The organism is Micromonospora noduli, assembly GCF_003264365.1.
GTDB classification, from domain to species: Bacteria; Actinomycetota; Actinomycetes; order Mycobacteriales; family Micromonosporaceae; genus Micromonospora; species Micromonospora noduli.
On sequence record NZ_PYAK01000001.1, the window covers coordinates 1 to 57,671 of the forward strand.

Consider the following 57,671-nt stretch of genomic DNA (forward strand, 5'->3'; position numbering starts at 1 on the left):
CGGCGACCCGGCGGCGGCGCTGCCGGAGCTGGCCCTCGCGCTCGGCATGTGGCGGGGGCCCGCCTTCGCCGGGCTGCCGCTGCCCCGGCTCCTCACCGGCCGGGTCGCGCGGATCACCGAGCGGCGGCTGCTGACCGAGGAGGACCACGCCGCGGCGCGGCTCGCGCTCGGCGAGGCGGCCCAGGTGATCCCGCGGTTGCGGGCGCTGCTCGACCGTCACCCACTGCGGCAACGGGCCTGGTCCCACCTCATGACCGGCCTCTACCAGATCGGCGACATCGCCGGGGCTCTGGCAGCGTTTCAGCAGGCCAGGCGCGCGCTGGCCGAGGAGACCGGGATGGACCCCGGCCCCGAGCTGACCCGGTTGCACGACGACATCCTGCACCACCGCCTCGGCCAGCAGGTCGCGACGACCGGGCCGGCGGACGACGCGTCGGCCGGCGCGGCACCGGGCCGTCCTCAGCAACTGCCACTGGCCCTGCCCGGTTTCGTCGGGCGCAGCGCCGAACTCGACCTCCTCGACGCGACCCTCGGCGCCCGGCCCGAACGACCAGCCACAGTGGACATCGTCACCATCAGCGGCATGGCCGGCGTGGGCAAGACAACGCTCGCGCTGCACTGGGCCCATCGGGCCGCCGACCGCTTTCCCGACGGCCAGTTGTACGTCAACCTCCGAGGCTACGACGACGCGGACGCGGTGTCCCCCGCCGATGCCCTGGTCGACTTCCTCGATGCGCTCGGCGTACCGGTCGGCCGCATCCCCAGCAGCGTCGACGCTCGGGCCGGGCTGTACCGCAGCCTGCTGGCCTCGCGTCGGATGCTCGTCGTCCTCGACAACTCGCGCGACGCCGACCAGGTACGACCGCTGCTGCCGGGCGTGGGCCAGTGCGCGGTCCTGGTGACCAGCCGCGACCAGCTCAGCAGCCTCATCGTGGCCGAGGGCGCCCGACCGTTGACGCTTGAGGTGCTGACGGCCGCCGAGTCGACGAGGCTGCTCCGCAGCCGGCTGGGTGACGACCGGGTGGTCGCGGAAGCGGCGGCGACCAGCGAGGTGATCGAGTCGACCGGTCGCCTCCCGCTCGCCCTGTCCATCGTGGCGGCCCGGCTGACCGCCCGGCCCAGCTTCCCGATCGACGCCGTCGCGGCCCAACTACGCCCGTCCGAGTCCCGATTGGAGCAACTGGCCGACGGGGACGTCCGCCGGATCTTCTCCTGGTCGTATCGGGCGCTGAGCACCGAGGCGGCCCGCCTGCTGCGCCTGCTGGGCCTGCACCCGGGCCCCGACCTGACCGGAGACGCCGCCGCCGCGCTGCTCGGCCGCCCCCGGGCAGCCGTCACCCCGCTGCTGAAGGAGCTGACCCGGCTGCACCTGCTGACCGAGCACCTACCCGAGCGGTACGCCCTGCACGACCTGCTCCGGTCGTACGCGGCCGAACTGGCCCAGGCATCCGACCTGGCCGAGGAGCGACAGGCCGCCGCGCGCCGGATGTACGACCACTACCTGCACAGCGCGCACCCCGGCGCCGTGTTGCTCCAGCCGACCTGGGCACCCATCGCGCTGGAACCACCGATGGCGGCGAACGTGCGCGTGCCGATGCCCGACCGAGTCGTCGCGGCGGCCTGGTTCCACGCCGAGCACCCCGTTCTGCTGCGGGTGCTGCGTCAGGCAGCGGAGACCGGCTTCGAGCGGTACGCCTGCCAGCTCGCCTGGGCCCTGGCCGCGTACCTCGCGCCTCGGGGCATGTTCCAGGAGCAGCTCGCGGCCCAGCAGGCGGCGCTCGCGGCGGCGCAGCGGATCGGCGACGTCCGGGCGCAGGCGCAGGCCAGCCGGATGCTCGCCCGCGCGCTCATGCGGCTCGGCGACCAGCACGCGGCCGAACACCACGTGCAGCGGGCGCTCGACCTGTACGAACAGCTTGAGGACCTGGACAGCCTGGCGCTGATCCTGCGCCAGTACACCGAGCACTGCACCCAGTACGGCCGACTGGACGAGGCGCTCAAGCACAGTGCCGAGGCGCTCCGGGTCTCGCAGCTCATCGGCAACCGGTACGCCGAGGCGCGCGCGCTGAACGTCAAGGGTTACCTGCACGCCCTGACCGGCGACTACCACCAGGCCGTCGTCGACTGCGCCGAGGCGCTGGCCCAACAGGAGGCGATCGACGATCGGGTCGGGCAGGCCGCGACGTTGGACAGTCTGGGCTTCGCGTACCACCGGCTCGGTGACCCGGCCAGGGCGGCGGCCTGTTACGAACAGTCCGTCCAACGCTTCCAGGAATCGGCCAACCGGTATCACGAAGGGCTGACCCTCGTCCGGCTCGGCGAGGCGCGCGAGGCGATGGCGGACCCTCCGGCCGCTGCCGAGGCCTGGCAGCGGGCCATCCGGATCTACGACGACCTGGGCGACCCCGCCGCCGACGTGGTGCGACAGCTGCTGGCACGCGTCGCGCCCGGCACTCCGGCTCGCTGACCCGGCGCAGTGGGACCCCCGGCTACAGCGGCCGGGCCGTCTGGAGCTGGTCGCGGATCAGCGCCTCGTAGTAGCGCCCGTGCGCGATCAGCTCGTCGTGCGTGCCCTGCTCCACCAGGGACCCCTCCTCCATCACACCGATCAGGTCCGCGTTGAGCACGGTGCTCAACCGGTGCGCGATGACGATCCTGGTGCACGACAGCGCCGAGAGGACCTCGTCCACCCGACGCTCGGTGACCACGTCCAGGTGGCTTGTCGCCTCGTCGAGCAGGAGCAGCGGCGGGTTGTGCACGAGGGCGCGGGCGAGGGCCAGCCGTTGCCGCTGGCCGCCGGAGAGCCCTCCGCCGCCCTCGGTGAGTCGGGTCTCGTACGCCATCGGCATCGCCATGATCTCGTCGTGGATCTGCGCACGCTCGGCGGCGAGGACGACCTCGTCGTAGGTCGCCGACGGATGCCCGAGGGAGATGTTGTCGCGGACGGATCCGGCGAACAGGGCGGGCTCCTGCGTGACCATGCCACACCAGCGGCGCAGCTCGCGGAAGTCGAGGTCCTGGAGCAGACGCCCGTCGAAGCGGACCTCGCCCTCACTGGGCACGTACAGCCCGATGATGGTCTTGGCGAGCGTCGTCTTGCCCGATCCGGTCCGCCCGACAAGCGCCACCTTCGCGCCGGGCGGGATGGTCAGGTCGACACCACGTACGGCCCAGGCGGCGTTGGCGCTGTAGCGCATGCCGACCCCGGTCAGCGTCACCTGCCCGGAGATGCGACCCGGTGGCTGGGACGTGGACCGGTCCTGCTCGGCGGCCTCGTCCATCACGTCCCGGATCCGCTCCAAATGGGTGCCGACCGTCTGTAGTTGACGGGCCGTGTTGACCAGACCCATCAACGGGGTGAGCACGGCCGCGGCGAGGGCGTTGAGCGCCAGCATGGTGCCCAGCGACATCGCGCCGGCGACGACCTGGTGCGCGCCGACCCACAGCAGGAGCAGCGGCGAGCCCATCCGGAACACCCCGAGCGTCGCCTCCAACCCGGTCTCCAGTTGACGGCGGTGCAGCGAGGCGAACTGCCGGGTCTGGAACAGCCCGGACCAGCGGCCGAGGACCTGCTGCTCGGCGCCCATCGCCTTCACCGTCTCGGCGCCGGCCAGCACCTCGACCGCGTAGTTCTGCTCCTCGGCCTGCGCGGCGATGTCCCGGTGCGTGCGTTCCCGCATGGCCCGGTACGTCGCCACGATCGCGCCGAGTTGCAGCAGACCAAGGCCCAGCACCAGCCAGGCGTAGAGCGGTGTGAACGCCAGGAGCATGCCGATGTAGACGACGACGAAGAGCCCGTCGAGGACGAGCGACATCGTCTGGCTGGTGACCAGGTCGCGGATGACGGTGTTGCTGGACATCCGCATCAGCAGGTCGCCGCTGCTGCGCAGTTGGAAGTAGGAGTACGGCAGGGCGAGCAGGTGGTCGAAGAAGCGCCGCATCATGGTGTCGTCCATGCGCGCGTGCAACACGTTGAGAGCGGCACCTCGGGCGTAGGTGCCCACCCCCTGGGTGGCCAACAGCAGGAGCATGCCGAGGCCGAGGACGGTCAGGGCGTCGACCTGCCCCTTCCCGATCACCGTGTCGACCGCGAACTTGGTGATCAGTGCGGGCAGCAGCACCGCCAACTGGAGCAGCAGCGAGACGACCAGGACCAGGCCGAGCAGCGGACGGGAGAAGGTCAGCATGCTGCGGGCGAACCGCAGCGAGGCCAGCCGTCCCGGGCTGGGGCGTCGCTCGAACTCCTCGCCCGGCGTGAGTTCGATGGCGATTCCGGTGAATCCCTCGCCGAACTCCTCGCGGCTCATCCGCCGCCGGCCCATCCCCGGGTCGACGACGACGGCGCCGCGTCGGTCCCACCGCTCCAGCACCAGATAGTGCCGGAAGTTCCAGTGCACGATCGCCGGCAACCGCAGCTGCGGCAGTCCGTCGAGGTCGACGCTGACGCCTCGGGCCCGCATCCCCGTCCGGCGGGCGAGTTGGGTCATCTGCAACGCCGTGGCCCCGTCGCGGCCGATGCCCAACTGCTCCCGACACTCGGCGACGGAGGTCCACCGCCGGTAGGAGCTGAAGACCATGGCAAGGCACGCGGCACCGCATTCGGTGGCGCTCATCTGGAGCATGATCGGCACCCGGCGACGCGGTCGCAGCCAGCTCATCGTCATCGGAGGACCCCCTCAACGCCCGGCACCAGCTCCAGCAGGGTGGGGTTGGCGACCACGAGACTGAGCCGACCGAAGCTCTCCTTCGCGTCTCCGGCGAGCCAGACGATGGTGATCGGCCGGGGCACCTCCGCCGGGATGTTCCAGCGCCGATCGGCGGGGTCGTCGACGACCTCGGCCCGGACGACCCGCAGGGTCGCCCGGCCACCCTCCTGCACGAGGGTGACCTGCGTGCCGGGCGCCGGCTCCGGATTGAGGCGCCCGGCGAACATGGAGACCAGGTTCGGCCCGTCGGCACCGATCACGGCGCCGTCGGCCGTCCGCGGCACTCGCATGATCGCCGCGAAGCCCACGCCGATCAGCAGCAGCACGGCGAGCGCGACAAGCGGCCGTCGTGAGGACCGGATCGGGCTCCGCCCGGGACCGTCGTGCACGCCACCGCGGTAGGTCGCCAACGCCTGCGGCCGGTACGGCCAGAGCTGCTGCTCAGCCACGCGGGTCACCGCCCACCGCCTGGACCGGAGGCTCGACCAGCAGGATCGACGGAACCCGCTCCGGCAAGGCCAGGCGCAGCAGGTTGTAGCCGATCCCGGCGATGCCGCTCATCAGGCCGGGAGTCTCCGCACCGAGCGGAACCCCGCACAGCCAGCCGTCCCGGTCGATGTAGTCCAGGATGCTGGCGGCCACCAGCTCGGCCTGCCGGGCGGCGTCCTCGTCGCCGCGGACCCGTGCGGCGGCCAGCAGGGCCTCGACGTTGCCGAGGTCGCCGTGGCAGATGCTGTGGTTGCCGGTGCCCGTGATGACCTCGCCGGTCAGGCCGAACCGCAGCATGCCGGTGCTGGCGTCGGAGAGGTCGCGGTCGAGCAGTTCGTGGTCGTCGACGTAGCCGGCCAGGTCGGCGCGGGCGAGCGCGATGCCGGGCCCGCCGTGGCACCAGGCGACCATTGAGTACCGCTCCGGCGTGGTGTCGCGCAGGTCGAGCCAGCACATGTGCTCCGGGTCGAAGGCCGAGCGTTCGTAGCGCATCGCTCCCTCGACCAGCGGCAGGTGGTCGCGGTTGCCGAGGGCCCGGTCCAGCCGGGCCAGGGCGACAGCGATGCCGGACCCACCGTGTGAGAAACCCGCCAGCGGCCGACTCGGGTTCACCGCGCCTGCCCAGCCGATCCCGTCGCCGGCCGGTTCGGCCTTGTCCTCCAGGATCCGGGCGAACGTGCGGGCCGCGTCGAGGACCGGCTCCGACGGCCGTGCCGCGTGCAGCGCCAGCAGCGCGAGGATCGCTCCGGCCGCGCCGCTGATCACGTCGTACGCCTCGTCCTGCGGCGCGAGGTGCAGCAGGACGGGCACGATGCGTCCGGCGGCGTCCAACAGGTCGTCGCGTTGCCACAGGGCGCCGAGGTGACTCAACGCGTACAGCGGTCCGCCCAGCTCGTTGAAGGCGCCGACGGTGAAGTTCTCCAGGCTCTCCGTCGGCGTCTCGTCGAGCAGGTCGATCTGACGTACCAGCATGCCGGCGGCCACCTCGGCGGCGCCGCGGAAGCGCTGCTCGCCGCTGACCTCGCCCAGGTAGCCGAGGAACAACGCGATCCCGGACAACCCGCTGTAGAGGTCGATCCCGACCGGGCCCAGCTGCCAGATCCTGTCGGCCACCAGGGTGTGCCCGAGCCAGGCGATCGAGTCCTCGCCGGTGTCGGCCGACAGCAGCAGCCGGTCGCCGGCGGCGCACGCGGCGGCGACGAACCGGTCCACGTCGGCGGGAACGGTGGCGGCGGTGACCTGGTACTCCGACCACTGCCCCTGACTCTCCACGCCCATCGTCAGCGCCGCGAGCGAGCTGCGCAGGATCCAGGTCTGCTGGGCCAGGTGCGTTTCGGAGAGGGCGCCGATGCGCTGCCGCGAGCGCTCCAGACCGCTGGTGGGCAGCACCCCGGCCACCACCGATCCGTCTCCGGCGATGAAGTCGTGCGAGGCGGGCGTCGTGCTGAAGAAGGGGATGTCGCCGCGGCTCAGCTGTGCCTGCTCGGCGGTGGCGATCCGGGCCTCGGCGCCGGGCCACTCCTCCTGCAACCAGAGGAAGCTGAAGAACCGCTCCCGGTCCAGCGCGTTGCGCAGCAGGTCGGGGTGGCGGCTCTCCTGCAACAGCTTGCCGTAGGTGCGGGTGGCGCGCAGGATCACGCGTACCTCGTCACCGGCGAACGCGGCCACCGGCCCGTCCGGTGCCAGCAGCTCCTCGCGGTGGCGGTGCAGCAGCCGGTAGGTCTGCTCGAACCCGGCCATGATGTCGGCGCTGAAGTCGAGGGTGTGGTGTGCCGCGTCGCTCAGGCTGGGGAGGTTCTGCCCGCCGCCCATCTCGATCCGTTTGCGGACCAGGCGCATCTCGTCGGTGCCAGACTCCTCCCAGGTGGCGACCGGGGTGGGCGTGAGCTGCCCGGCGGTGCCGGCCAGGCCGCTGAAGTCGACGCCGCCGACGCCGTCGTCGTCCTGGTAGATGATGGGCCGGGGCAGGAGCCCGACCTCCAGGACCGACTCCCGCATCGTCCGGAACGACTCCGCCGAGACGCCGATCTGCTGGTCCGTCTGCTCGCCCTGCGGGTGGAAGAGAGCTTCCAGGTCGACCAGCATCGGGTGCTCGCCGGCGGCGATGATGTTCTCCAGGTGGAAGTCGACGGCCGCGAGGCTGTGCAGCAACGCCAGGTAGCTGCCCTGCCGGGTGTAGAAGCGGCGCAGCGCGTCGTGATCGGCGCAGGGCCCGGCGGTGACAAACTCCGACCAGCCGTAGTCACCGCGGTCGAGCACCCACATGGTGCGCAGCGACGGTTGCGCGCCGCGCGTGTTGAGCCACTCCAGCAGTTGCTGGAAGTGCAGCTCGACCTGCAGTCCGCGGGGCTTGTAGACGGCGCGTGCGCCGTTGGCGAAGCGGACGAACCCGACCGAGCGGCCACCGCGGTGGGAGTCACCGGCGCCGAACGACACCTCCGTCACGCTGCCCAGCTCCGCCGGGTCGCCCAGCCGGGCGGTCAGGGCGGTTGCATCCGCGGTGAGGCGCTGGACGAACTCGATCCGGGCGTCCACCCAGTTGTCGATGAGGATTGTCGCGTCCCGGGCCAGCACCGGGTACTCCATCAGGACGTCGAGCGTGTACTTCGGGTCGCGCAGCCGCCGGGCGAAGTCCTGGAAGCGCTGCTGCGAGGTCTCCCCCTCCAACTGCCCCTGCAACCGCAGGACGTTGAGTTCCAGCACGAGCACCCGGCCGACGAGCAGGTTGATCGCCCCGTAGGGCGGCTCGCAGAGTTGGTCGGCGAGCAGGTCGGCGTCGAGGTGTGGTCCCGGCGTTTCGGCGCAGGCCGCGTGCACCGCCTCGCGTACCCGGCGAACGCCGTCGTCCACCAGCGGGCGCACCAGCTCGACGAACGCGGCGTGCGGGTGCGGCTCGTGGTGATGGTCGTGGTCGTGGTCGTGGTGGTCAGTGTCAGCGGTCTCGCCCGGCCGGTGGTCGCGCCAGGCGCGCTCGATGGTGCGCACGTAGTCCGGGATGTCGGCGAACCTGCTGCGGACCGTCTCCGGCGTCTCGCCGAGCACAGTGGTCAGGGTGGGCTCGTCGAGGTCGAGGGCGTCGAGCCAGCTCTGGAACAGGTCCGTGTCACCGGCGAAGACCGGTTCGTTCTTCCACCGATCGAGCCGGAGCCGCCCCCGGTCCTCGTCCACCGAGCCGGTCGGCGCCGCGCCGCCGAGCCTCTCCGGCAGGGAGTACGCCAGGTACCAGCAGGGGTTCGAAACGTCCACCGGGTCGTGGCCGGGCAGGTGCGACTGCGTCATCGGGGGTGCTCTCTCTCGCGCAGCGGTCGGGTCTCGCGGGGGGGACGGTGCCCGGACACCTCAGGTGTCCGGGCACCGCCGGTGGAGCGGGTGGATCAGGCGGTGCACAGACCGCAGGTCGACTGCGTCTGGCAGGTGCCACAGGTGGTTCCGCCGCACGTCGCGCCACAGGAACCGCACGGGGTCTCCCGGGCGGTGAAGCCGCCGCAGCAGCCGAGGGTCCACAGGCCCTCGGTGCGCGCGCCGGCGATGTGCGCGAGGACGTCGTCACCGAGTTCGACCACGCCGCAGGGGTGCTCCGGCAGCGCCGCCAACTGCTCGGCGGAAAGGCTCGCCCGGTACTCGGGGTCCTTCCAGGCTTGCACGATGTTCATTAATTGCTCTCCTCAGGGAGTTCGGGGTGGCCGGCGAGGAAACGCATCCGTGCGGGACGGTTCGGGTTCCCCGCCGAGGTGGATCGGTCAGCCGCAGCAGCCGGCGGTGAACGCCGCGCAGGTGCCGTTGCAGAAGGTGCCGTTGAAGGAGAAGCAGCCGGCGGCCCCGGTGACCACGGTGATCGTGGGAGTCGGGGTCCACGTGCCGCCGTCGGCGCCGTCGAGCTCCTGGTCGTTCAGCTCGACGAAGCCGGCCGGGTTCGCCGGCAGGCTGGCCCGGTCCTCGGGGCTGAGGGACGCCCGGTAGACCGGGTCCTTCCACGCCCTGATGTAGTCCATGTGAAACTCCGATCTATAGGTGGTGAAGCGCGATACGTGGATGGACCTCCACGGCGGAACCGTAGGACCGCGCTATGGCAGATCGATGGCACCGCGATGGTCGGTCGGCGGCTCCAGCAGCAGCACCGACGGCACACCCGCCGGATCGGCCCACCGCAGAAGCGCGTAGCCGATGCCGGCCAGGCCGCTCATCAGCCCCGGTGTCTCCACACCCCGTGGCACGCCGCACCGCCAGTCACCGTTCTCGATGTCCGCGACGGCCTTCGCCGCGATCGCGGCGGCGCGCTGGGCCGCCTCGTCGTCCCCGAGGGCTCGGGCAGCGGCCAGTGCGGCCTCGGCGTTGCCGAGGTCCCCGTGGCAGATCGAGTGGTTGTGCAACAGGTTGCTCGGCTCCAGCGTCGCCGTCAGCGCACGCCGCAGGTCGTCGCGCAGCAGCGCGTCGTCGGTGGCGTAGCCCACGAGTTCGGCGCGTGCCATCGCGACACCGGCCGCGCCGTGGCACCAGGCGACCATGGAGTCGCCCTCCGGCGTGTCCGGGCGTAGGTCGCGCCAGTTGCCGGTCGCCTCGTCGTACACAGTGCGTTCGTAGCGCAGCGCCGCGTCCACCGTGTCGCGATGCTCGTGCGTCCCGGTGTACCGGTCCCATCGGGCCAGGGCGGTCGCGATACCGGACGCGCCGTGGGAGAAGCCGGCCAGCGGCGTGTCCGCGTAGAGGGTGCCGGACCAGCCGACCCCGTCGCCGACCGGCCGTGCGCCGTTGAGCGTGTGCCGGGCCAGCGTCCGGGCGCCGTCGAGCAGGCTGGGGTCATCGGTGACCCGGTGCAGCGACAGCACTGCCAGCAGCCCGCCGGCGCTGCCGTTGATGATGTCGTACTCGCGGCTTTCGGTGGCGTGCGTGACCATCGACGCGGCCAGGCCCACGGCGGTGTCGACCAGGTCGGCGCGGTCCAGGACGGCGGTGAGGTGGCTCAGGGCGTACACCGAACCGCCCAGGTGGTCGAAGCCGCCGACGCCCGCGGTCGCGGTCGGGCCGGCGAGCCAGCTCCGCGCCTCGCGGAGCATCATCGTGGCGGCCCGGTCGGCGGCCTGCCGGTAGACAGTGTCGCCGGTGACGTCCGCCAGCCGGGCGAGGAACAGGGCGATGCCACTGATGCCGTTGTAGAGGTCCATGGCGCTCGGGCCGAGCATCCACACCTTGTCGGCGATCAGGCTCAGGCCCAGCCAGCAGATCCGGTCGTCCTCGGCGAGCGCGGTCGCCAGCAACCGATCCCCGATGATGCGCGCCGCGTCGACGAAGCGCTCAGGTGCGACCGGCGCGGGGGCAACAGGCGAGTGCGCGACCTTCGCGGGTACGACCGGCGGCGGCAGGACCACCGCGCCCGGGCGGCTCGGTGGACGCCACCGCGACGGGTCTCCCATGATCAGTGCGGTGAGCGAGGCTTCGATGATCCAGCTCTGCTGGGCCAGGTGGTCCTCGGACATGCCCGCCAGTCGGTCCCGGACCGCGTCCAGTCCGGTCTGGCGCAGTGCGCCCGGCACCACGGTGCCGTCGCCACCGGTGAGGTCCGTCGACGACGGTGTGGTCACGAAGATCGGCACGTCGCCGGCGTACATCTGGGTCAGTTCCGCGGCGATGAGGAGGTCGCGGTCCTCGCGGTGCTCGTGCCCGGCCCACAGGTTCTCGAAGTACCGGTCCCGGTCCAACGCGTCACGCAGCAGGTCCGGGTGCTGCGCCTCGGCGAGCAGCCGGACGTACGACTCGGTGGCGCGCAGGACCACCCGCACCTCGTCGTGCGCGAACGCGGCCAACGGGCCGGACGACCCCAGCAACTCGTCCCGGTGTCGTAGCAGGATCCGGTAGAGCGTGCGGTATCCGTCGCCGATCTCGGGCGCGAACTCCGTCACGTCCAGACGCTGCTCGCCCAGGGTGGGCAGGTTCCCCGAACCGGGCAGCGGGACCCGCCGCCGATCCAGGCGCATCTCGTCGGTGCCGAACCCGTCCCAGACCGTGACCGGCCGGGCGGTCAACTGCCCACCGGCCCCGGACATCCCGCTCATGTCGAACTGGTTGACCTGGTTGCCCTCGGTCCAGACCACGGGTGCCGGCAGCAGTCCCACCGTGATGACGGACCTGCTCATCAACCCGACCCCGGCGCTCTGCAGGTAGCCCGCCTGGTCGCCGATCGGCCGCTCCCACTGCCAGTTGTGCAGCATCGCCTCCAGATCGATGAGCATCGGGTGCTCACCGGAGGCGATCACATTCTCCTGATGGAAATCCGTCGCGCCGAGGGCCTGCAACAGGGCCAGGAGCGCGCCCTGCCGCCGATGGAACCGGCCGAGGGCGTCGCGGTCGGCGCAGGGTCCACTCTCGACGAACTCGGTCCACCCGTACACCTCGCGGTCGACGACCCAGAACGTCCGCAGCGCCGGGTGCGCGCCGCGCTCGTTGAGCCAGGCCAACAGGTGTTGGAAGTGGCCGTCGACCTGGAGGCGCCGGGGCTTGTACATCACCCGCGCGCCGGTCGCGAAGCGGACGACCGCCACCGAGCGACCGCCCCGATGGTTGTCCCCCGCCCCGAAGCTCACCTCGGCCAGGTCGCCGAGCGAGTCCGGCCCGCCGCACCGGTCGGACAGCTCCGCGTGGTCGGCGACGACGCGCTCGACGAACTCCAGCCGGCTGGCCTCCCAGTTGTCGACGACCCGCACCAGATCCCGGGCCAACACCGGATATTCGCGCAGCAGGCGCAACGCGTGCGGCGGCTTCTCCAACCGGTGGAGGAAGTCGTGGAAGCGCTCGTGCGGGCTGCTCCCGGACAGCTCGCCCCGGATCCGCAGCACGTTGAGTTCCAGCGCCATCGTCCGGGCCACCAGCATGTTGACGGTGTCGACCGGCCCCGGGCCCAGCCGCGTGGTCAGCGCCGCGGCGGAGAGGTGCGGGTGGCCGTCGACCAACGCCGCCACCCGCGCGCCCAACCGTTCGAGTGCGGCAGCGATCAGTGGCGCGACGAGCACCGCGAATCCCGCGCTGTCATCGTGTCCATCCGTGCCGTGGCCGGGGGCCACAGTGGAGGCCGGATGTCGCCGCGCGGCCTCGACCAGCCGACGGGCGTAATCCGGTGCCGTGTCGAACCGGGCCCGAACGGTCTCGGGCTGCTCGCCCAGGACCCGGATCAGACCGGCCTCGTCGAGCCCGTGCTGGGCCAGCCGCTGCGAGATCAGATCGGGCCGCCTCGCGTGCACCGGCTCGTCCAGCCACATCTTCAGCCGGATCCGGCCGAGATCCTCGTCGACGGGGCCGGTGGGCACCGCGCCGGTCAGCCGCTCCCGCAGGGAGTGACCCAGAAACCATCCGGCGTCCCCCGGCTGCACCGGGGCAAGGCCGTCGTCCATCTGCTCCGCCTCACCGCGCGGCATCGCCGCGCATCACGTGGTGGTGGCCGCCCGTGCCCGGGCGGGTCCTTCGGGAAAACGGCCCGACACCCAGGGCGGGCCCAGGTCGCCGCGCAACATCGAGGTGTACGCCGCGAGCAGCGCCGGGGTCGGCTCGACGCCCAACTCGGTCGCCAGACGGCTACGGAAGGCGCCGAACACGTCCATCGCCTCGCTCTGCCTGCCGGTCTGGTACAGGGCGGTCATCAGCATGATCGCCAGCCGTTCCCGCAGGGGATACTCCGTCTGCAAGGCGATGAGCGCGGGGATCGCCCGGTGGCAGTCGCCCAGCCGCAGGTGCAGTTCCAGCCGGTGTTCCAAACAGACGATGCGGCGTTCGAGCAGGTGTTGCCGACGACTCTCCGCGTACGGACCGGTCAGGCCCGCCAACGGCTCGCCCGCCCAGCTCTGCTCGGCCTCGGCCAGTAGCGCCGCGGCCCCGGCGAGGTCGCCGGCCGTTTCGGCGGCAGCCGCCCGCTCAACCGCCTCGTCGAAGTCCGCGACGTCGGTGCGGGCCGAACCGAGACGCAGCCGGTAGCCGATCCGGGAACTGTCGATCGCGGGACCGTCGCGGCCGACGCACGCCGCCTGGAGCGTGCGTCGCAGCCGATAGATGTACGGCGGGATCAGCTTCGTGCCGGTCGCCGGGGCCTGGCCGCCCCAGACTCCCTGCAGGATCGACGCCGGTGTGACCACGCGGTTCGCGTTGAACAGCAGGATCGCGAAGACCGCCTGTTGCCGGACGGGCCCGAGGTCGAGCCACTCTCTGCCGACCTCGGCGTGCAGTGGGCCGAGGGCGAGAAACCGTACCCGCGTCACGGCATCGCACCGCCCGCACCAGGACTCGTCATCGGGGTCTCCTCCCTACCGGCGGCCGGGGGACCGCGCACAGGCGACGAGGCACGGCACGCACCGGGTCAGCTCTGAATCCGGTGGTGCCGATTGGATCGAAGATCATCGTGTCCAGGGGATGGTAGGACGGTCGGCGTACAACTCGCGTACATCGCCCGTACGAACAGCGCGCAGCGGGTAGTGACACGCACTCCGAAACGGAAACGGTGCTGCCGGTGAGTCATCAGGTGACTCACCGGCAGCACGTCGATCAGCAGGTCTTACGCGTTGGCGTAGCTCACTCGGGCGGCTTGGCCCCCGACTGCTCGCTGACCATGTACGCCGCGTACCAGTCGGGCCAGTTGTCGTCATGCTCGCCAGTACGTTTCTCGTGCTCGCCGTGCGCGGCGGCCGCGCGTCGAAGCGCGCTCGCCAGGTCGCTCGTGGAGCCGAACGACGTGAGGCCACCCTCGATGCGTCCGGGAAGCCTGGTGGTGATCTCCTGCATCAGCCAGGTGTTGCCGTCCGGGTCGCGCAGCGTTGCGCGCGAGAAGTAGCTGCGCCGCTGCGGGTCCGGCCCGTCGACCGGGCCGTCCGGGCTGACGTGGAAGACGTCGCCGACCTCGACACCGGCGGCGGCGAGGGTGTCGTGGGCCGCCTCGATGTCGGACACGATCAGGTACGCCATGGCCGAGCCGGGTGCCGCCGACGTCAGCCCGGGGCCGAACTGCACGGAGCACGCGGAGCCGTGCGGCGTCAGCTGGACGATGCCGGGCGGGGTCTGGTCGAGCCGCCACCCGAGCCGTTCGTAGAACGCCTTCGCCCGGTCGACATCCGACACCGGGATGACGATCACCTCAAGCTTGACGTCCAGGCTCTCGATCCGCGACGTCGCACTCGCGTCGCCCTGGGCCACCTTCGGGCTCATCGCCGCCCCCCTTCCTGATCACCACGCTACTGCTTGAGTCAGTGCTCGGCGCCGGCTTCCCGGCATCAGCCCGGCGCCATCCTGGTTGCCCTGCGCACCCCCAACAGGGCGACCAGGGCGAGGAGGATGACGGCGACGGAGTACTCGTCGGCGGTCCTCGGCAGGCCGCCGGCGTAGACCACGAGGAAGCCGGCGATCACCGTGGGGAGGCCGAAACCGACGTAGCAGACGACGTAGAGCACTGACAGCACGCTGGCGCGTTGGTGCGCCTCGACCAGCGGCATGACCGTCTTGAGGCTGCCCTGGAAGCCGCTGCCGAAGCCGACGCCCCCGAGCGCGAGGCCGACGAAGAAGACCGGGATGGACTGCGCCATGACCGCCACCAAGGTGACGATCATGCCCAGGATGAGCGCGACGATTCCGGTCAGGATCACGGTCCGCGCGGCGGTGTTGCGCTGCACCAGCACGGCGATCGACCCGAAGACGGCGAAGACGAAGAGGACCAGACCGCCGATCACGATCGACGTGTTCATGAGGCTGCGGATCAGCGCCGGGCCGAGCGCGCCGAAGAACCCGGCCAGCGCCCAGACCGCGAAGAGCACCGGGATGACGACCAGGACCGGTTGGCGCACCGAGCGGGGCAGCGTGATGTCCGGCCGCAGGCTGCCCCGGGCCCCGGCCATCGGGGTGACCGTCTCCGGCATCAGGGCGACCCCGACGGCCTGGATCAGCAGGATCACGAGCAGCACGAGGTACACCAGTCGCGTCGGCGCGGGCAGGAACTGGATGAGCAGCGCCGAGAGCAGGGCGCCGCTTCCGGTTCCGATGCCGGGGGCGATCGAGTTGGCGAGCGTGCCCCGGGCCCGGTCGATGTCCAGCATGGCGGCGCCCACCGCGCCGGTGGCGGCCCCGGCTGCCAGCCCCTGCACGAGGCGGGCGACCAGCAGGGCCGCAACGCCGTTGGCGAAGATGAAGACGACCAACGCGAGCATCTGCACCGCGATCGCGACGGCCAGCACCGGCCGTCGACCGACGTGGTCGGACAACTTGCCGAACGTGAGCAGCGACGCCAGCACCGCGAGTGCGTAGACGGCGAACACCACTGTGGTGGTGACCGGCGAGAAGTGCCAGCGTTCCTGGTACACACCGTAGAGCGGGGTCGGGGCCGCCGACGCGGCCAGGAACGACACCAGGATCGACGCCAGCAGCACCAGGGAGACCGTCGGTGTGAGTCGGGCCCGCCCGGCGATAGGCATGTCGGTGCTCCTCGGCTGCGTGAAAAGCGGTCAGCCTGGGCATTCCGCCGGCCCCCTGGGCCACGGCGGCGTACCCGGTTCGCGCCGGCACATGCCAGCTCAGCCCTCGGTGTCCTGGCCGGTCGCCGGGAGGCTCGCCACACCACGGGCCAGCGCGTCCCTGAAGTCGCGGTACCGGTCGGGGCCGAGTGTGTCGGCGAGCTTCTGCTCGATCAGGTGCACGAAGCCGTCGGAGGCCGCCATGAAGCTGAGACCCCGATCCGTCGGCACGATCAGCTTTGCCCGGCGGTCGGCCGGGTCGGGCGTACGCCGGACGTAGCCCAGCCGTTCCAGCTCGTCGAGGATCGCGCCCAGCGTCTGCTTGTTGCGGCCGGCCAGCCGGGCCAGCTCGCCGGGGCGGGTGCCCTCGGCGTCCAGGTAGGCGAGGACCGCGCCGTGGCGCGGCCGGACGTCGTCGAACCCCTGCTCCGCCGAGCGTCGGAAGATCTCCCGCTGGACACGCGCGGAGAGCTGCACGGCCAGGATCCCGAGGTCGGGGTCCTGCTCCTTCAGTGTGCTGCGCTTCATAATTTGGTCCAATCATTGGACTGTACAAGTTATGGACTATATCGTCGCTGGCGGCGACCGTGGTCCGACCTCGGTCCGCCTGACCGAGAGGATGACCATGACCATTCTGATAACCGGAGCAAACGGCACCGTGTCGCGGGAGGTGCTGCGGGAGCTGGCCGGCAAGCAGCCGCTCCGCGCCCTCGTCCGGGACGCGTCGCGCACGCCGGGGCTCGACGGGGTCGAGTACGTCGTCGGCGACCTGGACCGCCCCACCACGCTGACCCCGGCGTTCGAGGGCGTGACGACGCTCTGGCTGCTGATGCCGATGGGTCCACTGGCACCGAGTCAGAGCATGAACGCGGTGTGGGCGGCCCGGCAGGCCGGCGTACGGCACATCGTCCGGCTCTCCGCGATCGGCGCCGCGCACGACGCGCCCACCCGCAACGGCCGTCTGCACGCGCTCTCCGACGCGGAGCTACAGGAGTCCGGTATCCCCTGGACCATCCTGCGACCGAGTCACTTCATGCAGAACCTGCTCGGCGCCAAGGCTGGCGAGCACCTCTTCGGTCTCTTCGGTGACGCGCGTGTCGGCCTGATCGACGCCCGGGACATCGCCGCCGCAGGGGCGGCGATCCTCGCGGCGCCACAGCAGCACCAGGGCAAGATCTACACCCCCACCGGTCCGGAGAGCATCACGCTCGACCAGGCGGCCGACGAGATCGCCCGCACCCTCGGCCAGCAGGTGCGCTACGTGCCGCAGAGCCCGGAGCAGGCACGCGACGGCCTGCTCCAGGCCGGCCTCGACCAGTGGTCGGCCGAGGTCCTCGCCGAGTACCGGGTCGCCTACGGTTCCGGGTGGGGCGACTTCACCAACGACCATGTCGAGCGGATCGTCGGCCGGCAGCCGCGGACCTTCGCCGAGTTCGTTCGCGATCACCGCGAGCACTTCGCCAGCGTCTGATCCGTCGACAGCTCGGCGCGGTGCCCTCCGGCGCGATCCCGTCGGAGGGCACCGCTGTGCCTGCCCGGCCGGCGCCCCTACAGCTCGGGGTGGCCGAAGAGTCCCGGCAGCCCGCCGCTGTGCAGAAAGACGACCCGGTCGCCGTGCGGGAAGCTGCCGGCCAGCAGCGCCGCCATCGCCCGACCGGTGTACGTCGGGTCCAGGAAGACCCCCTCCGTACGCGCGGTCACCTCCAGCGCCGCCCGGACGGCCTCGGTCAGCGTGCGGTATCCCGCACCCACCTGGGTGCCGTCGATCCGCAGCGCGTCCGGCTCCACCTCGCCGACGAGCAGCCCGGCGACGGTCGCCCGCGGGTCCGGCACGGCACCGACATCCACGCCGATCACCCGCTGCGCGCCCAACTCCCGCACCAGGCCGGCCATCGTTCCGCCGGAGCCGAGCGCCGCCACCACCTCGACGCCGTCGGCGTCCGGCAACTGGGCCCGCAGCTCCCGACCGCAGTCCACATAGCCCTGGATCGACGCGGGAGCGGTGCCGCCGAACGGGATGACGTACGCCGATCGGCGCTCCGCCTCGGCCGCCACCACCTCGGCGAGCGGACGCTCTCCGCTCCAGACGATCTCTGCCCCGGCGAGCCCGTCGAGCAGCAGGTTGCCTTGCCGACGCTCCGGGGGCGATCCGGCGAGCACCAGCACACAGGAGAGGCCGAGCCGCGCGGCCGCGGCCGCTGTGAGCCGGGCGTGGTTGCTCTGCGGCGCCCCCGAGGTGATGACAGTGGTGGCGCCGACGGCGATCGCCTGCGCGCAGGTGTACTGGAGCTTGCGGATCTTGTTGCCGCCCCCGCCGAGGCCGTTGAGATCGTCACGCTTGAACCAGAGCTCGGCCAGCCCCAGCCGGGCGGCGAGCCGGGGCGCGGCCTCCAACGGCGTCGGCCAGGTACCGAGGGGAACGGGTGTGATCATCCGTGCAGCTAAACACTCCCCGGCCGCGCGCGCAGCTTCCTGGCCGTGGGCGCACCTCCGCGGCTATGCCCGACGTGCTGCTGCCCGGGGCAGCGGACCGACGTCCGCGTGGCGACCGGGACGGAGCGCCGCGTGCCGCTGCCCGGGACCCGCTCCGTCGCGGGCGGCGAGCACGTCGGCCACCGCTCCGGTGGCGAACGCGTAGATGGACTTGTGCAACACGTCGATGGCGAGCTCGGGGCGGGGCCAGGTCAGCGGAGGCGCCCCCACGCCGGTGGCGTTCTCCAGGATCTGGTCGTTGGTCAGGCGCACCGCCGTGAACATCGTCGAGGCCCAGGCGCCGCGCAGCCCGGCCTGGGCCATGACGCTGCGCAGCACGCCGAGCAGTGCGCCCTGGCCGTAGTGCATCGCCAGGTTCTGCCACCGGGGCTGCTGCCCGGAGGTTTCCGGCAGGCCGGTCAGCCTGGCCAGAACCCGGGCGGGCACGTAGGAGTCGGGCCGATCGGTCACCCGCTGTTCGATCTTCTCGGCGGCCGTCATCACCGCCGCCCCGGCCAGGCCCGCCACCAGTCCCTGCCACACCGCTCGCTTCAGCATGGTTCAGCCCTACCCACGACCCAGACGCCCACACCCGCGAATCGTCACCGGACCTCATTCCGGACGACTGCCTGGTTTGCCACCGTTCGCGGCGGGTACCGGCCCAATCGGGTCAAGACATGCGCCCTCCAGTGGTCCGTCCTGCCGTGGCTCCGCGACGTCCCCGCCGCGGGGCGCAGACACGTCAGCCATTCGGCCCCTCCCGTCGCCGCTCAACCCCAGGCGGCACGGCCACCATCCCCCCATTGAAGGAGAGGCATGTTCAATCCGCTCGACCACAAAGGAATCCCTCTCGAGAACCAGATCCGCAACTGGCGTGAACTGAGCGTCGATCCGATCGACCCGGAGGCGGTGGACCCGTACACGCGATGCCGGATCATCACGATGAACGGCATCGAGATCGAGGCGATCAACTTTCAGCACCAGTTCGCCCGGAACTGCCCTGACCAGGAGGTCCGCCGGCAGCTCGCCTACGTCCGGTACCTGGAGAACCAGCAACAGCGGGTGGTGAACTGGCTGCTTCCCGGCGTCGCCAGCGTGCTGGAGACGACGCTCGGTTACGAGCAGGTGGCCGTCGACCTCACCGCCTGGGTGGCCCGGCACGAACCCGACCCCTACCTCAAGCAGGCGTACGAGTTCGGTGTGCTGGAGGACTTCGACCACCTGTACCGCTACGCCAACCTCTACGAGATGGTCGAGCGACGCAAGGCGGAGAAGATCGTCGACGGGCTCACCGAGGTCATGCCCGGCCGACCGACGGTCCAGGAGCACCGGCATCCCTTCGACGAGGTTCGCACCCCGTACGACCGCAACTCGGTGGACCCGCGCTCGAAGCTGCACGCGTTGACGATCCTGTCAGCCGAGCAGCAGGTGATGTTCTACTACATGAACGTCGGCCCGCAGTACATGGAACCGATCGCGCGCCAGCTCTACCAGGAAATCAGCATGATCGAGCAGGAGCACGTCACCCATTACGAGTCGCTGCTTGACCCGGGTGAGAACTGGTGGGAGCGGCTGCTCACCCACGAGTACAACGAGTGCTGGCTCTACTACTCCTTCCTGCAACAGGAGAGCGACCCCCGGATCAAGGCGGTCTGGGAGCTGCACCTGCAGATGGAGCTGGCCCACCTCCAGCAGGCCGCCGACCTGCTGCGTCGGCACGACGGACGGGAACCGGAGGAGGTCGTCGGCAGTGTCGGCCTTCCCGAGCCGCTGACCTTCGAGCCCAACAAGGACTACCTGCGCCACCTGCTGGCCACCCAGATCGACGTGACGAAGCTCGGCGAGGGCTACGTCCGCGAGGCCCACGAGCGCTTCGAGTGGATGCAGCAGCAACTGCACGACGGCCGGCAGCCGCCGAGCGAACAGGTCATCGACATGCACCGGGACCGCTTCGGCGACGAGTACCGCATCGAGACCGAGGGCCCGCACCCGATCGAGACGCTGCGCGCCGAAGGAGGCAGCCATGCCTGACACCGCCACCCCGGCCACCCCGGGGCCCGAGGAGGATGTGGTCGACCTGCTGCTCGCCCAGCACGCCCAGATCGAGCAGCTCTTCCTGCTGGTCATCGGCGGCACCGGCGACACCCGACGCGACGCCTTCGACGATCTGGTCAAGCTCCTCGCCGCGCACGAGACCGCCGAGGAGGAGGTCGTCCACCCGCTCGCCCGGACGCTGCCCGGTGGGGGTGGTGACGCGATGGTCGACGACCGGCTCGACGAGGAGCGGCAGGCGAAGGAGACCCTGCAAACCTTGATCGAGGGTGGCGTGGACGCCGACGGCTTCGACACCGGCATCGTCCTGCTGCGCGACGCAGTGCTCCTGCACGCCCGACACGAGGAGCGCTACGAGTTCCCCCAGCTCCGCCAGCACGTTCCGGTCGACCGGCTTCGCAGCCTCGCCACGGCTGTCCGGGCGGCGGAGGCGTCCGCGCCGACGCGGCCACATCCCAGCGCCCAGTCCGCGAAGGGCAACCTGGCCGCCGGGCCGGTGCTGGCGGTCATCGACCGGGTACGCGACGCGGTGCGCAAGCCTTCGGAGAGCTGACTGGATTCAGCCGCGCGGTGACCCGTCTGGCGCCATCTGTCGACAGGGTCGCCCGCCTCGTGCGGGCGGCCCGGTCGGCGTAGCAGCGCAGTTGGGGCTGCACTCACCCCTGAGTCTTTCCCACCGCCTGGGCGACCAGGGCCTCCGCGACCTCGCGCACCTTCCGGTTGGTGTCCTGGGAGATCTTCGACAGCAGCGCGAACGCCTCCTCCGACGAGCACCGTCGGCTCCCCATGATGATCCCTTTGGCCTGCTCGATCACCGCCCGACTCCGCATCGCTTCCTGCATCTGCGCCGCCAGCGTGGCGGCGTTCTCGTACAGGTGCGCGTTGGCCAGTGCCACCGCCGCGTACGCGGCGAAGCCCTCCGCGTTGACGATCGAGGACGGATCGAACGCGTTCGGCGAATCGCTGTAGACGTTGAGCGCACCGACCACCGACCCCTGGATGGGAAGCCCGATGGAGAGGGAACTCTTCACCCCGGCGTCGCGAGCCCTCTCCGCCCATGCCGGCCAGCGTTCTTCGGCGGCCATGTCCGGCACGGAGATGGTGTCACCGCTGGCGGAGGCGTCCAGGCAGGGGCCCCGGTGCTGCTGGTACTGCCACTCGTCCAGCTCACGGGCCAGCTCGCCGGTGAACGCCCCGGTCCAACCGACCCGACCCCGCACCAGAGTGACAGTCACCTCTCTCGTCCCGGGAATGCTCCCCTTGGCGAGTTCGGCGATCCGGCGCAGCATGTCGTCGAGGCTGACCTCGTCGAGTCTGACCCGGCCCAGCTCCGCCAAAGCGTCGGTCGGATCCATCGTCGGCTGCGTCATCGCAGTACGCCCTCCTCGATCGGCGTCCGCCGGAATGGAAGATTCCGGCGCGGCCGGCATCACGTCGGATGCTCGGCAGCCCCGCCCCGGGGCGGTCGTCAGCAACAGTGCTCCTACCCCCTGATTCACCCACTCACACCCTGCTGAGGACATCGCGGCCCGCGTTTGCGCAGATCAGCTCCAGCGGGTCGGGGTCGCGAAAGTCGGGCCACGACGACTGTCGGTCAGTGGCCCGTCACACCGAGCCGGTGAACTGGCTGACGTGGTAGGCGGTGCTGCGGCCGTCCGGGGTGCGGGTCCACTTCGAGACCATCAGGTGCAGGTCGTCGGCGTTCCGGCTGGACCAGGGATGGATGAACCCCCCGTAGAGCGCGGGCTCCTGCCAGCCCGTCAGCTGAATCTTCTCCCCCGTCCAGGCCCGGTCGGGTCCGGACGCGGTACGGGTGACCAGACACCCGTTCTGGCAGTTGAGGTAGGACATCACCCAGGTCCCGTCGGCCAGCCGGCGCACCGATGGCTCGCCGAAGCGGCCGGTGAGGATGGGTGTGCAGGGTCTCCCCCAGCCCCAGTTGGCGCCGTTCCAGCCCCAGCCCTCGTACGACTCGGGGTAGAACAGCCGGTCCCACCGGACGCGTCGCAGCATCATCGGACCGTCCTGCCGCCCCGACCGGACCGAGAAGACGTAGACGTACTCGCCGTCGCGCTGCATGGTCCACATCTGGAACGGGTCCTTGTTGTCCGGGCTGTTCCACCACTTCAGCGGCGTACGGATGAACTCGTTGCCGTTGTCGGAGAAGGCCAGCCCCGCGTAGCGGGACTTCCACTGCGGCCCGGCCGGGCCGGCGGAGTTCCAGTTCTCGATGCTCATGTAGGAGATCAGCTGCCGACCGGTCTCCGGAAAGCTGATGCCGTCGTTGGGGATGACGGTCACCTCGGGAAGACCGTCGATGCCGATGCCGTGGTGGCCGTTGTGCATCAGCTCCGGGGCCCGTCCGTTGCCGACGACGCGTGCGGCGCTGTCGAAGACGATTCCGCCGGGCGCGCCGGGGTGGACGGCGGAGCGCAACATGACCGGCGACCGCCAGTCGTTCGGCAGGGGCGGGCCCTCGGGCCACGGCGTGTCGAAGGTGTCGCCGAAGAGGTAGCCGATCGATCCGTTCTCCAGCACGTAGGGGATGCCCAGATCGGTGCCGGCCACCCGCCACCGGCTGCTGGTGTCCAGGTCCGCACCGGTCAGCCGCTTCTTCCACACCGCCGCCTGGGCCAAAGCGGCAGTGGTCAGGATCGCGCCGACGGAACCGACCGCGCTGGCGGCTCCGATCGCGGCGGCGCGGCCGAGCAACGAGCGACGACGTACGCCCATGGCTGCCCTCTCCTGTCGCACTCGTCATGGCTCCGCCGCGGTGATTGGACAGCGGTTGCGGGCGAGTAAACCCGCCGACGACAACCGCTGTCAATACCTGCCCGCCTTGAACGATGCATTGAAGGAATTCTTCATAGAACATTGACAGCCATCAGCGCCCTGAAGAAACTCTCAGCAATCGGTCCCCGGTCGGTGGCGGTCTCGTGACGCCATCAGTCGACCATCCCCGACCCGACGAGGAGCAGCGTGAGACGTACTCTCCTGGCCCTGCTGATGGCCCTCGGCGTCGCCGGCACGACGGTCCCGGCCTCGCCGGCGCACGCGGACCCGGTCGGCACCCTGGCCTGCCCCTCCATCCCCGCCAACCGCGACCCGGCGGTGACCCTGGTCGTCTACCGGGTCGCCCGGGCCTACAGCGCCAACGACAAGGTGACGCTGTCCGCCTTCGAGGCGGGCTGGGTCGAGTCACACATGAACAACCTGCCGTGTGGCGACAAGTCGTCGCTCGGGGTGTTCCAGCAGCGCTGGGACTACGGGTGGGGCACTCCGGAGCAGATAATGGACCCGGTCTACGCCAGCACCCAGTACGTCACCCGGGCCATCGTCTGCGACCGCGACAACCCCGGATACAGCGCGGGCCAGGTCGCCCAGTGCGTCCAACGGTCCGGCTTCCCCGACCGGTACGACCAGGCGGCCCCCACCGCCCGGGCCCAGCTCAACGAGGCGGCCCGCACCCACGCCATCGCCGGTGGATCCCCCACTGACGTGACCGGCGACGGCCGGGACGACATCGTCACCTTCACCCAGAACGCCCTCGCCGACGTCTACGTGGGCACGTCCACCGGCGGCTCCTACACCGGCACCTCGGCGAAGTGGAACGACTTCTTCTCCCTCGGTGGCGAGACCGCCTCCACCGGCGACGTCAACGGCGACGGCAGAGACGACGTCGTCACCTTCGCCCACAGCAACACCGGCGACGTCTACGTCGCGCTCTCCACCGGCACCTCGTTCGGTGCTGGCCTCAAGTGGCACGACTGGTTCGCGCCCGGCGCGGAGATCGGCGCGGTCGGCGATGTCAACGGCGACGGGCGCGACGACATCGTGGCGTTCACCCACAACCCCGCCGGCGACGTGTACGTCGCGCTCTCCACCGGCACCGGTTTCGGCGCCGGCCTCAAGTGGCACGAGTTCTTCAGCCCGTTCGGCGAGTTCCCCGCGCTCGGCGACGTCAACGGCGACGGGCGCGACGACCTCATCACCTTCACCCAGGGCCCCGCCACCGCCAGCGACGTCGTCGTCGCCCTGTCGAACGGCAGCTCCTTCGGCGCCGCTCAGAAGTGGCACGACCTGTTCGCCGTCGGCGCCGAACTACCCCGGGTCGGTGACGTCAACGGCGACGGCAGAGACGACATCGTCACCTTCACCTGCGATCCCAACGCCGACGTGTACGTCGCCACCTCCACCGGCACCGGCTTCGCCGGGACCACGGTGAAGTGGCACGACTTCTTCTGCCTGGCCGGCGAGTTTCCCTACCTCGGCGACGTCAACGGCGACGGCACTGACGACCTCATCGTCTTCACCAAGGGCGCCACCAACGATGTCCACGTCGCGCTCTCCACCGGCACCGGCTTCCTCGGCACCACCCGATGGCACGACTTCTTCGGCCTCAACGGCGAGATGACGCTGTGATCAGCGGATTGGAGTTCTCATGCGACTGACCGGGCGAACGTGCACCCTCTTCCTGGCGGCGGCGCTGGCCGGTCAGGTGGCGGTCGCGCCGGCCGACGCGGCCGGACAAGCGGCATCCGGCTCGCTCGCCGCTGACTTCACCCGGGCCGCCGCCCAGTTCGACGTGCCCCGGGACCTGCTGGTCGCCGTCGCCTACGGTGAGTCCCGGTTGGACGGGCACGGTGGTCTGCCCAGTCAGGCCAACGGGTACGGGGTCATGCACCTGGTCAGCAACCCCACCCAGCACAGCCTGGAGCGGGCGGCCGCGCTCACCGGCGAACCGGTCGACCGCCTGCGCTCGGTCCCCTCCGCCAACATCCGCGGCGGCGCGGCGGTGCTCCGCGATTTGGCCGACGACGAAGGGCTGACCGGCGGGGCACGTGACCGGCTCTCCGCCTGGTATCCGGTGGTGGCGCGCTACAGCGCCGCCGTCGACGCGTCGACCGCCCGGCTCTACGCCGACCACGTCTACGACCTGCTGCGTACCGGAATCACCGCCGGGCCGATACGGGTCGCGCCGCGACCGCTCCGACCCGAACTCGGCCGCTACGCGGGGGTCACCCCCGCGGGCGCCGCCGGTGCGAACGTCGCGGCGGCCGTGCCGGAGTACGCGCCGGCCCGGTGGGTGTCCGCCTACGGCGGCAACTACCAGGCCGGCCGATCGGCGCGGATAACCACTGTTGTGGTGCACGTGACCCAGGGGTCGTACGCCGGCACGGTGAGCTGGTTCCAGAACCCGTCGGCGGGGGTGAGCGCGCACTACGTGGTGAAGTCGAGCAACGGCGAGATCACCCAGATGGTGCGCGAGGGCGACACGGCCTACCACGCACGCTCGGCCAATCCGTACGCGGTGGGCATCGAGCACGAGGGCTTCGTGGACAATCCGGCCTGGTTCACCGACGCCATGTACCGGTCGTCCGCCGCGCTGACCCGCTACCTCTGCGACAAGTACGGGCTGCCGAAGACCCGTGCGTCGATCAAGGGACACAACGAACTGCCCGGCAACGACCACACCGACCCCGGGCCGAACTGGAACTGGAACTACTACATCTCCCTGGTCAACGCCGGCGGCTCGGGAGGCCGGTACCTGGCGGGGTCACCGACCGACTTCACCGGCGACGGCCGTGACGACGTCGTGAGCTTCACGCAGGGCAGCCTCAACGACGTCTACGTGGCCACCTCCACCGGCAGCGCGTTCGCCGGTACGTCCGTCAAGTGGAACGACTTCTTCGGCCTCAACGGGGAGACCCTGCTCAGTGGCGACGTCAACGGCGACGGCAAGGACGACGTCGTCGCGTTCACCCACGGCACCCTTGCCGACGTGTACGTGGCCCTCTCCACCGGCACCAGCTTCGGCGGTGGCCTGAAGTGGCATGACTGGTTCGCGCCCGGCGCGGAGGTCGGTGCGGTCGGCGACGTCAACGGCGACGGACGCGACGACATCATCGCGTTCACCCACGACACGAACGCCGACGTGTACGTGGCGCTCTCCACCGGCACCGGCTTCGGCCCCGGCCTCAAGTGGCACGACTACTTCTCCATCCCCGGCGAGTTCCCCGCCCTCGGTGATGTCAACGGTGACGGCCGCGACGACATCATCACCTTCACCCAGGGGCCGCTCACGGCGAGCGACGTGATCGTCTCCCTCTCCACCGGAAGCGGATTTGGCGCGCCCCAGAAGTGGCACGACCTGTTCGCGGTCGGCACCGAACAACCCCGCGTCGGCGACATCAACGGCGACGGCCGCGACGACATCGTCACGTTCACCTGCAACGCCGACGCCGACGTCTACGCCGCCGTCTCCACCGGCACCTCGTTCGTCGGCACCACCGTCAAGTGGAACGACCTCTTCTGCCTGCCCGGCGAGTTCCCCTACCTGGGTGACTACAACGGCGACGGCAAGGACGACATCGTCGCCTTCACCAAGGGCAGCTTCAACGACGTCCACGTCGGCCTCTCCACCGGCACCAGCTTCCTCGGCGCCACCAAATGGCACGACTTCTTCGGCCTCAACGGCGAAACCACCTTCTGACGCAGGGAGACTCCAATGCTCGACGTACCCACGCCCTCGTCGATCAGCCGGCGCCGGCTGATCGGTGGCTCGGCAGCGGCGGCCGCCGCCGGGCTGTTCGGCGGCGCCCTCGCCGGGTCGTCCGCCGCCCAGGCCGCCGGTGACGGGTACGGCCTGCGCATCGTCGACCGCAACGAGAACGGCGGCCGGCTGCAGTACTACCGCTTCGCCACCGACGCCATCGAGTGGGACCCGGGCGTCAACGTGCTGCTGCCCGACGGCTACCACACCAGCGGCAAGCGGTATCCGGTGCTGTACCTGCTGCACGGCGGCAACGCCGACTTCCGCACCTTCCACCTACAGGACAACATCGTCGGTCTGACCGCTGGCCGGGAGGTCATCGTCGTCATGCCGGACGCGTCGACCGGCTGGTACTGCAATCCGGTGACCAGCTTCGTCGGACCCCGCAACTGGGAGACGTTCCACATCGCCCAACTGCTGCCATGGGTCGACGCGAACTTCCGTACCTTCGCCGAGTACAACGGGCGTGCGGTGGCCGGCTTCTCGATGGGCGGCTTCGGTGCGCTGAAGTACGCGGCCAAGTACTACGGCCACTTCTGCTCGGTCAGCTCGCACTCCGGGCCGGCCAGTCTCCGCCGAGACTTCGGACTGGTCGTGCACTGGGCGAATGCCACCTCCGCCGCGCTGGACCTGGGTGGGGGCACCGTCTACGGGATCCCGCTCTGGGACGAGGCACGGGTCACCGCCGACAACCCGGTGCAACGCATCCCGAGTTTCCAGAACAAGCGGATCTTCCTGGCGGCCGGGACCTCCCCCGACCCGATCAACTGGTTCGACACCGTCAACGAGACCCAGGTGCTCGCCGGTCAGCGCGAGTTCCGCGGGGCACTCGCCCGAGCCGGCATCCCACACGAGTGGCGCGAGGTGCCGGGTGGGCACTTCTTCCGCCACGACCTGTTCGTCCAGGACCTCAACGGAATGCTCGGACGCCTACGCCGCGCGGGTTGACCCCCGGTAGCGTCGACGGTCATGGCCACCAGCGTCGACGTGCGTCGGGCACTCGCCAGCCTCGCCGATCCACGTCGAGCCGAGGCGTCGAGCCGGTTCCTCCAGATGGTCCCCGGTGGGTACGGCGAGGGCGACAGGGCCCTCGGTGTCTCCGTGCCCGACCAGCGCACGGTGGCCGCCCGGTTCTGGCGCGACCTCTCGCTGGCCGAGACGACGAAGCTGCTCATCGAAGGCGCGCACGAGGAGCGGTTGACCGCGCTGTTCATCCTGGTGCGGAAGTTCGCCAGGGGCGACGAGCAGGAGCGGGATCTTGTCTTCGACACCATCCTGGCCAACACCGACAGCATCAACAACTGGGACCTGGTGGATTCGTCCGCGCCGTACATCGTCGGCCCCTGGCTGCTCGACCGGGACCGGAGCGTCCTGGATCGGTTGGCCGAGTCGAGCCTCGTGTGGGAGCGGCGCATTGCCATCATGGCGACCTTCGCCTTCATCAGGGCCGGTGACTTCGAGTGGACCTTCCGACTCGGCGACCGGCTCCTGCGCGACCCGCACGACCTCGTCCGTAAGGCGGTGGGCTGGATGCTGCGCGAGGTGGGCAACCGGGACAGAGCGGCGGAGGAGGAGTTCCTCGTCCGCCGCTACCGGGTCATGCCACGGGTCATGCTGCGGTACGCGATCGAGAAGTTCGAACCGCAGCGTCGCCGCGACTACCTGTCCGGCGCCCTCTAGCCGAGGGGCTCAGCCGGTGGGATGGGGAAGTTCCGGTTGAAGACGTTGTCCGGGTCGTAGCTGGCCTTGATGGCGCGCAGCCGGCCGAGAGTGGGCTCGGGCCAGGCATCCAGCAGTCGAGCCGGATTGGTGTCGCTCTCGAAGCTGAGATACAGGCCGTCGAGGTACGGGTACAGCTCGGCCCACAGTTTGTCGAGTTGGGGCCGGCGGTCCGGGACCGTGGCGGCGAGTACCGAGAAGTTCTGCTCCCGGTGCGGGTAGGCGGTCGCGTCGCGGGCGACGTCGTTGACCGCCCCACCGACGGATCGCAACTGCATGATCATCACATCGCCGGATTGGATCATGTTTTCCATCAGGTCGGCCGCCTGCGGTGTGACGTGGTGCAACAGACCGCTGCGGGTGTCCCTCAGCCCCTGCCCCCGATGCTGGTTGCCCGGCGGCGCGACGATCGCCGGGTACGGCACGAGCTGCGCCTGCTGGTCGAGGATCGGCCCGATCTCCATGAACGGGCTCAGGGCGGACTGCGCCGCCTCGACATCGTCACCGGCGTAGACGAGGGTGACCTGGGCAGCCGGGGGGTTGCCACGGCGGCCGGGAAAGAGGGAGAGGAAGCTCGTCAGCTCCCGTGGCGCGTCCTCGACCAGTTGGCCCCACCGCCGCAGCAGTCCGGCGGTGTCGGTCGCGTCCGCGACGAGTTGGGCGTAGACGACCTTGTCGACCTCGTACGCCTCCAGCTCCAGCGCGGTGATCACACCGAAGTTTCCACCGGCGCCGCGGACGGCCCAGAACAGTTCGGGGTGATGCTCGTCGTCGACGCGGAGCAGACGGCCATCCGCGGTGACGATCTCGGCGGCGACGACGTGGTCGATGGTCAGGCCGTGCCTGCGCGCCAGGTATCCGACGCCGGCGGTGGTGGCGAGACCACCGACGCCCACGTCTCCGTAGTCGCCCGAACTCATGGCCAGGCCGTACGGGGCGAGCGTCTGGGCCACGTCGCCCCACCGGGCACCCGGTTCCAGCCGCACCCGACGGGTCGCCCGGTCGAGCACCTCGACCTTGTTCATCCTCGACATGTCGATGACGACTCCCCCGTCGTTCGTCGACCGGCCGCTGATGCCGTGCCCGCCGCTGCGCACCGACAGCGGGACATCCTGCGTCCGGGCGTACGACACGGCGTCGACCACCTCGGCGGCGTTCTGCGGACGGATCACCAGGGCCGGCGAGCCGTGCCAGCTGTAGGTGTGGCGTACCCGCTCGTACTCCTGGTCACCGGGCTCGACGGACCTGGCGGCCAGCGACGGCGGCAGCGCTTCGTAGTCGAGGCCGGGGTGCCGCTCGGCCAGCGCGACGGTCGTGCGGACCGGCCCGGTGCCGACCTCGCCCCCGTTGCGCTCCTTGGCGACCGCCTCCCGCAGCGCGGGGGCGATCTCCTGTCCGAGGGTCTGAATGAGGCGTGGGTCGTCGCGCCCGATCAGGAAGGTGCTGAACCCCTCCTCGAGGACCAGCGGAAGGAGTTGGTCGACCCACTGCTCGACAGGCCCCTGGAGGAAGCCGCGGCTGCGCGACGAGACGTCGACAGTGAACAGGTTGAGCAGCCGTCGGATCTCCCGGGGCTCGCGTCCAGCGGCGACGGCCGCCTCGTCGATGAGCCGGTTGGCTGTCACCCGGTCGGGAGATCGCAGGTATTCCAGCGTCGGCAGCCAGCCGTTGGCCTTCTGGCCGGTCAGGGCCAGCATCTTCGGCTGGTACGCGCCGAGCCAGATGTCGATGTCGTGTGCCGGCTTCGGGCCGCGCTGCATGCCGGGTACGGGGTAGTACTCCCCGTCCAGCCGTAGCGGTCCGGTGGCGGTGTCGTCCCAGACGCCGCGCAGGACGTCGATCGCCTCCCGCAGGGCCGCGACTCCCTGCCCCGCGGTCAGCCGACGTGCCCCCATGCCCTCGATTCCGTCCCAGAACGCGCCGGCGCCGAGGCCCAGTTCGAAACGGCCGTGCGACAACCGGTCCAGGCTCGCCGCGGCCCGGGCCAGCACGGCCGGCGGGCGCAGCGGCAGGCTGAGGACGTTCCCGGAGATCCGGAGCCGCTCCGTGCGGGCGGCGACCCAACTCAGCAGGGTCCAGGTGTCGAGGAACTCCGCGTTGTACGGGTGGTCCTGGAAGGTGACCAGGTCCAGCCCCGCCGCCTCGGTCAGCTCGGCCAGCGCCACCACCTGATCCGGGTCGTGCACGCTGGGTGTCAGGAATGACCCAAACCGGAGTTCGTGCCCGTAGTCCGACATTGCTTCACCATCCACGCGATCGTTTGATCAACCCATCATGTTCTGCACCTATCGTTTGTCAGACAACCTATCTTCGTTGCCAATCATTCCTGGGCTGCCGCGATGTCGGATCATGATCAACGCACCGGCCACTAGCATCGGGACATGTCCGTGACCGATCCGTGCGAGCTGCCGGCCGACCGCAAGCGCGGCTCGAACTTCGGTTGGTCGCTGGGCATGGTGCTGCGCCGCTGGCACGAGCGCGTCGAGGAGCTGCTGAAGGACCTGCCGCACGGCAGTCGGGGCTACCACATCCTGGCCGTCGTCGTGCACGAGGAGGTGCCCACGCAGGGTGCCCTGGCCGCTCGCCTGGCCATCGACCGCAGCGTGCTGACCTACGTCATCGACGACCTGGCGAACGCCGGTCTCATCGAGCGCAGGCCTGACCCCCAGGACCGGCGGGCCCGACGGGTCGTGGCCACCGAACGCGGACGTCAGACGCTCGCCGAGGCCGAGCGGCGGGTCGCCCACGCCGAGGACCACGTGCTGGGTGGGTTACCCGAGGAGCAGCGCGAGGTCTTTCGCGACCTCGCCGCCCGGGCCGCCGAAGCGATCCACGCCGCCGCACCCGCCACAGACCCGTGCGTGGCGGTGCAGAGCGTCCTTCCGCCAGCCGACCAATCCGGCTGACCGCCCGTACCGCGCGGCGGCGTAGTCACCAGGAACGACCCACCCTGGTGGCTACCGCCGCCGCAGGACAGCGTCAGCGCTTGCGGCCCACCCCGCCGAAGGCGTCGATGTCGGCCGGTGTGTCGACCGCGTCATCCGGCCGCCACTGCGGGCACGGCACGACGCCGGGCTCGACCAGCTCCAGGCCGTCGAAGAAGCCGACGATCTCGTCGGGAGAGCGCAGGGTGTACGGAGTCGCGCCGCTGTCGTTGTAGTCGTCCTGCGCCTGCTGCATCTCGGCACTGATCAGGCTCGTGCCGTCGTTCAGCGAGAGGTAACTACCGCTCGGCAGTGCCGCCACCAGCTGCCGGGTGATCGAACGGGCCGCCTCGTAGTCGGGCACGTGACCCATGACGCCGCTGAGGATGAGACCGATCGGCTGCGCGAAGTCCAGCGTCTTGCCGGCCTCGGCGATGACCGCGGCCGGGTCGTGCAGGTCGCCGTCGATGTAGGCCGTCCTGCCCTCGGCCGTGCCAACCAGCAACGCGCGGGCGTGCACCAGCACCAGTGGGTCGCTGTCGACGTAGACGATCCGCGCGTCCGGAGCGATCCGTTGGGCCACCTCGTGCGTGTTGTTGGCGGTCGGCAGCCCGGTGCCGACGTCGAGGAACTGGCGGATGCCCGCGTCGGCAGCGAGGAACATGATCGAGCGAACCAGGAACTGCCGGGAAGCCCGGGCCACATCGACGACGCCCGGGAAGACCTGGCGATACTGGTCCCCGGCCTCGCGGTCGACAGCGAAGTTGTCCTTGCCACCGAGCCAGTAGTTCCAGATCCGCGCCGAATGCGGCACCGACGTGTCGATCTTCTGCTGCACGTCGGCCTCACCAGCCTCGGGCCGGCCGGTCGTCGGCGATTCCATGGTCACGACGAAACCCCCCATGTCGAACGCGTAAGCGACGTCGTCACGGGACGGCCCGGTCGAGGAAGTGGCCACCCGTGACCGTGCCACGGTATAGAAGGCCGAGGATTCACACCACACCCGGTCACTCCACACAAGACCCGGGCTGCTTGACTCGCTCGCCATGCTGGAACCGCGAGCCCTTGTCCCGTACCACGCGAGGAGGACCCCATGGCCAAGCCGGTCAAGACCGCGGCAGTCCTCTTCGGGCTGGGCGTCGGCGTCGCGGTCGGTCCAGCCCTCGGACCGGTTGCGGTCTGGCTCGGTGTCGCGGTCGCCGCGCTTGGCATTGGGCTCTCCCTGATCGGTACGGCGGAGTCCGATCTGGTGGGGGACGGCCTGTTCGACCGCGACGAGCCGGCCGACGTGGCCGGCGACGTAACGGCGACGGGCACGGCGGGCGTCGCGAAACGGCAGCGGTCGAGCCCGGAAAGGCCGACACTCAGCGGCCTGGGCACCCGGGTGGAGCAGATCCTCCAACTCGCCGAGAAGCAGGCCGACGACCACCTCAACGCCGCGAAGCTCGACGCCGAGAAGACGGTGAGCGCCGCCCGCCGGGAGGCGGAGGCGATCGTGAACCGGGCGCACGAACAGGCAGCGGGGAACGCCGGATAGCAGGCGGTCCCCCGGCCTGTTCGGCGCCCGCACGGTCCGGCCGATCCCTCCCGCGAGGGAGCGCCTTCCCCTGTCAGCGGGGTCCGTCCACTGCGGGACGCCGGCAGGATCGGTGCATGACGACATCGACACAGATCGTCGGGCGGAGCCTCCATGGCCTGACGTACGCAGTGCTCGGCTGGGCCGTGGCATACGGGGGCGTGCGTCTGGCCTGGACGGTCGGTGAGGCTCCGGAGTTCGGGCGGCTCGGGCTGGACCTGCTCGGCTTCACCGGCTGGTGGTCGGTGGCGTTGTGCGCGGCCGCCGGCGGGCTGGCGGTTGCCCTGGACCGGGTGGCGACCTGGCGGCCGGCGCTCGCGGGGCTCGCCTGGACGGTCGCCGGAGCACTGGTCGCGGCAGCCGCGATCCTGCTGCCGGAGCTGGTGGGCTTCCTGCTGTTCACCGTCGGCCCGTTCTTCGACCCGCTGGCGTTCGTCAGCCGGCTCGGGTGTGTCACCGGAGCGGTACTGCTCAGCCTGGCCACCGCGCGCTACCAGCGGCGCACCAGGGGCGACTGCGAAGCCTGCTGCCGGACGATCCGACCGGGCACGCGGCGCTCGGCACCCGCGCGGTGGGCGCGCTGGGCCGCGTGGGCGGCTGTGGGCGGTCTCGTGACCCGCTTCGCGGCCCAGTTCGCGGTGGGGTTCGACCGCGTCGACCAGAGCGCGTCCCTGCTCGGGTTGGAGATCGGCCTGGTGCTGGCCGGAGTGCTGTTGCCGCTGGCGCTTGTGTACCACTGGGGTGAGGTCTGGCCGGGGTGGGTGCCGCTGCTCGCCGGGCGCACCATTCCTCGTCCGCTGCTGCTGGTGCCCGGCTTCGGGCTCGGCGCGGGCATCGTTGCCTACTTCGGCATGGGGATGGTGCAGGTGACGTCGGGCTCGCACAGCGAGTTCTCGGACGCGTTCCTGTGGGTGGCGATGTCGGCGTACCTCGTCATGGGGATGGGCCTGGTGATCGGGTCCACCGACTACCACCTGCGCACTCGCGGGCAGTGCGGCGCCTGCGGCCGGTGAACGGCACCACTGGGCCGAGGCCGATTGCATTGACAGGATTCGTTATACGAATTAGCTTTCTGGAACCACCACCTGGGAGCGCTCCCAATCTTTCCGCCGCCCACACCATCGCCGAATCTCGCCGCAGACGAGCCCTCCCGAGGCGTGGAAGCCACCACCACTCCAGGAGGAGTTTCATGAGAAGAAGCAGAGTGACGAACGCCGCCCTGGTCTCGGCCGGTGCCGTCCTGCTCGCGTCCGCAGCGGTCGCCGTGGCGATGCCAGCGGGGGCCGCAGCCGCCGGCTGTTCAGTGAAGTACAGCGTGTCGTCGCAGTGGCAGGGCGGCTTCGGCGCCAACGTCGCCATCACCAACCTCGGTGACGCGGTGACGAGTTGGACGCTGACCTGGAACTACAACGCCGGACAGACCGTCACGCAGGCCTGGAACACGACGCTGGCGCAGAGCGGCACCACAGTCACCGCCAGGAACGTCAGCTACAACGGGGCCATCGCGACCAACGGGACCGTCTCCTTCGGTTTCAACGGCTCGTGGACCGGCAGCAACCCCGATCCGACGATCTTCGCGTTGAACGGGGTGGGCTGCACCGGTGGCACCGAGCCAACCCCACCGCCGACGGACCCGCCGCCCACCACCCCGCCGCCGAACGGGCCGGCGGACATCACGGTGAACAGCGCGACCAGGTACCAGACGGTCGACGGCTTCGGGGCCGCGCAGTCGATCTGGGGTAGCGCCTGGTCGACGGCGGACACCCAGACGCTGGTCGGGATGGGTGCCAACCAGTTGGGGCTCTCAATCGTGCGGACCGGCCTGTCGCCGGAATCCAGCGAGTGGGCGACGCACGTGAACTCGTTGAAGACGGCGAAGTCGTACGGGTCCAACGTGAAGATCCTCGCCTCGCCCTGGACCGCGCCAGCAGCGTGGAAGACCAACAACAGCCGGGTCAACGGCGGCAAGCTGAGGACCGACTACTACGACGACTACGCCAACCATCTGAACAGCTACGTGCAGTACATGCGCGGCCAGGGCGTACCCATCGATGTCACGTCGGTGCAGAACGAGCCGGACTGGCACCCGGACTACGACTCGATGGACTGGAGCGGCACCGAGTTGCGCACCTTCGTCCGCGACCAGGGCACCAAGGTGCAGAACACCAAGCTGATGGTGGCCGAGGCGGTGAACCTCAACTACAACTTCACCGATCCGACCCTCAACGACTCGACCGCCCGCAACAACATCGGCTACGTCGGCGGTCACCTGTACGGCACCGAGGAGTCGGGCCGGCTGCGGCCGTACTCGCTGGCGGAGCAGCACAACAAGCCGGTGTGGATGACCGAGTGGAACCTGCACGCCGCCGACGGTGGCGGCTCCAACATCTGGGGCAACCCCGCCAACGCGGCGGTCTGGAACGAGACCCTCGACGACATCATGCGCACCGTGCACAAGTCGATGGAGGCCAACTGGAACGCCTACATCTGGTGGTACGGCAAGCGCTACTACTCCTTCATCGGTGACGGCGAGTCGGCGTTCGGCACCGTCGCGGGCGCTCCGCTCAAGCGCGGGTACGCCTTCTCGCAGTACGCGAAGTACGTCCGCCCCGGCTACCAGCGGGTCGCCCTGACGAAGAGCTCGAAGGCGTCACCGCTGGAGGTGACGGCCTACCAGGGGGACGGGAAGGTCACCCTGGTGATCCTCAACCGCTCGAACAGCGCGGTCAACAACGCCGTGATCCAGGCCCCGCAGAACGTCAGCCGGGCCGAGCACTACCTCACCTCGCAGAACGCCAACGCGGCCAGCCAGCCGACCAGCGTGAACGGCGGCCAGGCCACCATCAACGTCGGCGCCCGCAGCATCTCCACGCTCGTCTTCACCCTCTGAACACCTCGTTCGCCACGAACACCGTCGACGTCGCGGGAGCCCCGGCCACACGCTGGGGCTCCCGCCCGTCAGCGGGCAGCCGGTCCAGATCGTCGCTGTTCAGGTAGTGGTCGGCGGCGCCGTACTCTGCCGCACCACGAGCTTGGGGACGACCAGCGGCAGACGCTGCGGCACCGTGTCGTCGATGGCCTGGGTGACGGCGGTGATGGCCCGCCGGCCGACCGCGTCGAAATCCTGCTGGATCGTCGTCAACGGCGGGATGAGGAAGGGCGCCTCGGGCACGTCGTCGAATCCGACGACGGAGACGTCGTGTGGCACCCGCCGCCCACGCTCGTGCAACGCGCGCAGTACACCGATGGCCATCTGGTCGTTGGCGGCGAACACCGCAGTGGTTGCGCGCATCGCACCAATCCGCAGGCCGGCGGCGTAGCCGCTGTGCGCTCGCCAGTCCCCCTCGACCGGCTCCGGCGGGCGTAGGCCCGCGGAACTCATCGCCTGACGCCAACCTTCGAGGCGAGCGCGGGCCTCCGCCCAGTTGAGCGGACCGCTCACATGCACGATCTCCCGATGCCCGAGGTCGAGGAGGTGCTCGGTGGCCATCCGGGCGCCGAGCACCTGGTCGACGCCGACGGTCACGCTGGCCCTGGACAGATCGCCCTCCACGACGACGAAGGGGACACCCGAGCGCGTCATCCGCACCACCTCGAGAGCCTCGTCGTTGCCGGCGATCATCACGACGCCCTCCACGCCGACGCGCATGAGGTGTTCGGTGGCGTCGCTGAGCGCCCGTACCGTCACCTCGGAGAGGCTCACCGAGGTGGCGAAGTAGCCGGCCGCGCGGGCGGCGTCCTCGACGCTGCGATGGATGCTCGTCGGACCGAACAGCGTCCTGGCCGTGCCGATGATGCCGATCATCCCGGACCGTCCGCGCACCAGCGCGCGGGCGGCCGTGTTGGGGCGGTAGTCGAGTCGTCGGATCGCCTCAAGGACCCGCTCCCGCGTCTCGCGCCTGATGCTGGGTGCCCCGTTGATGACCCGGGACACCGTCTGGTGTGACACGCCCGCCAGGCGAGCGACGTCGGCCATGACCGGGGGCCGGTCGGCCGCTGTCACAGCGGCCTTTGCGTGAACTCGCACTGGCGGGCCGTCCGTTCTTCCATGGAATCAGTTCCTCGTGGGCCTCGTCCGATCGTGGCCGTCAGTGTGAGTGACGGGGCACCGCGCTGCCGCTGCCACCGACGAGAAAGTCGAGGTCCGCGCCGCTGTCCGCCTGCAGGACGTGCTCGCTGTAGAGCCGTACCCAACCACGGTCGGCCACCGGCTGCGGAGGCTGCCAGGCGGTGCGGCGTTGGGCCAGTTCGGCGTCGTCGACCAGGAGGTCCAGGCGGCGCGTCGACACGTCGACGGAGACCAGGTCGCCGGTGCGTACCAGCGCGAGCGGGCCACCCACTGACGCTTCCGGCGCCACGTGCAGGATGCAGGTGCCGTAGCCGGTGCCGCTCATCCGAGCGTCGGAGATCCGCACCATGTCCGTGATGCCGTCGGCGAGCAACCGTCGTGGCATGGGCACGTTGCCCACCTCCGGGAAGCCGGGGTAACCCCGTGGTCCGGCGTTGCGGACGACGATCACCGTGTCGGGGGTGACGTCGAGGTCCGGGTCGTCGGCGGCGACGACGTACTCCTCGATCCGGTCGAAGACGAGCGCCGGACCGGTGTGCGTGAGGAGGTGGGCGGAGGCGGCGGAGACCTTCAACACCGCCCCGGACGGCGCGAGCGACCCGCGCAGCACCACGGTGCCCGAGCCGGCGGGCTGGAACGGCTCCTCCAGGGTGCCGATGACGTCCCGGTTCCAGCACTGGGCGCCGTCGACGTTCTCCGCCACGCTCCTGCCGCTGACGGTGATGTGGTCCATGTGCAGCAGCGGGGCGAGTTCCTTCATCACCACCGGAAGGCCGCCCGCGTAGGCGAAGTCCTCCATCAGGTACTTCCCCGACGGCATGAGGTTGACGAGCATGGGCACGTCGGCGGTGAGGGTGTCGAAGTCCTCCAGCGAGAGGGGGACGCCGAGGCGTCCGGCGATCGCGAGCAGGTGTACGACCGCATTGGTGGAGCCGCCGATGGCGGCGTTGACCCGGACGGCGTTCTCGAACGCCTGCCTGGTGAGCACCGAGGACAACAGTTGGTCCTGTTCGACCATGGCGACGATCCGGCGCCCGGCGGCGTGCGCGAGCGCGTACCGCCGGGAGTCGACCGCCGGCACGGCGGCCGCCCCCGGCAGCTGCACGCCCAGCGCCTCGGTCACACAGGCCATCGTGGAGGCCGTACCCATGGTCATGCAGTGGCCTCGGCTGCGGGACATGCCGACCTCCGCCTCGGAGCAGTCGGCCGCGGTCATCCGACCGGCCCGCATCTCCTCGGTGAAGCGCCAGACGACGGTGCCCGAGCCGATGTCCTGGCCGCGGAACTTGCCGTTGAGCATCGGGCCGCCGGTCAGCATCACTGTCGGCAGGTCGACGCTCGCCGCTCCCATCAGCAGGCCGGGGGTGGTCTTGTCACAGCCGGAGAGCAGGACCACCCCGTCGAGCGGGTTCGCCCGGACCGACTCCTCCAGCTCCATCGCCAGCAGGTTGCGGTAGAGCATTGTCGTGGGTCGCATCAGCGGCTCGCCCAGGCTCATCGCCGGGAACTCCAGCGGCAGGCCCCCGCTCTCCCACACGCCCCGCTTCACCGACTCGGCGAGGTCGCGCAGGTGGGCGTTGCAGGGTGTCAGCTCCGACCAGGTGGTGGCGATGCCGATCACCGGGCGCCCGTCAAAGACGTCGTCGGCGAACCCCTGGTTGCGCATCCAGGACCGATGGATGAACCCGTTGCGGCCTTCCGCACCGAACCACTCCCCGCTGCGCAGCGGTCGATTCGTCGTCGACATCAGCACACCTCTCTGTCATCCGTCCGGCCGCGTCCTGTGCGGCGATCAATGCGCGTCTGGTGGATTGGCTGGCGGCGTTGGCGCGTCCTATCGCAGACCTCCGACGGACAGGCCACCGCGCCAGTGTCGTTGCAGGCTGAAGAACGCGATGATCAGCGGGATCACGGACACCAGGGAGCCCAGGATGATGAGGCTCCACAGCGAGGTGGTTCCCGCGTTGTTCGCGGACGCGATTCCCTGCCAGAGGCCAAGACCGACGGTGACCGGGAAGAGCCGGTTGTCGGAGAGCATGGCCAGCGGCAGGAAGTAGTTGTTCCAGGACGCCACGGCCGACAGGAGCAGCACGGTGACCACCGCGGGACGCATCAGCGGGAGGGCGATCTGAAGGAACGTCCGTACCTCTCCCGCGCCGTCGACCCGCGCCGCGTCAAGGAGTTCGTCGGGCACCGCGTCACGCGCGTACACGTGCATCAGGTAGACGCCGAACGGGTTGAGCAGCGACGGGAGGATCACCGCCCAGACCGTGTTCGTCAGGCCGAGCCGGGAGAACATGATGAAGGTCGGGATGACCAGAGCGGTGGCGGGCACCATCAGCGCGCCGAGCACGACGGCGAAACTGAAGCGTCGGGCGGCGAACCGGTACTTGGCGAAACCGTACCCGGCCATGACCGCCAGGACGGTGGCGCCGACGCCGCCGGCGATGGCGTAGAGCGTGGAGTTGAGCATCCACCGCAGGTAGATGCCACCGTCGTAGGTGAAGAGCTGCCGCAGGTTCCCGAGGTAGTCGATCTGGTCGGTGAACCAGAGGGTGTTGCCACCGCCGAACAGACCCGGTGCGTCCTTGGAGCTGTTGACGATGACCCACCAGAACGGTACGAGGAAGTAGATCACCAGGAAGCCGAGGAGGATCTGAAGGGGAAGATAGCGCTGCGGTCGGCGGGCGCCGGCGCGGACGCTGGTGTGGTCGGTCATCAGAGGAAACTCCTCCGCTTGCGGGTGAAGAACAGGAAGGCGTACACGCAGATGAACACGAGCCCGCCGAGGGCGAAGGAGATCGCCGACCCGTAGTTGAAGTTGGCGAGCGAGAACGCCTGTTGGTACGCGTACATGTTCGGGGTGAAGTCCGAGCCGATCGTGCCCGCGGCGAGGTATCGCAGGATCTGCGGTTCGTTGAAGAACTGCAGGGTGCCGATGAGCGAGAAGACCAGGATGAGGATCAGGGCGGGGGCGATCAGCGGGATCTTGATGCGCGTCGCGATCTGCCACCGCCCGGCGCCGTCCATCCGGGCCGCTTCGTAGAGCGTCGGGTCGACGCCCTGCAACGCCGCGTACAAGATGATCATGTAGTAGCCGGCCCACTGCCAGGTGACGACGTTGAGCAGCCCGTAGAAGATCAGGTCGCTGCTCAGGAAGTCGGGCGCGGTGGCGCCGAACAGCCCGAAGATGTCGGTCAGCGGGCCGAAGCCCCGGCTGTAGAGGAAGCCCCACATCACGGCCCCGATGACCGTGGGGATCGCGTACGGAAGAAAGATCATGAGGCGGGAGAAGCGAGCGAACAGGGTGGTCACCGAGTCCAGGATGAGGGCCAGCGCGAGCGCGATGACGATCTGCAGCGGGATCGAGACCAGTGAGAAGCGGATGACGAACCACGCCCCGGACAGGAAGCTCGGGTCGGTGAACGCCTTCACGTAGTTGTCGAAGAGAACGAAGCTGGTGCCGCCGATCAGCTTCTTCTGGAAGAGACTGAGGTACAGCGCGTACCCCAGCGGTGCGATGAGGAACGCCAGGAACACGATCCCGAACGGCCCGACGAAGAGCCACCCCATCAGGTGTTCGCGGAGGTGCACCTTGCCACGGATCTTGCGCGTCTCAGGCTGAGTACGCGGTGCGCGCTTCTCGGTCAGGGATGTCATCTTGGTCTCCGGGACGTGGACGCTGAGGGGGGCGGGTGGGCCGGCCGGCCAGTGTCGGCGCGGCCCACCCATCCGGTCACTGAACGGTGAAGCCTTGTTCCTTGGCGTACTTCGCCACGTCCTCCTGGAGCCGGTCGGCAGCCTGCGAACCGGTGACGGAGCCCTTGATGATCTCGCTGACCTGTTTGGTCATGGCGTCGAGGTAGTACTGACCGAAGGGGGCGTACGCGACGCCCTTGTATGCCTCGGCCGCGGGAAGGTAGACCTCCTTGTTCGCCTGCTGGCCGTTGAAGAACGCCACCTTCAGGTCGACGAACGCGGGGTCCTTGAGCGCCGTGAGGTTCAGCGGGAAGATGATCTGGTTGGTCCAGCCGTCGGTGAGCGACTCCTTGTCGGCGTAGAGCCCGTAGGCGACCTTCGCGGCCAGCTCCGGCTTCTTCGCCTGCTTGGTCACCGAGAAGGCCGACCCACCCCAGTTGACCTGCACCGGGTTGGCCGGATCCCACTGCGGCAGCGGCGCCACCGCGAACTTGCCGGTGTCCTGCCCCTTACCGACGCCGGCGCCGGTGAGGTAGCCGGGCGCCCAGGCCGCCGAGATGTACGTCGCGTAGTTGCCGTTGATGACGCCGGAGATGTACTCCGGGGTGAACTGGTCCTGCGTACCGACCAGGCCCTTCTTGGCGAGGCCGCCCCAGTAGTCCAGCACGTCCTTGGACGCCTGGTCGTTGAGCTTCACCCCGATCGCCTTCGGCTGCGCCGGGTCGTAGGTGAAGGGCGAGGCGCCCTTCTGGATCTGCAGCGCCATGGTGAGCGCCGAGACGTTCGCGCCGAGGTCACCGAAGAGCGGGCCCCCGGCGTCCTTGACCTTCTGGGCGGCCTGCTCGTACTCGGCCCAGGTCTTCGGCGGCGTGATCTTGTACTTGTCGAAGATGTCCTTCCGGTAGATCATCGCCACCGGACCGCCGTCGACCGGGACGCCGTAGACCTTGTCGCCGACCGACACGTCCTTCCAGGCGCCCTCGCCGTAGTTGGCCTTGACCGCGTCGAAGCCGTACTGCTTGATGTCGACGAGCGCGCCCTGGATCTGGAAGGTCGGGATCCGGTCCGCCTCGACCATGATCACGTCGGGCGCGCCGGTGCCCGCCGAGATGGCGGTCTGGAACTTGTCGTACTCGTCGCTGCCCTGGCCGACGTTGGTCCAGCAGACCTGCACATCGTCGTGCTGCTTGTTGAAGTTGTCGACGACGAGCTGGGTGTTGGGGTACCAGCCCCACATCGTCACGACCGGCACGTTCTGCTTGGTGATGGTGTTCGTGCAATTGCTCGCGTCGCTGCCGCCCTCGTCGGAGGAGCAGGCGACGAGGCCGGTCCCCGCCGCGAGCATGGCTACCGTGGCGAGTATTCGTCTTCTCTTCATTGAGATGGTTCCCTTCGGCGATGGCGGTGCACTGCATCCATGCGCTGGCGGGCGCCACCGGGGGCAGGAAGCCCTGCTCCCGGTGGCGTCGCCGGCGAAGGCTCCTAGCGCTTGAACAGACGGGGCGCCAGGTCGATGAGGTTCTTCTGCCACACGTCCCAGCCGTGCGGCCCGGGGGTGACCCCGTCGAACTCGTAGCGGATACCGAGGTTGTCCAACGTGGTCAGCGATGCCATGAAGCTCGGGTACACGAAGTCGGTCTGGTCACCGACGTAGAGGCGCAGCATCTTGGTGCCGTTGTTGATCGCCGCCACGTCGACACCGGTGCCGCTGCCGAAACCGGCCGAGAACGCGGCGACGTAGGCGAACTCGCCCGGATAGGCCCGCAGCACCCCGAACGCCTGTCCGCCGCCCATCGACAGGCCGGCGAGGGCCTGCTGCGACGGATCGCTGGAGATGTTGTAGCGGGCACGGGCCGTCGGAACGATGTTCTCCCGCAACTCGCTGTTGAAGTTCGACGAGTTGCCGTTGCCCATCACGACGACCATCGGCGTGAGGTCGCCGTCGAGGAACTGATGGTCGAGGATCTGCTTGGCGCGGCCCATCTCGACCCAGTCCGTGTAGTTCTGGCCGCCGCCGTGCTGGAGGTAGAGGACGGGGTACGGCTGTGCGCGGCCGGGGTCGTACCCCGGCGGGGTCCAGACCAGGGCGGTCCGGTCCTGGCCGGCCACCGTGCTGGTGTAGGTCATGCTCTCGACCTTCCCGCCACGACCGGCGGGTACGTCCGACAGCAGTCGAGCACCCGGCCCCGGGATGAAGAAGGTGCTCCACATCGGTTCGGTGGTGACAGTCGTCGGGTTGGAGGTGTCCTTGACCGCGACCCGGTCCACGATCAGCCGGTAGTAGTAGAACCAGGGCTTCAGCGGGCCCACGGTCGCCCGCCACCGGTCGCCGTCGCGGGCCAGCGGCAGTCGCAACCAACTGCCGCCCGGCGCAACGTTCGCCCAGACCGTGACGTGCTGAGCGTCAGTGAAGTCCGTGGTGGTCTCGAAGGTGACGAACCCGTCCTCGCTGACGAAGGGCGTCGGGGTGGTGCCGGCCGGCGGCGGGGTGAACTCCCGCTTGAGCGGCTGGTGACCGGGGCTCGGCCCGTGGTCGGCCACGTGCCGGAACAACCGCGGCACGAAGTCGACGAGGTTCTCCTGCCAGGTGGTCCAGGTCGCGCCACCGTCGGGGTTGACTCCGTCGAACTCGAACCGGACGTCGGCCCGACCCAACGCCTTCGTCAGCCGGTAGGTGGTGTTGTATGCGGGATCGGTGACGTTACCGGTGTACAGGCGCAGCAGCTTGACGCTGTGGTTGATCGATTTAGCGTCCTTGCGGTCGATCTCCGGAGCCGAGGTGCCCGAGAACGAACCGACGTGACCGAACTGACCCGGCTTGGTGAGCGTGGCCCGTAGCGCCTGCGTGCCGCCGTCGGACACACCCGCGATCGCCTGGTGCGCCGGATCGCGAAGGACCCGGTAGTTGTCGGTGACCGCCTTCCGGAGGTCCTTCAACTCCCTGTCGTCCGAGGCATCGGCGTTGTTGATCACCACCACCATCGGGCTCATGGCGCCAGCGGCGGAGAGGTTGTCGAGGATCTGCTTGGATCGGCCGAGGTCGAGCCAGTCGGTGGCGGCCACAGCGTCGCCCGACTGCAGGAAGAGCGCCGGGTATCCCTTCGGGCCCTTGGCCGCGTAACCCGGTGGCGTCCAGACCAGGGCGGAGCGCTGCGCGTTCCTGGTCCGATAGCTCAGCGTCTCGATCTTTCCGCCGGTGCCGGCTGGCGCGTCGAGCAGCCACCGCGCCGAGTCCCCCGCGACGAGGAAGGTGCTCAGGAGCGGGTTGGACGCGACACTGGTGCTGTTCGTCGGGTCCTTGATGGTTTTGGTGTCGTCGGCAGTGAGCTGGTAGTTGTACAGCCCGGGCTCCAACGCGCCGAGAACACCCGACCACACGTCACCCCGACGGGTCAGACCGAACTCCGCCCAGCTGGCCGACGGACCGAAGTTTCCCTCGACGACGACCTGCGAGACGGTGCCCAGGTTCTCCTGGACGTACGCCGCCGGGACGGCGAACGTGGCGTAGCGGTCCGCGGAGACGTTCAGCCACGGCGTGTCCGCCGCGGCTGGTTGCGGCGCGATGAGCACCGCCGCGGTGGCGATGACCCCGGCGGTGAACGCCGCCGAGAGCCGCCGGCGTACGCCCAGACGGCGTAAGCGCCCGTGATACTGTTCGGTAGTCACACTCCACTCCTTTCATGTGCCGGCAGCGGACGCGACCCGACTGACCGGCGCAAATCAACTGTGGATCTGGCCGTTTGTGCTGTGTGCACCTCCTTCAGGCTGCTGCCACGGGCACATCTGACCTGATCGCTTCGTCGGGAGCGATCAGGCCTGCGCGCCCATGGGCTGATGTCATGGTCGTGCCGCGCTCTTCGGTGGTGCGGTCGAGTCGCGCACGACGAGGCTGGTCGGAAGCACGATCTGGCTCGGCTCGTCCCACTCGCCGGTCACCAGTGACTTCAGCATCCGCGCGGCTTCGTACCCGAGCTGGTACATCGACTGGTCCACAGTGGTCAGACCCGGCTGGGTCAGCGCCGACTCGGGGATGTTGTCAAACCCCACGACGGACAGGTCCCCCGGCACCGAGAACCCCAACTCCCTGGCGACCTCCAGAACCTTGAGGGCCATCCCGTCGCTCGCCGCGAAGATCGCCGACGGCGGGTCCGGTCGTTGCAGCAGGACGCGCGCCAGCGGAGTTGCCGACTCGGGGTTGAAATCTCCCCGGCCGATCAGCGTCGGGTCGACCGGAACCCCGGCGGCGGTCAGCGCGGCCCGGTAGCCCTCCTCCCGCGACCAGGCCGAGGCCAGGCTGTCGCGGCCGGCGATGAACCCGATGCGCCGATGACCCAGGCCGAGCAGGTGCTCGACAGCGGTGGTGGCGCCCGTGAGGTTGTCGGAAATCACCGAGGGCCCCGTCGAGCCCCGCACCGGGTCGATGGCCACGACCGGCGTCCGGCTCCGGACCTCGCCCCAGGGCGTGACGACGATGCACCCGTCGGTGAGAGTGCCCGACAGGCGGGTCAGGTGCCGCTGCTCCCAACCCTCCGAATACGACCCGTAGAGGTCGCTGTTGGCGTAGATGATCAGATCGAAGCCCGAGCGGCTCAGCGCTTTCATCACGCCCTTGAGCACTTCCGCCGTGTACGACTGGAAGCTGTGCGCCACGAGGCCCAGAACGTTGGTGCGGCTGCGCCGAAGGCTGGTGGCCACCAGGCTCGACTCGTAGCCGAGATGCTCGATGGCGGAGCGCACCTGAGCGACTGTGCGAGCGCTGACGCCGTAATGCCCGTTGACGACGCGCGAGACGGTGGCTGTGGAAACGCCAGCAGCCCGGGCGACATCACTCATTGTTACCGGCGCATTGACTTCAATCATGCCGCTCTCTCTGGACTGCAATCGTTATCGGTTACGTTTCCAGGATGTTGCCAACGTAACTGAGAACGATTACGAACACAAGACCTCTTGGTCCTTACGCGACTGCCCGACAGGACGTCCTATCTGGACGATCACAAGAGTGCGATTGACCCTCGGACGCCGTTGCGAATAACGCAATCGCATCCTCCGCCGAGGGTCGAAGTGGGGCCCGTTTCCGCGCCGGCGCCACCCGTTGACAACAGGACGGCACGCTCCGTCAAGAACCATTCCCTGACCCGGGTGAACGCTCACACCTGCCGGACTTCGGTGGTCCCGGTAAAGACCTTCGAGGTCGGCCGGTCCGGGTCCGCACTGATGACGAAAGTGCCGGCGTGGGTGTGGTCGGCAGCCGAGAAGCCGACGTACACCTCGATCTGCCCGGCCTCCACGGCGTAGGCCATGCTCCGGTCGTAGAAACCGAGCTGGCCGGTGGGGAGCGCGAACCGCACCGCCACCCGCTGGCCGGCGGCGGCCTCGACGCGGGCGAAGGCCTTCAGCTCCAGCACCGGCCGGGTGATCGTGGCCTGCGGGTCGCGGACGTAGAGCTGCACGACCTGCTCCCCCGCCCGGTGTCCGGTGTTGGTGAGCGTGACCTCGACACCGACGCTGTCCCCGGCGCGGACCTCGGCGCTCTCCACCGTGGCGTCCTCGATCGCGAACGAGGTGTACCCGAGGCCGTGGCCGAAGACGTATCGCGGCGCGACCGGCGAATCCACGTAGTCGCCGTGCCAGTGTGACCGCCCGCCGGACACCTTGTGGCCGTAGAAGACGGGGATCTGGCCCACGCCGCGGGGGTACGAGATCGGCAGCTTTCCGCTCGGGTTGACCTCACCGAGGAGCACCTCGGCGATCGCCTGCGCCCCGGTCTCCCCCGGCAACCAGGCCATCAGCACCGCGGCGCACTGCTCGTGCAGGAAGTCACTGCCCACGGGTCGGCCGGCGACGAGCACCGCCACGACGGGTGTGCCGGTGGCGACGACGGCACGGACCAGCTCTTCCTGCACGCCCGGCAGGTCCAGACTGGACCGGTCCCGCGACTCGCCCGTGGTGGCCCCGGGCGTCAGCCCCGAGCGGTCCCCCAGGACCAGCACCGCGACGTCGGCGGCCGCGGCGGCCGCGACCGCCTCGGCGAACCCCTCGGTCGACGGGTCGAGCACGTCGCAGCCCGGGGCGAAGCGCAGCCGGTCGCCCAGCCGCGCCGCGAGTTCGTTTCGCACCGTCGGCACACCGTCGGTGCTCTCGTCGATCTCCAGATCGTCGGGGATCGTCATCATCTCGCCGAGCAGGCCGCGCCGCTTGCGCGCCTCGACCAACGCCTCGATGTGGGCCGCGAACGAGTAGTCACCGAGCAGGTGCCGGGCGTCGTCGGCGTTCGGGCCGATGAGAGCGACAGTTCCGGTTCCCGCGAGCAGCGGCAGGACGCCGTCGTTCTTGAGCAGGACGAGGCTGCGGCGGGCGATCTCCAGCGCCACGTTCCGGTGCCGCTCGGCGTTCGCCGACGTCGCGGCCGCGTCCTCGTCGACGTACGGGTTCTCGAAGAGCCCGAGTTCAACCTTGTGCCGAAGGACCCGTGCGACCGCCTCGTCGAGCCGGGCCTCGCTGACCTCGCCGGCGTCCAGGGCGTGGGTGAGGGCGTCCGCGTACGCGTCCGTCGCCGGAAGCTCGACGTCCACGCCCGCGTCGAGGCCCACCGTCGCGGCCTGCTGCTTGTCCTGCGCGAAGTGGTGGTACGAGTGGAGATCGTTGACGGCGAAGTAGTCAGAGACCACGCTGCCCGTGAAGCCCCACTGCCCACGCAGGACGTCGGCGAGGAGCTCGCGGTTGGCATGGCACGGGACGCCGTCGAGCTCGTGGTAGCCGGCCATCACCGACTGGAGCCCGCCGTCGCGGACCGCCGCCTCGAACGGATACAGGTACACCTCGCGTAGCAGACGCGGCGGCAGGTGGGCCGGCGCCCAGTTCAGCCCACCCTCGGACGCCCCGTAGCCGACGAAGTGCTTGGCGGTGGCGAGGACGCCGTCGTTCAGGTCGGCGCCCTGCAGGCCCCGGACGAACGCCACCCCCATCCGGGACACCAGGTACGGGTCCTCGCCGTAGGTCTCCTCGGTCCGGCCCCACCGTGGGTCGCGCACCACGTCCAGCACCGGCGAGAGCCCCTGGTGGCTTCCCATGGCACGCATCTGTGCGCGAACGGCGTCCGCCAGCTGCCGATTCAGCTCCGGCGCCCAGGTGCTCGCGACGCCGATCGCCTGCGGGAAGATGGTCGCCTCGCGGGCCATCACCCCCGAGCAGACCTCCTCGTGCACGATCGCCGGGATCCCCAGCCGGGTCTCGCTGACCAGGAAACGCTGGATCGCGTTGGCGGCCCGCGCCACCTGCGCTGCCTTCAGGCTGGTCGCGCCCGCGACACGGGTCACGTGCCCCAGGCCGTGTCGAAGGATCGGCCGGGCCCGCTCCGCCGCGAACCGTCCGCCCTCCAGCAGTGTGAACGCCCACGTGCTGCCCAGTTGCGCGAGCTTCTCCTCGCGGGTCATCCGGGCCAGCAGATCCGCCACCCGTTGGTCGACGGGCGCTGTCGCATCCGCGTAGGTCGCCTCGATCTCCGGCTCAACAGTGGTCACCCGGTCACCCCAATCACCGCGACAAGCTGGTCTTTCGGCCGGGGCGGCAGGACCCGTGGGGGATGCCGGCCAGACATTGATCCAGATGCCGTGTTCCCTTACGTAAACGTAATCGGTAACGTTTACATAGATCGAGAACGTAATCGAAGACGATCACCTTGTCCAGAGCTCACAGTGCCTCCACCACCCCCCCGGTCCCGGCGTTCGGGCAGTGCCGCCGGCGTCGGACCTGCACGAAGGGAGCCAGCCCTGAACACCCACCCCGACAGCACGCCGGAGAACGACGTGCACACGGCCCGCCTGACAGTGGACCCCCGCCGACGCGTCGCGCCGGTGCCGCGTCGGCTCTTCGGCTCGTTCGTGGAGCACCTGGGTCGCTGCGTCTACAACGGAATCTACGAGCCGGGGCACCCGACGGCCGACGCCGACGGCTTCCGGGGCGACGTCCTCGCGCTGGTGCGCGAGTTGGGCGTCACCACGGTCCGCTATCCCGGCGGCAACTTCGTCTCCTCCTACCGCTGGGAGGACGGCGTTGGCCCGGTCGACAAACGGCCGGCGAGGCTCGACCTCGCCTGGCACAGCCTGGAGACCAACGCGTTCGGGCTCGACGAGTTCATGCGGTGGGTCGGCAAGGCCGGCGTGGATCCGATCATGGCGGTCAACCTCGGCACCCGTGGCACCGCCGAGGCCGTAGACCTGCTCGAGTACGCCAATCACCGCGGCGGGAGCCACCTCGCCGACCAGCGCCGCGACAACGGCGCTGTCGATCCGTACGGGATCAAGCTGTGGTGCCTGGGCAACGAGATGGACGGCCCGTGGCAGGTGGGTCAGCGCAGCGCGACCGAGTACGGCCGGCTCGCGGCGCAGACGGCGAAGGCCATGCGCCGCTTCGATCCCGATCTCGAACTCGTCGCCTGCGGCTCCTCACACCTCGGTATGCCGACCTTCGGCAGCTGGGAGCGTGACGTGCTGACCGAGGCGTACGACGACGTCGACCTGATCTCGCTGCACGCGTACTACCAGCCGGTCGACGACGACCTGGCCAGCTTCCTCGCCTCGGCCGAGGACATGGACAGGTACATCGACGCCGTCACCGGCATCGCCGACTCGGTCGGAGCGATCCGTCGGTCGACCAAGAAGATCATGATTGCGTTCGACGAGTGGAACGTCTGGTACCAGTCCGCCGCCCCGTCCACGCCGCCGAGCGGCGAGGACTGGCCGGTCGCGCCGCCGCTGCTGGAGGATCACTACAGCGTGGCCGACGCGGTCGTCGTCGGAGGTCTGCTCATCAGCCTGCTGCGGCACAGCGACCGGGTGAGCGCGGCCTGCCAGGCCCAACTGGTCAACGTCATCGCGCCGATCATGACCGAGACCGGCGGCGCGGCCTGGCGGCAGACCATCTTCCATCCCTTCGCCCGCACCGCCCGGCACGCTCAGGGCACCGTGTTGGACGTGCTGCGCGAGGGCAGCACGACGACCACCGACCGCTACGGTGAGGTCGACGCGGTCGACGCGGTCTCCACCTGGGACGACATCACCGAGGAGATGACCGTCTTCCTCGTCAACCGCGCCCTCGACACTCCGGCCGAGGTGACCATCGACGTCGCCGGCGCGCAGGTCAGCGACATCATCGAGTGCGTCACCGTCGGCGGCGCCGACCTGCACGCCAAGAACACCGCCGACGGTCCGGACCACGCCGCGCCGCGACCCAACGACACGGCCCGCGGCGCCGACGCCAGCGTCCAGCTGACTCTTCCGCCGGCGTCCTGGACGATGCTGCGCCTGCGCGCCATCGACACGACCCCGTGACCGGCTGACGAACGGTCCCGGACGTGCCCCGGCCGCGCACACCCTGGCAATCACCAGGGGTGCGCGGCCGGGGGCTTCCCCACCACAGGGAGTACGGGATCCAGCCTGTTGTTACCGGGCGTCGACGGGATCGCTGTCAGAGTCGTTGAAGAGCTTGTCGCCCCGGTAGCGGGCGACCACCGGCGCGGTCAGCTCACCACTGACGGTCTTCTTCAGCCGGGCGACGCCGTGGTGCACCGGGGCCGACCCGAGGTGCCTGTCACCCGCGTAGAAGTCGACAGTCGTGGGTGAACGCTTGACGTCCTCTCTGCCCTGGAGGGCGGAGATTCCGGTCTGCTGCGCCCCCGAAGGGGCAAGCTCCCGGCGGGTTACCGCTTCGCCGCGCGGTGCCGGCACGGGTGCCGGTCTTACCTGCGCTCCACGGTCGTTGAGGTCCGCCCGTCCGGCGGCCCTGATGTTCTTGGCGGCGTTCACGTCTCGGTCGTGCAGGCTGCCGCATGGGCAGCCCCACGTCCGGACGTTGAGCGCCATCTTATCGTTGATCCGGCCGCAGTCCGAGCACATGCGCGTCGACGGAAAGAACCGATCTACCCGAGCGAAGGTGCGCCCGCGCCGGGCGGCCTTGTACTCCAGCATGGCCGCGAACTGCGACCACCCAGCGTCGTGCACCGACTTCGCCAACCGTGTCCGGGCGAGACCAGCCACGCACAGGTCCTCGACGAACACCGCTTGGTTGTCGCGGATGATCTGCGTCGAAAGCTTGTGCTGCCAGTCCCGCCGGGTGTCGGCCACCTTCGCGTGCGGGCGGGCGACCTTCCGGACAGCCTTCTTGCGGTTGTTGCTGCCCCGCTGCTTGCGGGACAAGCCCTGCTGCAACCGGCGCAGCTTGCGGGCTGCACGGCGCAGGAACTTCGGCGCGCTCACCTTCGTCCCGTCGGACATCACTGCGAAGTGCGTCAACCCCAGGTCGATGCCGACCTCCGAGTCCAGCTCGGGCAACGGCTGGTCGGCGGTCTGCACCACGAACGAGGCGAAGTGCCGACCGGCGGCGTCCCGGACCACCGTCACCGACGTCGGCGCAGCCGGCAGCTCCCGCGACCAACGGACTTCCAGATCGCCGATCTTCGGCAGCCGCAGTCGACCGTTGTCGAGGATCTTGAACCGGGCGTTGGCGGTGAACCGGACGGCCTGCCGGCTGTCCTTGCGGGACCGGAACCGGGGAGCGGCGACCTTGCGACCCTTGCGCATGCCCGACAGCGAGGCGAAGAAGGCGCGGTACGCAGTGTTCAGGTCAGCGAGGGCCTGCTGCAACACCACCGATGACACCTCGCCCAGCCACGCCCGCTCCGGGGTCAACTTGGCCACGGTAACCCGCTTGGACAACTCGGCGTCCGTCGGATACGGCAGGCCAGCCTCGTGTGCTTCCTGTCGCACGCGCAGCCCGTCGTTGAACACCACCCGCGCGCACCCGAACGCCTTCGCCAGCGCCTCACGCTGGGCGGCGTCCGGGTAGAGCCGGTAGTTGTACCGAAGCTGCACGCGTCGATTCTAGCGTTGGTCTATGGCTGATCTCGGAGACGTCCGCACTGGTAGACGGTCGGGCGCAGGAGCGCGGGGGGTGCGGCCGAGGCGGGCGGGGCGGTGACGGCGGCGAGCAGCGCGAGCATCAGCCGGCGTGTCGGTGCCGGCCTCAGGGGACGGGGAGGTGCGACGGGCATGTTCCTGCTCCCTCTTCGGCGTGTGGTCAGACCGCACCGAGCGGCCGACCGACCATTCGATGGTGAGGTGAAGGGATACCAGTAACGAGCGATGCAGCCATGCGATCGCTAACATCGTTCCCTGCCAAAAACAGAACCATGAATTGCATTGACGGTCAAGACGGAAATCGGAGCGGAGAATCGCGTCCAAACAATTCGGGCGCGCTTCAGCGGCACCAGGACAACTGGCGCGCGAATTCTCTGTCGGGTCAATTCGTCAAGGAATTCGCGCGCCAGTCGCAGGTGGCCCGGAAACGCGCCCGGAAGGGGCCAGCAGACGCTGTTATGCGACCGCTGGCTGCAACCTCCCGTCGACTCGGCGGGAGATGGCGGTGTACTCGTCGCGCAACTCCTCCGGGAGGACCCAGGCCGGGGCGTCCTGCCACGCCAGCGGGCGGAGGAACCGTCGGATCGACGTGGCGCCCACCGACGTGTGCACGGCGTTGGTCGACGGCCACGGTCCACCGTGGTGCTGAGCCCACGACACCCGGACACCGGTGGGGTAGCCGTCGAAGACAATGCGACCCGCGCGAGCGGCGAGCACGTCGACCAGTCGGCGTACGACGTCGGCGTCATCGCCCGGTCCGCGGTGGAGCGAACCGGTCAGCGACGGCGGGACGGTGGCCAGCGCGGCGTCGAGGTCGGCGGCGTCGTCGTAGCGGACCACGATCAGGAGCGGGCCGAAGCACTCGTCGGCGATCTCGGCGGTCAGGCCGGCGAGGCCGACCTCCAGGAGGGTCGGCGCCACTGTGAAGCCCGCGCCGGGTTCGACCTTCGGCCTCGCCGACACCCGGGCGCCGGCCCGCTCGAACTCGGTGGAGCGGTTCTCGTACGCGTCGCGGATGCGCTCGTTGAGCAGGACCGTGCCGCCCGACGCGTCGACTCTCGCCCGCAGCGCGTCGACCAGGCCGTCACCACCGGGATCCGACGGAACGAACGCCAGGCCGGGCTTGGTGCACAACTGACCGCCCGAGTTCGTGAAGGAGCCGAACAGCCCCTCGGCGATCTGGTCCGCTCGGGCGGCGGCCGCGTCGGGCAGGACGACGATCGGGTTCACGCTGCTCAGTTCGGCGTACAGGGGAATGGGGTCGGGTCGTTCGTCGATGGCCGCCTGGATGGCGCGGGCGGCGTTGACCGAGCCGGTCAGGGCGGCCGCGCGGATCGCCGGGTGACGCACCAGCGCGCGACCGGCCTGCTCCCCGTACACGGTCGCGACGACACCCTCGGGCCCACCGAGGTCGCGGACGGCCGACTCGATCGCGGCGGCGGAGGCGTGCGAGGTCAGCGGGTGCGACGGGTGGGCCTTCAGGATCGTCGGACACCCGGCGGCGAGCGCGGCGGCCGTGTCACCGCCGGCGACCGAGAAGGCGAACGGGAAGTTGCTGGCCCCGAAGACCGCTACCGGCCCGAGGGGTACCAGCATCCGCCGCAGGTCCGGGCCGCGGCCGAGCGGTGTGTCGGCGGCGTGGTCGATGGTGGCCTCGACGTACGCTCCGTCGCGCAGCACCTCGCCGAACATCCGGAACTGGAGCGCCGCCCGGGTGAGTTCCTGGTCGAGTCGCGCGTGGCTCAGCCCGGTCTCCGCCTCGGCGGCAGCGACCAGATCCACCCGACGGGACTCCAGCGACGCGGCGATCGCGTCCAGCAACTCCGCGCGGCCGAGCCTCCCGCGCGCGGCCAGCCACTGCGCCGCCGGGGACGTCTGACCGGCGATCACCTCCAGTCGAGACTCGTCGGTCTCGGTGAGCTCCGTCGCGCGACGCTGACCGTCGCGCGGATCGACAGTGCTGATCACGTTCACAGCAGTCCTCTCCTTACCAGATTGCCCATGAGATCGCGGACGCCGAAGTGCCAGGGCTCGCACTCCTCCGCGTGCCGCACCCGGTTGACCAGGGTGCCGAGCGCCGGGCAGCTGATCCGTACCACGTCGTCGACCTTGTGGGTGAAGCCCTCACCGGGGCGGTCCCGGTCCTGGATGGGCGCGAACATGGTGCCGAGCATCAGGGCGGCGCCGTCGGGATAGTGGTGGTGCGGCCCGATCAGCTGCCGGACCAGCTCCTCGGGATCACGTGACATCTGGGTCATCTCCGAGACCGCCTCCAGGTGGAAACCGTCCTCGCCGCGAACCTCCAGGCGCACCTCGAGTTCGCGTACCCGATCCATGCCGAACCGGTCGTCGAAGAGCCGGATCAGGGGGCCGAGGGCGCAGGAGGCGTTGTTGTCCTTCGCCAGCGGAAGCAGGAGCGCCGAGCGGCCCTCGATGTCGCGCAGGTTCACGTCGTTGCCGAGGGTGGCGCCGACGATCCGGCCACTGGATTGGACGATGAGCGTGACCTCGGGTTCCGGGTTGTTCCAGGTCGACGCGGCGAGCACGCCGACCGGAACGGCGGTGCCGACGGCGGAGAGGATCTGGCCCTTGGTGAAGATCTCGGCGTCCGGGCCGATGCCCACCTCCAGGTACTGGCTCCACATGCCCTCGGCGACCAGCAGACTCTTGAGCCGATCCGCCTCCGGCGAGCCCGCCTCCAGGCTGTGCAGGTCGACACCGACGTCGGCGAGCATGCGGTGCCGGATGTCCGCCGCCAGTGCCAGGTCTCCCCGCGCCCGTTCCTCGATCACCCGCTCGATCATGGAGATCGGAAAGGTCACGCCCGCGGCCTTGAGCGCCTGGAGGTCGACCGGGGCGAGCAACCAGGGCCGGCCACGGTCCCGGGTCGCGGCCCCCGTGTTCGCCAGTATCTCCCCGAAGTCGCCCACCCTCGGCCCGTCGAGCCCGGCCACCGTCGCGGCGGGATCGGGCAGCTCGCAGATGTCGCGGACGGTCGGGAACCGGTGGCTGATGTCGATGACCTCGCCGTCGCGGACGATCACCGGTGAGGGGCCGTCGCCGGACGGGTCCCAGATCCGGCCGACGAGGACGCTGTCGGCATCGTCCGGCAACGCTTCGGCGGCGGTACCGACCCAGTCCGCGGCCGCGGCCGACCCCCGGGGCCGTGGCAGCGTCATGAGTCGCTCTCCAGGTTGAAGAAGGACCGCTCGTCGCGGGGACGGATGTCGAAGACGGCGTCCTGGAACATCCGCAGCGGGTGCGGTGTGAACGGATGCTGCTCGATCGCGGTGAGATCCACCTCGATGCCCAGGCCGATCCCGGTCGGGATGAGAATGTCGCCGTCGTCGGTCAGCACCAGCCGCTCGTTGGTGATCTCGGGACGCCAGGGCACGTCGGTCGCCATGATCTCCAGGTACCGGAAGTTGGGCAACGTCGCCCCGAGTTGCAGCGTCGCGGCAGTGCTGAGCGGACCACTCGGGTTGTGCGGCGCGAAGCCCACGTAGCTGGTCGCGGCGAGCGTGGAGATGAAGGCCAGCTCGGCGATCCCGCCGGCGTGCGTCACGTCGGGCTGGACGAAGTCGACCGCCTGGCGGGCCAGCGCCGGCGCGAAGCCCTGTCGCCCGTACCACCGCTCCCCCGCGGCGATCGGCACCGGCGACGCGCGACGGATGTCGACGAGCGCATCGAGGTTGTCCGGTGGGCAGGGCTCCTCGAACCACACTGGGTCGAACTGGGCGATCTCGTTGGCGACCTTGATGGCGTGGCGGACGTCGAAGCGGCCGTGCCCCTCGACGAACAGCTCCACCTCGCGGCCCACCGCCTGACGGACGGCGTCGATCTGGGCCAGCACCCGGTCCAACTGCGCGGTGGTGATGGTCAGGTCGTAGTTCTCGAACGGGTCCCACTTGAGGCCCCGGAAGCCCGACTCCACAGTCCGTCGCGCGGCGGCCGCGTAGTCCTCCGGCGTGACGGCACCGGAGAACCAACCATTGGCGTACGCGCGGACCCGGTCGCGGGTCGCGCCGCCGAGAAGCCGGGAGACCGGTACGCCGAGCTCGCGCGCCGAGATGTCCCAGAGGGCCATCTCCAGCGAGCTCAACGCCGTCATGATCACCGGCCCGCCGCGCCAGTACCAGTCCCGCGCGGTCTCGTAGAGGATCTTCGAGATGCTTGTGGGATCCAGGCCCACCACCGCCTCGGCCAGCTCGGCGATGGCGCCCTGGACAGCACGTTCCTTGCCCTCAAGGGTGGCCTCACCGAGCCCGATGATCCCCTCGTCGGTGTGGACCCGCACGATGACGAGGTTCGTACGGTAGAAGTCGACGACCAGTGTGTCGACAGAGACGATCTTCATCTTTCGGCTCAACCCTTCACCGCACCGGCGGTCATGCCGGACACCACGTACTTCTGCACCAACAGGTAGAAGGCGACGGCGGGCAGCGTGAACAGGAAGGCGACAGCCATCACCGTCTGGATCGGTGTACCCAGTTCGCCGATGAAGTTCGCGATGCCGACGGAGGCCGGCTGCAGATCGGGGTTGAAGATGAACGTCACCGCGAAGACGTACTCGTTCCAGGCGTGGAAGAAGGCGATGACCGCGGTGGCCGCGATCGAAGGAGCGATGAGCGGCACGTTGATGCGGGTCAGGGTGGTGAAGGGCCGGGCGCCGTCGGCGCGCGCGGCCTCCTCCAGCTCCTTCGGGATGCCGTCGATGGCGCCCTTGAGGATCAGCGCGACGATCGGCAGGACGAAGGCGGAGTTCACCAGGACGAGGCCGGTCAGCGAGTCGAGCAGTTCGAAGCGGCGGAACAGCGCGAACAGCGGGACGACCATGAGCGCCTCGGGAAGCATCTGTGTGAACAGCAGCACGACGGTCAGCACGGCCTTGCCCCAGAACGAGAACCGGGACAGCGCGTAGCCGAGCGGGATGCCCAGGCCGACGGAGAGAACCATCGTGCCGACGGCGATGATCAGGCTGTTCAGCAGCCACCCGGCCGCCTTGCCCTCGGCGAGGGCGTCCACGAAGACCCCGAACTGGCCGAGGTCGGGCGTGAGGCGGGGCTGATCGGCGAAGAGGTCGCTGTTGCTGGACAGTGCCGTGACGAACATCCAGTACAGCGGGAACACCGCGACGCCCAGCACGACGAGCACGGCGACGATCCGCGCGGTGACACCGAATCGGAAGCGCCTCATCGGACCTCCCCCTTTTCCACGGCACGGGCGACGAGTCGGCTGCCGATGATGACGATGAGCGAGATGACGACGCCGACCATTCCGATGGCCGCCGCCGATCCGAGTTCCTTCGAGTCGAACGCCTGCGAGTAGAGGTCGATGACGAGAGTCTCGGTGGCACCGACCGGTCCGCCCTTGGTCATCAACCAGATCAGCTCGAACCGTCGCAGCGACCAGATCGTCATCAGCAGGGCCAGCAGGCCCACTGTCGGCTTGATGACCTGCCAGGTGACCGCGCGGAAGGTGGCCCATCGTCCGGCGCCGTCCACTGTCGCGGCCTCGTTGAGGTCCTGCGGAACGGACTGCAGGGCGGAGAGCAGCACCACTGAGGTGAACGGGAACAGCTGCCAGATGGTCGTGGCGAGCACCGCCGGGAGCGCGTAGCGCGAGCTGTCCAGGATGGCGCCACCCGGCACGCCGAGCCCGACCGCGTCGAGGAACCGGTTCACGATGCCGTACTGCGCGTTGAGCATCCAGGTGGCGATGAGCGCGACCGCGATGCCCGGAGCGGCCCAGGGGACGGTCACCAGTGCCCGCGCCACGCCCCGGCCGCGGAACTTCTTGTTGAGCAGCAGCGCGACGGCGAGTCCGGCGCCGATCGCGACGACCACACAGGTGATCACGTAGACGACGGTGATCAGCAGGGTGCGGTGGAACTCGGGGTCGCCGAAGATCCGGTTGAAGTTGTCGAGCCCGACCCACTCGCTGCGGGTGGGGTTGAGCAGCCTCGTCCTGGTGAAGCTGAGGTACACCTCCTGAACGAGGGGTACCGCCTGGAAGACGAGGATG

43 protein-coding genes (1 of these 43 running past the window's edge) are annotated in these 57,671 nt (G+C 69.8%); 13 read left to right on the forward strand and 30 right to left on the reverse strand.

Translation table 11 applies throughout. From position 1 onward, the window contains the following. Positions 1-2,467, forward strand: a 2,467-nt coding sequence (locus tag GUI43_RS00005; protein WP_112697291.1) for an ATP-binding protein, incomplete at its 5' end; no start/stop codon positions are given. 22 nt (positions 2,468-2,489) lie between these two features. Here GUI43_RS00005 and GUI43_RS00010 read toward each other — a convergent pair. From GUI43_RS00010 to GUI43_RS00055, 10 genes are all read right to left on the reverse strand, one after another. Beyond that, positions 2,490-4,664: a peptidase domain-containing ABC transporter gene (locus GUI43_RS00010; RefSeq protein WP_091399730.1), complete on the reverse strand. Its 2,175-nt coding sequence runs from the start codon at positions 4,662-4,664 to the stop codon at positions 2,490-2,492. Further along, positions 4,661-5,155 (reverse strand): hypothetical protein, encoded by a 495-nt coding sequence (locus GUI43_RS00015; protein ID WP_146754776.1) that lies wholly within the window; start codon positions 5,153-5,155, stop codon positions 4,661-4,663. Before GUI43_RS00015 ends, GUI43_RS00010 begins: the two co-directional genes overlap by 4 nt. Continuing rightward, the gene (locus GUI43_RS00020) at positions 5,148-8,474 is read right to left on the reverse strand and encodes a type 2 lanthipeptide synthetase LanM family protein (protein ID WP_112697295.1); all 3,327 of its coding nucleotides are present in this window, start codon (positions 8,472-8,474) and stop codon (positions 5,148-5,150) included. Before GUI43_RS00020 ends, GUI43_RS00015 begins: the two co-directional genes overlap by 8 nt. Positions 8,475-8,569: 95 nt before the next feature. Beyond that, the gene (locus GUI43_RS00025) at positions 8,570-8,848 is read right to left on the reverse strand and encodes a mersacidin/lichenicidin family type 2 lantibiotic (protein WP_091399738.1); all 279 of its coding nucleotides are present in this window, start codon (positions 8,846-8,848) and stop codon (positions 8,570-8,572) included. A gap of 87 nt (positions 8,849-8,935) precedes the next feature. Then, positions 8,936-9,187, reverse strand: a complete 252-nt coding sequence (locus tag GUI43_RS00030; protein WP_091399741.1) for a mersacidin/lichenicidin family type 2 lantibiotic — start codon at positions 9,185-9,187, stop codon at positions 8,936-8,938. A gap of 72 nt (positions 9,188-9,259) precedes the next feature. Continuing rightward, positions 9,260-12,577 carry a type 2 lanthipeptide synthetase LanM family protein gene (locus tag GUI43_RS00035; RefSeq protein ID WP_170158628.1) on the reverse strand — a complete coding sequence of 1,106 codons (3,318 nt, stop codon included), beginning with the start codon at positions 12,575-12,577 and terminating at the stop codon, positions 9,260-9,262. Positions 12,578-12,610: 33 nt separating this feature from the next. After that, entirely contained in the window at positions 12,611-13,435 is an 825-nt protein-coding gene (locus GUI43_RS00040; RefSeq protein ID WP_112588771.1) for an AfsR/SARP family transcriptional regulator, read from the reverse strand. A 310-nt stretch (positions 13,436-13,745) separates the two neighbouring features. Then, entirely contained in the window at positions 13,746-14,375 is a 630-nt protein-coding gene (locus tag GUI43_RS00045) for a VOC family protein (RefSeq protein ID WP_112588769.1), read from the reverse strand. A 65-nt stretch (positions 14,376-14,440) separates the two neighbouring features. Further along, the gene (locus GUI43_RS00050; protein WP_112697299.1) at positions 14,441-15,631 is read right to left on the reverse strand and encodes an MFS transporter; all 1,191 of its coding nucleotides are present in this window, start codon (positions 15,629-15,631) and stop codon (positions 14,441-14,443) included. 99 nt (positions 15,632-15,730) lie between these two features. Then, positions 15,731-16,198 carry a MarR family winged helix-turn-helix transcriptional regulator gene (locus tag GUI43_RS00055; protein ID WP_112588763.1) on the reverse strand — a complete coding sequence of 156 codons (468 nt, stop codon included), beginning with the start codon at positions 16,196-16,198 and terminating at the stop codon, positions 15,731-15,733. A 97-nt stretch (positions 16,199-16,295) separates the two neighbouring features. On the opposite strand from GUI43_RS00055, the gene GUI43_RS00060 reads away from it, so the two are divergent. Beyond that, positions 16,296-17,141: an NAD(P)H-binding protein gene (locus GUI43_RS00060; protein ID WP_208646469.1), complete on the forward strand. Its 846-nt coding sequence runs from the start codon at positions 16,296-16,298 to the stop codon at positions 17,139-17,141. 77 nt (positions 17,142-17,218) lie between these two features. Here GUI43_RS00060 and GUI43_RS00065 read toward each other — a convergent pair whose 3' ends face one another. After that, a complete protein-coding gene (locus GUI43_RS00065) occupies positions 17,219-18,103 on the reverse strand; it encodes a pyridoxal-phosphate dependent enzyme (RefSeq protein WP_112588761.1) in 885 nt (294 codons plus the stop codon). A gap of 63 nt (positions 18,104-18,166) precedes the next feature. Further along, positions 18,167-18,700 carry a hypothetical protein gene (locus tag GUI43_RS00070; protein ID WP_112588759.1) on the reverse strand — a complete coding sequence of 178 codons (534 nt, stop codon included), beginning with the start codon at positions 18,698-18,700 and terminating at the stop codon, positions 18,167-18,169. A gap of 258 nt (positions 18,701-18,958) precedes the next feature. Between GUI43_RS00070 and GUI43_RS00075 the strand changes: the two genes are divergently transcribed. Both GUI43_RS00075 and GUI43_RS00080 read left to right on the forward strand, forming a co-directional pair. Then, on the forward strand, positions 18,959-20,173 hold the full coding sequence (locus GUI43_RS00075) for a hypothetical protein (protein WP_112697301.1): 1,215 nt from the start codon (positions 18,959-18,961) through the stop codon (positions 20,171-20,173). After that, positions 20,166-20,747 (forward strand): hemerythrin domain-containing protein, encoded by a 582-nt coding sequence (locus tag GUI43_RS00080; protein WP_112603069.1) that lies wholly within the window; start codon positions 20,166-20,168, stop codon positions 20,745-20,747. Before GUI43_RS00075 ends, GUI43_RS00080 begins: the two co-directional genes overlap by 8 nt. A gap of 103 nt (positions 20,748-20,850) precedes the next feature. Here GUI43_RS00080 and GUI43_RS00085 read toward each other — a convergent pair whose 3' ends face one another. Together GUI43_RS00085 and GUI43_RS00090 are read right to left on the reverse strand one after the other, a co-directional pair. Then, positions 20,851-21,564: a GAF and ANTAR domain-containing protein gene (locus GUI43_RS00085; RefSeq protein ID WP_112588752.1), complete on the reverse strand. Its 714-nt coding sequence runs from the start codon at positions 21,562-21,564 to the stop codon at positions 20,851-20,853. 235 nt (positions 21,565-21,799) lie between these two features. Continuing rightward, the gene (locus GUI43_RS00090) at positions 21,800-22,927 is read right to left on the reverse strand and encodes a glycoside hydrolase family 183 protein (RefSeq protein WP_112697303.1); all 1,128 of its coding nucleotides are present in this window, start codon (positions 22,925-22,927) and stop codon (positions 21,800-21,802) included. Between the two features lie 246 nt (positions 22,928-23,173). Here GUI43_RS00090 and GUI43_RS00095 point away from each other — a divergent pair, with 246 nt between their 5' ends. Genes GUI43_RS00095 through GUI43_RS00110 form a run of 4 tightly spaced genes read left to right on the forward strand, consistent with a single transcriptional unit; the run spans position 23,174 to position 28,427 of the window. Continuing rightward, positions 23,174-24,616: an FG-GAP repeat domain-containing protein gene (locus GUI43_RS00095; protein WP_112697305.1), complete on the forward strand. Its 1,443-nt coding sequence runs from the start codon at positions 23,174-23,176 to the stop codon at positions 24,614-24,616. A gap of 19 nt (positions 24,617-24,635) precedes the next feature. Further along, complete coding sequence (locus tag GUI43_RS00100) at positions 24,636-26,687, forward strand: N-acetylmuramoyl-L-alanine amidase (protein ID WP_112697307.1); 2,052 nt, start codon at positions 24,636-24,638, stop codon at positions 26,685-26,687. A 15-nt stretch (positions 26,688-26,702) separates the two neighbouring features. Next, a complete protein-coding gene (locus GUI43_RS00105; RefSeq protein ID WP_112697309.1) occupies positions 26,703-27,695 on the forward strand; it encodes an alpha/beta hydrolase in 993 nt (330 codons plus the stop codon). Positions 27,696-27,716: 21 nt separating this feature from the next. Further along, positions 27,717-28,427 (forward strand): DNA alkylation repair protein, encoded by a 711-nt coding sequence (locus GUI43_RS00110; protein ID WP_112697311.1) that lies wholly within the window; start codon positions 27,717-27,719, stop codon positions 28,425-28,427. Here the strand turns inward: GUI43_RS00110 and GUI43_RS00115 are convergent. Further along, positions 28,424-30,703 (reverse strand): LLM class flavin-dependent oxidoreductase, encoded by a 2,280-nt coding sequence (locus GUI43_RS00115; RefSeq protein ID WP_112697313.1) that lies wholly within the window; start codon positions 30,701-30,703, stop codon positions 28,424-28,426. The two genes, GUI43_RS00110 and GUI43_RS00115, sit on opposite strands and share 4 nt — an antisense overlap. 144 nt (positions 30,704-30,847) lie before the next feature. Between GUI43_RS00115 and GUI43_RS00120 the strand changes: the two genes are divergently transcribed. After that, positions 30,848-31,372, forward strand: a complete 525-nt coding sequence (locus GUI43_RS00120) for a MarR family winged helix-turn-helix transcriptional regulator (protein ID WP_112588738.1) — start codon at positions 30,848-30,850, stop codon at positions 31,370-31,372. A 73-nt stretch (positions 31,373-31,445) separates the two neighbouring features. Here GUI43_RS00120 and GUI43_RS00125 read toward each other — a convergent pair whose 3' ends face one another. Beyond that, positions 31,446-32,273, reverse strand: coding sequence for an SAM-dependent methyltransferase (locus GUI43_RS00125; RefSeq protein WP_112589089.1), 828 nt, complete (start codon positions 32,271-32,273; stop codon positions 31,446-31,448). A gap of 210 nt (positions 32,274-32,483) precedes the next feature. Between GUI43_RS00125 and GUI43_RS35055 the strand changes: the two genes are divergently transcribed. The 3 genes from GUI43_RS35055 (at position 32,484) to GUI43_RS00140 (ending at position 35,856) form a co-directional block, all read left to right on the forward strand. Further along, complete coding sequence (locus GUI43_RS35055) at positions 32,484-32,927, forward strand: V-type ATP synthase subunit E family protein (protein WP_112603079.1); 444 nt, start codon at positions 32,484-32,486, stop codon at positions 32,925-32,927. A gap of 116 nt (positions 32,928-33,043) precedes the next feature. After that, complete coding sequence (locus tag GUI43_RS00135) at positions 33,044-33,979, forward strand: hypothetical protein (RefSeq protein WP_146765833.1); 936 nt, start codon at positions 33,044-33,046, stop codon at positions 33,977-33,979. A gap of 176 nt (positions 33,980-34,155) precedes the next feature. After that, a complete protein-coding gene (locus GUI43_RS00140; protein WP_112697317.1) occupies positions 34,156-35,856 on the forward strand; it encodes a cellulose binding domain-containing protein in 1,701 nt (566 codons plus the stop codon). 99 nt (positions 35,857-35,955) lie between these two features. Here the strand turns inward: GUI43_RS00140 and GUI43_RS00145 are convergent, their stop codons facing one another. The 8 genes from GUI43_RS00145 to GUI43_RS00180 all read right to left on the reverse strand — a co-directional run bounded on the left by GUI43_RS00145 (position 35,956) and on the right by GUI43_RS00180 (position 48,254). Beyond that, positions 35,956-36,942 (reverse strand): LacI family DNA-binding transcriptional regulator, encoded by a 987-nt coding sequence (locus GUI43_RS00145; RefSeq protein WP_112589087.1) that lies wholly within the window; start codon positions 36,940-36,942, stop codon positions 35,956-35,958. 112 nt (positions 36,943-37,054) lie between these two features. Next, positions 37,055-38,782 (reverse strand): IlvD/Edd family dehydratase, encoded by a 1,728-nt coding sequence (locus tag GUI43_RS00150; protein WP_112603168.1) that lies wholly within the window; start codon positions 38,780-38,782, stop codon positions 37,055-37,057. 87 nt (positions 38,783-38,869) lie between these two features. Then, on the reverse strand, positions 38,870-39,754 hold the full coding sequence (locus GUI43_RS00155) for a carbohydrate ABC transporter permease (RefSeq protein ID WP_112697319.1): 885 nt from the start codon (positions 39,752-39,754) through the stop codon (positions 38,870-38,872). Beyond that, the gene (locus GUI43_RS00160) at positions 39,754-40,695 is read right to left on the reverse strand and encodes a carbohydrate ABC transporter permease (protein WP_112589083.1); all 942 of its coding nucleotides are present in this window, start codon (positions 40,693-40,695) and stop codon (positions 39,754-39,756) included. Before GUI43_RS00160 ends, GUI43_RS00155 begins: the two co-directional genes overlap by 1 nt. Positions 40,696-40,771: 76 nt before the next feature. Then, complete coding sequence (locus GUI43_RS00165) at positions 40,772-42,112, reverse strand: ABC transporter substrate-binding protein (RefSeq protein ID WP_112588730.1); 1,341 nt, start codon at positions 42,110-42,112, stop codon at positions 40,772-40,774. A 104-nt stretch (positions 42,113-42,216) separates the two neighbouring features. Further along, the gene (locus GUI43_RS00170; RefSeq protein ID WP_112697321.1) at positions 42,217-44,400 is read right to left on the reverse strand and encodes an alpha/beta hydrolase-fold protein; all 2,184 of its coding nucleotides are present in this window, start codon (positions 44,398-44,400) and stop codon (positions 42,217-42,219) included. A 171-nt stretch (positions 44,401-44,571) separates the two neighbouring features. Then, a complete protein-coding gene (locus GUI43_RS00175; protein ID WP_112697323.1) occupies positions 44,572-45,594 on the reverse strand; it encodes a LacI family DNA-binding transcriptional regulator in 1,023 nt (340 codons plus the stop codon). Between the two features lie 287 nt (positions 45,595-45,881). Then, complete coding sequence (locus GUI43_RS00180) at positions 45,882-48,254, reverse strand: glycoside hydrolase family 3 N-terminal domain-containing protein (protein ID WP_112697325.1); 2,373 nt, start codon at positions 48,252-48,254, stop codon at positions 45,882-45,884. 285 nt (positions 48,255-48,539) lie between these two features. On the opposite strand from GUI43_RS00180, the gene arfA reads away from it, so the two are divergent. Beyond that, positions 48,540-50,063, forward strand: coding sequence for an arabinosylfuranosidase ArfA (arfA, locus tag GUI43_RS00185; protein ID WP_112697327.1), 1,524 nt, complete (start codon positions 48,540-48,542; stop codon positions 50,061-50,063). Between the two features lie 111 nt (positions 50,064-50,174). On the opposite strand, the gene GUI43_RS00190 is transcribed toward arfA, so the two are convergent. From GUI43_RS00190 to GUI43_RS00215, 6 genes are all read right to left on the reverse strand, one after another. Continuing rightward, complete coding sequence (locus tag GUI43_RS00190; protein ID WP_211326617.1) at positions 50,175-51,602, reverse strand: RNA-guided endonuclease InsQ/TnpB family protein; 1,428 nt, start codon at positions 51,600-51,602, stop codon at positions 50,175-50,177. A gap of 501 nt (positions 51,603-52,103) precedes the next feature. Next, complete coding sequence (locus GUI43_RS00195) at positions 52,104-53,621, reverse strand: aldehyde dehydrogenase family protein (protein WP_112697329.1); 1,518 nt, start codon at positions 53,619-53,621, stop codon at positions 52,104-52,106. Continuing rightward, positions 53,618-54,826: a fumarylacetoacetate hydrolase family protein gene (locus GUI43_RS00200; RefSeq protein WP_112697331.1), complete on the reverse strand. Its 1,209-nt coding sequence runs from the start codon at positions 54,824-54,826 to the stop codon at positions 53,618-53,620. The genes GUI43_RS00195 and GUI43_RS00200 overlap by 4 nt, the downstream gene beginning before the upstream one ends. Continuing rightward, positions 54,823-56,004, reverse strand: a complete 1,182-nt coding sequence (locus tag GUI43_RS00205; protein WP_112588712.1) for a mandelate racemase/muconate lactonizing enzyme family protein — start codon at positions 56,002-56,004, stop codon at positions 54,823-54,825. The genes GUI43_RS00200 and GUI43_RS00205 overlap by 4 nt, the downstream gene beginning before the upstream one ends. 8 nt (positions 56,005-56,012) lie before the next feature. Continuing rightward, positions 56,013-56,843: a carbohydrate ABC transporter permease gene (locus GUI43_RS00210; RefSeq protein WP_091399805.1), complete on the reverse strand. Its 831-nt coding sequence runs from the start codon at positions 56,841-56,843 to the stop codon at positions 56,013-56,015. Then, positions 56,840-57,671 carry the 3' portion of a carbohydrate ABC transporter permease gene (locus GUI43_RS00215; protein WP_112588710.1) on the reverse strand. 122 nt of this gene lie beyond the right edge of the window, so 832 of the gene's 954 nt are visible here — the last part of the coding sequence; its start codon lies beyond the right edge, outside the window; its stop codon occupies positions 56,840-56,842. Before GUI43_RS00215 ends, GUI43_RS00210 begins: the two co-directional genes overlap by 4 nt.

Coding starts and splice junctions, on each gene's coding strand:
- GUI43_RS00010 (WP_091399730.1), bottom strand. CDS start 4,664: ATGACGATGAGCTGGCTGCGACCGCGTCGCCGGGTGCCGATCATGCTC.
- GUI43_RS00020 (WP_112697295.1), bottom strand. CDS start 8,474: ATGACGCAGTCGCACCTGCCCGGCCACGACCCGGTGGACGTTTCGAAC.
- GUI43_RS00025 (WP_091399738.1), bottom strand. CDS start 8,848: ATGAACATCGTGCAAGCCTGGAAGGACCCCGAGTACCGGGCGAGCCTT.
- GUI43_RS00030 (WP_091399741.1), bottom strand. CDS start 9,187: ATGGACTACATCAGGGCGTGGAAGGACCCGGTCTACCGGGCGTCCCTC.
- GUI43_RS00035 (WP_170158628.1), bottom strand. CDS start 12,577: ATGGACGACGGCCTTGCCCCGGTGCAGCCGGGGGACGCCGGATGGTTT.
- GUI43_RS00045 (WP_112588769.1), bottom strand. CDS start 14,375: ATGAGCCCGAAGGTGGCCCAGGGCGACGCGAGTGCGACGTCGCGGATC.
- GUI43_RS00050 (WP_112697299.1), bottom strand. CDS start 15,631: ATGCCTATCGCCGGGCGGGCCCGACTCACACCGACGGTCTCCCTGGTG.
- GUI43_RS00055 (WP_112588763.1), bottom strand. CDS start 16,198: ATGAAGCGCAGCACACTGAAGGAGCAGGACCCCGACCTCGGGATCCTG.
- GUI43_RS00060 (WP_208646469.1), top strand. CDS start 16,296: ATGACCATTCTGATAACCGGAGCAAACGGCACCGTGTCGCGGGAGGTG.
- GUI43_RS00065 (WP_112588761.1), bottom strand. CDS start 18,103: ATGATCACACCCGTTCCCCTCGGTACCTGGCCGACGCCGTTGGAGGCC.
- GUI43_RS00070 (WP_112588759.1), bottom strand. CDS start 18,700: ATGCTGAAGCGAGCGGTGTGGCAGGGACTGGTGGCGGGCCTGGCCGGG.
- GUI43_RS00075 (WP_112697301.1), top strand. CDS start 18,959: ATGTTCAATCCGCTCGACCACAAAGGAATCCCTCTCGAGAACCAGATC.
- GUI43_RS00080 (WP_112603069.1), top strand. CDS start 20,166: ATGCCTGACACCGCCACCCCGGCCACCCCGGGGCCCGAGGAGGATGTG.
- GUI43_RS00085 (WP_112588752.1), bottom strand. CDS start 21,564: ATGACGCAGCCGACGATGGATCCGACCGACGCTTTGGCGGAGCTGGGC.
- GUI43_RS00090 (WP_112697303.1), bottom strand. CDS start 22,927: ATGGGCGTACGTCGTCGCTCGTTGCTCGGCCGCGCCGCCGCGATCGGA.
- GUI43_RS00100 (WP_112697307.1), top strand. CDS start 24,636: ATGCGACTGACCGGGCGAACGTGCACCCTCTTCCTGGCGGCGGCGCTG.
- GUI43_RS00105 (WP_112697309.1), top strand. CDS start 26,703: ATGCTCGACGTACCCACGCCCTCGTCGATCAGCCGGCGCCGGCTGATC.
- GUI43_RS00110 (WP_112697311.1), top strand. CDS start 27,717: ATGGCCACCAGCGTCGACGTGCGTCGGGCACTCGCCAGCCTCGCCGAT.
- GUI43_RS00115 (WP_112697313.1), bottom strand. CDS start 30,703: ATGTCGGACTACGGGCACGAACTCCGGTTTGGGTCATTCCTGACACCC.
- GUI43_RS00120 (WP_112588738.1), top strand. CDS start 30,848: ATGTCCGTGACCGATCCGTGCGAGCTGCCGGCCGACCGCAAGCGCGGC.
- GUI43_RS00125 (WP_112589089.1), bottom strand. CDS start 32,273: ATGGAATCGCCGACGACCGGCCGGCCCGAGGCTGGTGAGGCCGACGTG.
- GUI43_RS35055 (WP_112603079.1), top strand. CDS start 32,484: ATGGCCAAGCCGGTCAAGACCGCGGCAGTCCTCTTCGGGCTGGGCGTC.
- GUI43_RS00135 (WP_146765833.1), top strand. CDS start 33,044: ATGACGACATCGACACAGATCGTCGGGCGGAGCCTCCATGGCCTGACG.
- GUI43_RS00140 (WP_112697317.1), top strand. CDS start 34,156: ATGAGAAGAAGCAGAGTGACGAACGCCGCCCTGGTCTCGGCCGGTGCC.
- GUI43_RS00145 (WP_112589087.1), bottom strand. CDS start 36,942: ATGGCCGACGTCGCTCGCCTGGCGGGCGTGTCACACCAGACGGTGTCC.
- GUI43_RS00150 (WP_112603168.1), bottom strand. CDS start 38,782: ATGTCGACGACGAATCGACCGCTGCGCAGCGGGGAGTGGTTCGGTGCG.
- GUI43_RS00155 (WP_112697319.1), bottom strand. CDS start 39,754: ATGACCGACCACACCAGCGTCCGCGCCGGCGCCCGCCGACCGCAGCGC.
- GUI43_RS00160 (WP_112589083.1), bottom strand. CDS start 40,695: ATGACATCCCTGACCGAGAAGCGCGCACCGCGTACTCAGCCTGAGACG.
- GUI43_RS00165 (WP_112588730.1), bottom strand. CDS start 42,112: ATGAAGAGAAGACGAATACTCGCCACGGTAGCCATGCTCGCGGCGGGG.
- GUI43_RS00175 (WP_112697323.1), bottom strand. CDS start 45,594: ATGATTGAAGTCAATGCGCCGGTAACAATGAGTGATGTCGCCCGGGCT.
- GUI43_RS00200 (WP_112697331.1), bottom strand. CDS start 54,826: ATGACGCTGCCACGGCCCCGGGGGTCGGCCGCGGCCGCGGACTGGGTC.
- GUI43_RS00205 (WP_112588712.1), bottom strand. CDS start 56,004: ATGAAGATCGTCTCTGTCGACACACTGGTCGTCGACTTCTACCGTACG.
- GUI43_RS00210 (WP_091399805.1), bottom strand. CDS start 56,843: ATGAGGCGCTTCCGATTCGGTGTCACCGCGCGGATCGTCGCCGTGCTC.